This window comes from Chelativorans sp. (assembly GCF_031180965.1).
Taxonomy (GTDB): Bacteria; Pseudomonadota; Alphaproteobacteria; order Rhizobiales; family Rhizobiaceae; genus Chelativorans.
On record NZ_JAPSLH010000001.1, the window covers coordinates 56,692 to 110,709 of the forward strand.

General features: G+C 64.9%; 59 protein-coding genes and 1 tRNA gene (2 of these 60 cut by a window edge). 37 read left to right on the forward strand and 23 right to left on the reverse strand.

Annotation, left to right across the window (positions count from 1 at the left end; all coding sequences use genetic code 11):
* On the forward strand, positions 1–315 hold the end of the coding sequence (gene mutS / locus RIN79_RS00260; RefSeq protein ID WP_309082568.1) for a DNA mismatch repair protein MutS. 2,391 nt of this gene lie to the left of the window's left edge; 315 of the gene's 2,706 nt are visible here — the last part of the coding sequence; its start codon lies beyond the left edge, outside the window; its stop codon occupies positions 313–315.
* Between the two features lie 17 nt (positions 316–332).
* Here mutS and RIN79_RS00265 read toward each other — a convergent pair whose 3' ends face one another.
* Positions 333–1,298, reverse strand: a complete 966-nt coding sequence (locus tag RIN79_RS00265) for a small ribosomal subunit Rsm22 family protein (RefSeq protein WP_309082569.1) — start codon at positions 1,296–1,298, stop codon at positions 333–335.
* Between the two features lie 118 nt (positions 1,299–1,416).
* Here RIN79_RS00265 and RIN79_RS00270 point away from each other — a divergent pair, with 118 nt between their 5' ends.
* From RIN79_RS00270 to RIN79_RS00290, 5 genes are all read left to right on the forward strand, one after another.
* Positions 1,417–4,224 carry a [protein-PII] uridylyltransferase gene (locus RIN79_RS00270; protein WP_309082570.1) on the forward strand — a complete coding sequence of 936 codons (2,808 nt, stop codon included), beginning with the start codon at positions 1,417–1,419 and terminating at the stop codon, positions 4,222–4,224.
* A gap of 322 nt (positions 4,225–4,546) precedes the next feature.
* Complete coding sequence (gene murJ, locus RIN79_RS00275; RefSeq protein WP_309082571.1) at positions 4,547–6,133, forward strand: murein biosynthesis integral membrane protein MurJ; 1,587 nt, start codon at positions 4,547–4,549, stop codon at positions 6,131–6,133.
* 72 nt (positions 6,134–6,205) lie between these two features.
* Entirely contained in the window at positions 6,206–7,273 is a 1,068-nt protein-coding gene (trpS, locus tag RIN79_RS00280; protein WP_309082572.1) for a tryptophan--tRNA ligase, read from the forward strand.
* Between the two features lie 83 nt (positions 7,274–7,356).
* On the forward strand, positions 7,357–7,848 hold the full coding sequence (locus RIN79_RS00285) for a universal stress protein (protein WP_309082573.1): 492 nt from the start codon (positions 7,357–7,359) through the stop codon (positions 7,846–7,848).
* Positions 7,849–7,939: 91 nt separating this feature from the next.
* Complete coding sequence (locus RIN79_RS00290) at positions 7,940–8,509, forward strand: NifU family protein (RefSeq protein ID WP_309082574.1); 570 nt, start codon at positions 7,940–7,942, stop codon at positions 8,507–8,509.
* A 76-nt stretch (positions 8,510–8,585) separates the two neighbouring features.
* On the opposite strand, the gene RIN79_RS00295 is transcribed toward RIN79_RS00290, so the two are convergent.
* Positions 8,586–9,209, reverse strand: coding sequence for a L,D-transpeptidase (locus RIN79_RS00295; RefSeq protein ID WP_309082575.1), 624 nt, complete (start codon positions 9,207–9,209; stop codon positions 8,586–8,588).
* Between the two features lie 187 nt (positions 9,210–9,396).
* Between RIN79_RS00295 and cueR the strand changes: the two genes are divergently transcribed.
* The 5 genes from cueR (at position 9,397) to RIN79_RS00320 (ending at position 14,712) form a co-directional block, all read left to right on the forward strand.
* Complete coding sequence (cueR, locus tag RIN79_RS00300) at positions 9,397–9,786, forward strand: Cu(I)-responsive transcriptional regulator (RefSeq protein WP_309082821.1); 390 nt, start codon at positions 9,397–9,399, stop codon at positions 9,784–9,786.
* Between the two features lie 50 nt (positions 9,787–9,836).
* A complete protein-coding gene (locus RIN79_RS00305) occupies positions 9,837–10,331 on the forward strand; it encodes an MmcB family DNA repair protein (protein WP_309082576.1) in 495 nt (164 codons plus the stop codon).
* 1,106 nt (positions 10,332–11,437) lie between these two features.
* Complete coding sequence (gene glmM / locus RIN79_RS00310) at positions 11,438–12,793, forward strand: phosphoglucosamine mutase (protein WP_309082577.1); 1,356 nt, start codon at positions 11,438–11,440, stop codon at positions 12,791–12,793.
* 187 nt (positions 12,794–12,980) lie between these two features.
* Positions 12,981–13,832, forward strand: coding sequence for a porin family protein (locus RIN79_RS00315; RefSeq protein WP_309082578.1), 852 nt, complete (start codon positions 12,981–12,983; stop codon positions 13,830–13,832).
* A gap of 181 nt (positions 13,833–14,013) precedes the next feature.
* Positions 14,014–14,712, forward strand: coding sequence for an OmpW family outer membrane protein (locus tag RIN79_RS00320; protein WP_309082579.1), 699 nt, complete (start codon positions 14,014–14,016; stop codon positions 14,710–14,712).
* A 70-nt stretch (positions 14,713–14,782) separates the two neighbouring features.
* Here RIN79_RS00320 and RIN79_RS00325 read toward each other — a convergent pair whose 3' ends face one another.
* A complete protein-coding gene (locus RIN79_RS00325) occupies positions 14,783–16,150 on the reverse strand; it encodes a dicarboxylate/amino acid:cation symporter (protein ID WP_309082580.1) in 1,368 nt (455 codons plus the stop codon).
* 343 nt (positions 16,151–16,493) lie between these two features.
* Between RIN79_RS00325 and RIN79_RS00330 the strand changes: the two genes are divergently transcribed.
* Both RIN79_RS00330 and serA read left to right on the forward strand, forming a co-directional pair.
* A complete protein-coding gene (locus tag RIN79_RS00330; protein WP_309082581.1) occupies positions 16,494–17,666 on the forward strand; it encodes a phosphoserine transaminase in 1,173 nt (390 codons plus the stop codon).
* 58 nt (positions 17,667–17,724) lie between these two features.
* Positions 17,725–19,323: a phosphoglycerate dehydrogenase gene (gene serA, locus RIN79_RS00335; protein WP_309082582.1), complete on the forward strand. Its 1,599-nt coding sequence runs from the start codon at positions 17,725–17,727 to the stop codon at positions 19,321–19,323.
* A 190-nt stretch (positions 19,324–19,513) separates the two neighbouring features.
* Here serA and RIN79_RS00340 read toward each other — a convergent pair whose 3' ends face one another.
* Complete coding sequence (locus RIN79_RS00340; RefSeq protein WP_309082583.1) at positions 19,514–20,440, reverse strand: DMT family transporter; 927 nt, start codon at positions 20,438–20,440, stop codon at positions 19,514–19,516.
* Between the two features lie 186 nt (positions 20,441–20,626).
* On the opposite strand from RIN79_RS00340, the gene RIN79_RS00345 reads away from it, so the two are divergent.
* Positions 20,627–21,925 carry an adenylosuccinate synthase gene (locus RIN79_RS00345; protein WP_309082584.1) on the forward strand — a complete coding sequence of 433 codons (1,299 nt, stop codon included), beginning with the start codon at positions 20,627–20,629 and terminating at the stop codon, positions 21,923–21,925.
* A 207-nt stretch (positions 21,926–22,132) separates the two neighbouring features.
* On the forward strand, positions 22,133–23,719 hold the full coding sequence (locus RIN79_RS00350) for a hypothetical protein (protein ID WP_309082586.1): 1,587 nt from the start codon (positions 22,133–22,135) through the stop codon (positions 23,717–23,719).
* Between the two features lie 98 nt (positions 23,720–23,817).
* Here RIN79_RS00350 and rpoH read toward each other — a convergent pair whose 3' ends face one another.
* Together rpoH and RIN79_RS00360 are read right to left on the reverse strand one after the other, a co-directional pair.
* Positions 23,818–24,738 carry an RNA polymerase sigma factor RpoH gene (rpoH, locus tag RIN79_RS00355; RefSeq protein ID WP_309082589.1) on the reverse strand — a complete coding sequence of 307 codons (921 nt, stop codon included), beginning with the start codon at positions 24,736–24,738 and terminating at the stop codon, positions 23,818–23,820.
* 168 nt (positions 24,739–24,906) lie between these two features.
* Entirely contained in the window at positions 24,907–25,938 is a 1,032-nt protein-coding gene (locus RIN79_RS00360; RefSeq protein WP_309082591.1) for an RluA family pseudouridine synthase, read from the reverse strand.
* A gap of 28 nt (positions 25,939–25,966) precedes the next feature.
* On the opposite strand from RIN79_RS00360, the gene RIN79_RS00365 reads away from it, so the two are divergent.
* The 3 genes from RIN79_RS00365 (at position 25,967) to RIN79_RS00375 (ending at position 26,915) form a co-directional block, all read left to right on the forward strand.
* Complete coding sequence (locus RIN79_RS00365) at positions 25,967–26,371, forward strand: fimbrial protein (RefSeq protein ID WP_309082593.1); 405 nt, start codon at positions 25,967–25,969, stop codon at positions 26,369–26,371.
* A 1-nt stretch (position 26,372) separates the two neighbouring features.
* Positions 26,373–26,780: a VOC family protein gene (locus RIN79_RS00370; RefSeq protein WP_309082595.1), complete on the forward strand. Its 408-nt coding sequence runs from the start codon at positions 26,373–26,375 to the stop codon at positions 26,778–26,780.
* Between the two features lie 59 nt (positions 26,781–26,839).
* Positions 26,840–26,915: transfer RNA gene (locus RIN79_RS00375), tRNA-Glu, on the forward strand.
* Between the two features lie 15 nt (positions 26,916–26,930).
* Here the strand turns inward: RIN79_RS00375 and RIN79_RS00380 are convergent.
* The gene (locus RIN79_RS00380; RefSeq protein ID WP_309082597.1) at positions 26,931–28,949 is read right to left on the reverse strand and encodes an aldo/keto reductase; all 2,019 of its coding nucleotides are present in this window, start codon (positions 28,947–28,949) and stop codon (positions 26,931–26,933) included.
* Positions 28,950–29,272: 323 nt separating this feature from the next.
* Here RIN79_RS00380 and RIN79_RS00385 point away from each other — a divergent pair, with 323 nt between their 5' ends.
* Both RIN79_RS00385 and RIN79_RS00390 read left to right on the forward strand, forming a co-directional pair.
* Positions 29,273–30,205 (forward strand): helix-turn-helix domain-containing protein, encoded by a 933-nt coding sequence (locus tag RIN79_RS00385; RefSeq protein WP_309082599.1) that lies wholly within the window; start codon positions 29,273–29,275, stop codon positions 30,203–30,205.
* A gap of 218 nt (positions 30,206–30,423) precedes the next feature.
* Positions 30,424–31,524, forward strand: a complete 1,101-nt coding sequence (locus RIN79_RS00390) for a transporter substrate-binding domain-containing protein (RefSeq protein WP_309082601.1) — start codon at positions 30,424–30,426, stop codon at positions 31,522–31,524.
* 63 nt (positions 31,525–31,587) lie between these two features.
* Here the strand turns inward: RIN79_RS00390 and RIN79_RS00395 are convergent, their stop codons facing one another.
* Positions 31,588–31,842, reverse strand: a complete 255-nt coding sequence (locus tag RIN79_RS00395) for a DUF982 domain-containing protein (RefSeq protein ID WP_309082603.1) — start codon at positions 31,840–31,842, stop codon at positions 31,588–31,590.
* 221 nt (positions 31,843–32,063) lie between these two features.
* Here RIN79_RS00395 and RIN79_RS00400 point away from each other — a divergent pair, with 221 nt between their 5' ends.
* From RIN79_RS00400 to RIN79_RS00410, 3 genes are all read left to right on the forward strand, one after another.
* Positions 32,064–32,294: a hypothetical protein gene (locus RIN79_RS00400; protein ID WP_309082605.1), complete on the forward strand. Its 231-nt coding sequence runs from the start codon at positions 32,064–32,066 to the stop codon at positions 32,292–32,294.
* Positions 32,276–32,488, forward strand: a complete 213-nt coding sequence (locus RIN79_RS00405; RefSeq protein WP_309082607.1) for a hypothetical protein — start codon at positions 32,276–32,278, stop codon at positions 32,486–32,488. Before RIN79_RS00400 ends, RIN79_RS00405 begins: the two co-directional genes overlap by 19 nt.
* Before the next feature lie 125 nt (positions 32,489–32,613).
* Positions 32,614–32,754: a hypothetical protein gene (locus tag RIN79_RS00410; protein ID WP_309082609.1), complete on the forward strand. Its 141-nt coding sequence runs from the start codon at positions 32,614–32,616 to the stop codon at positions 32,752–32,754.
* 4 nt (positions 32,755–32,758) lie between these two features.
* Here the strand turns inward: RIN79_RS00410 and RIN79_RS00415 are convergent, their stop codons facing one another.
* Positions 32,759–32,992: a DUF3072 domain-containing protein gene (locus RIN79_RS00415; RefSeq protein WP_309082611.1), complete on the reverse strand. Its 234-nt coding sequence runs from the start codon at positions 32,990–32,992 to the stop codon at positions 32,759–32,761.
* Positions 32,993–33,124: 132 nt separating this feature from the next.
* Here RIN79_RS00415 and RIN79_RS00420 point away from each other — a divergent pair, with 132 nt between their 5' ends.
* Complete coding sequence (locus RIN79_RS00420; RefSeq protein WP_309082613.1) at positions 33,125–33,394, forward strand: PepSY domain-containing protein; 270 nt, start codon at positions 33,125–33,127, stop codon at positions 33,392–33,394.
* 108 nt (positions 33,395–33,502) lie between these two features.
* Here RIN79_RS00420 and RIN79_RS00425 read toward each other — a convergent pair whose 3' ends face one another.
* The 7 genes from RIN79_RS00425 to RIN79_RS00455 form a co-directional block, all read right to left on the reverse strand.
* Positions 33,503–33,982, reverse strand: coding sequence for a hypothetical protein (locus RIN79_RS00425; RefSeq protein ID WP_309082615.1), 480 nt, complete (start codon positions 33,980–33,982; stop codon positions 33,503–33,505).
* Between the two features lie 75 nt (positions 33,983–34,057).
* On the reverse strand, positions 34,058–35,107 hold the full coding sequence (locus tag RIN79_RS00430; RefSeq protein ID WP_309082617.1) for a TraB/GumN family protein: 1,050 nt from the start codon (positions 35,105–35,107) through the stop codon (positions 34,058–34,060).
* A gap of 40 nt (positions 35,108–35,147) precedes the next feature.
* The gene (locus tag RIN79_RS00435; protein ID WP_309082620.1) at positions 35,148–36,089 is read right to left on the reverse strand and encodes a tyrosine recombinase XerC; all 942 of its coding nucleotides are present in this window, start codon (positions 36,087–36,089) and stop codon (positions 35,148–35,150) included.
* 67 nt (positions 36,090–36,156) lie between these two features.
* The gene (locus tag RIN79_RS00440) at positions 36,157–36,990 is read right to left on the reverse strand and encodes a DUF2066 domain-containing protein (RefSeq protein WP_309082622.1); all 834 of its coding nucleotides are present in this window, start codon (positions 36,988–36,990) and stop codon (positions 36,157–36,159) included.
* Between the two features lie 62 nt (positions 36,991–37,052).
* Complete coding sequence (locus RIN79_RS00445; RefSeq protein ID WP_309082625.1) at positions 37,053–38,810, reverse strand: ATP-binding cassette domain-containing protein; 1,758 nt, start codon at positions 38,808–38,810, stop codon at positions 37,053–37,055.
* Position 38,811: 1 nt separating this feature from the next.
* Positions 38,812–39,459: a thiamine diphosphokinase gene (locus tag RIN79_RS00450; RefSeq protein WP_309082626.1), complete on the reverse strand. Its 648-nt coding sequence runs from the start codon at positions 39,457–39,459 to the stop codon at positions 38,812–38,814.
* A 55-nt stretch (positions 39,460–39,514) separates the two neighbouring features.
* On the reverse strand, positions 39,515–40,495 hold the full coding sequence (locus RIN79_RS00455) for an NAD(P)H-quinone oxidoreductase (protein WP_309082822.1): 981 nt from the start codon (positions 40,493–40,495) through the stop codon (positions 39,515–39,517).
* Positions 40,496–40,638: 143 nt separating this feature from the next.
* Between RIN79_RS00455 and RIN79_RS00460 the strand changes: the two genes are divergently transcribed.
* Together RIN79_RS00460 and RIN79_RS00465 are read left to right on the forward strand one after the other, a co-directional pair.
* Positions 40,639–40,824, forward strand: coding sequence for a DUF1192 domain-containing protein (locus RIN79_RS00460; RefSeq protein ID WP_309082823.1), 186 nt, complete (start codon positions 40,639–40,641; stop codon positions 40,822–40,824).
* Positions 40,825–40,907: 83 nt separating this feature from the next.
* On the forward strand, positions 40,908–42,182 hold the full coding sequence (locus RIN79_RS00465) for an MFS transporter (protein WP_309082627.1): 1,275 nt from the start codon (positions 40,908–40,910) through the stop codon (positions 42,180–42,182).
* A 98-nt stretch (positions 42,183–42,280) separates the two neighbouring features.
* Here the strand turns inward: RIN79_RS00465 and RIN79_RS00470 are convergent, their stop codons facing one another.
* Entirely contained in the window at positions 42,281–42,460 is a 180-nt protein-coding gene (locus RIN79_RS00470; RefSeq protein WP_309082628.1) for a DUF465 domain-containing protein, read from the reverse strand.
* Positions 42,461–42,717: 257 nt separating this feature from the next.
* Between RIN79_RS00470 and RIN79_RS00475 the strand changes: the two genes are divergently transcribed.
* From RIN79_RS00475 to RIN79_RS00485, 3 genes are all read left to right on the forward strand, one after another.
* Positions 42,718–42,921 carry a YdcH family protein gene (locus RIN79_RS00475; protein ID WP_309082824.1) on the forward strand — a complete coding sequence of 68 codons (204 nt, stop codon included), beginning with the start codon at positions 42,718–42,720 and terminating at the stop codon, positions 42,919–42,921.
* A 65-nt stretch (positions 42,922–42,986) separates the two neighbouring features.
* Positions 42,987–43,484: a 5-(carboxyamino)imidazole ribonucleotide mutase gene (gene purE, locus RIN79_RS00480; RefSeq protein ID WP_309082629.1), complete on the forward strand. Its 498-nt coding sequence runs from the start codon at positions 42,987–42,989 to the stop codon at positions 43,482–43,484.
* The gene (locus tag RIN79_RS00485) at positions 43,481–44,584 is read left to right on the forward strand and encodes a 5-(carboxyamino)imidazole ribonucleotide synthase (RefSeq protein WP_309082631.1); all 1,104 of its coding nucleotides are present in this window, start codon (positions 43,481–43,483) and stop codon (positions 44,582–44,584) included. The genes purE and RIN79_RS00485 overlap by 4 nt, the downstream gene beginning before the upstream one ends.
* A 191-nt stretch (positions 44,585–44,775) precedes the next feature.
* Here the strand turns inward: RIN79_RS00485 and RIN79_RS00490 are convergent, their stop codons facing one another.
* Positions 44,776–44,991: a lysozyme inhibitor LprI family protein gene (locus tag RIN79_RS00490; protein WP_309082632.1), complete on the reverse strand. Its 216-nt coding sequence runs from the start codon at positions 44,989–44,991 to the stop codon at positions 44,776–44,778.
* Between the two features lie 153 nt (positions 44,992–45,144).
* On the opposite strand from RIN79_RS00490, the gene ykgO reads away from it, so the two are divergent.
* Together ykgO and RIN79_RS00500 are read left to right on the forward strand one after the other, a co-directional pair.
* Positions 45,145–45,270: a type B 50S ribosomal protein L36 gene (ykgO, locus tag RIN79_RS00495; protein ID WP_011582571.1), complete on the forward strand. Its 126-nt coding sequence runs from the start codon at positions 45,145–45,147 to the stop codon at positions 45,268–45,270.
* 68 nt (positions 45,271–45,338) lie between these two features.
* Positions 45,339–45,926 (forward strand): tetratricopeptide repeat protein, encoded by a 588-nt coding sequence (locus RIN79_RS00500; RefSeq protein WP_309082633.1) that lies wholly within the window; start codon positions 45,339–45,341, stop codon positions 45,924–45,926.
* Between the two features lie 100 nt (positions 45,927–46,026).
* Here the strand turns inward: RIN79_RS00500 and pyk are convergent, their stop codons facing one another.
* Positions 46,027–47,463, reverse strand: coding sequence for a pyruvate kinase (gene pyk / locus RIN79_RS00505; protein ID WP_309082634.1), 1,437 nt, complete (start codon positions 47,461–47,463; stop codon positions 46,027–46,029).
* On the reverse strand, positions 47,460–47,939 hold the full coding sequence (locus RIN79_RS00510; protein WP_309082636.1) for a DUF1036 domain-containing protein: 480 nt from the start codon (positions 47,937–47,939) through the stop codon (positions 47,460–47,462). The genes pyk and RIN79_RS00510 overlap by 4 nt, the downstream gene beginning before the upstream one ends.
* 154 nt (positions 47,940–48,093) lie before the next feature.
* Between RIN79_RS00510 and RIN79_RS00515 the strand changes: the two genes are divergently transcribed.
* The 4 genes from RIN79_RS00515 to RIN79_RS00530 all read left to right on the forward strand — a co-directional run bounded on the left by RIN79_RS00515 (position 48,094) and on the right by RIN79_RS00530 (position 50,988).
* The gene (locus tag RIN79_RS00515; protein WP_309082825.1) at positions 48,094–48,903 is read left to right on the forward strand and encodes an N-formylglutamate amidohydrolase; all 810 of its coding nucleotides are present in this window, start codon (positions 48,094–48,096) and stop codon (positions 48,901–48,903) included.
* Positions 48,900–49,184 (forward strand): DUF1244 domain-containing protein, encoded by a 285-nt coding sequence (locus RIN79_RS00520; RefSeq protein ID WP_309082638.1) that lies wholly within the window; start codon positions 48,900–48,902, stop codon positions 49,182–49,184. The genes RIN79_RS00515 and RIN79_RS00520 overlap by 4 nt, the downstream gene beginning before the upstream one ends.
* A gap of 94 nt (positions 49,185–49,278) precedes the next feature.
* Positions 49,279–49,722 (forward strand): MarR family transcriptional regulator, encoded by a 444-nt coding sequence (locus RIN79_RS00525; protein WP_309082640.1) that lies wholly within the window; start codon positions 49,279–49,281, stop codon positions 49,720–49,722.
* Between the two features lie 33 nt (positions 49,723–49,755).
* Positions 49,756–50,988, forward strand: a complete 1,233-nt coding sequence (locus RIN79_RS00530) for a multidrug effflux MFS transporter (RefSeq protein ID WP_309082641.1) — start codon at positions 49,756–49,758, stop codon at positions 50,986–50,988.
* Here RIN79_RS00530 and RIN79_RS00535 read toward each other — a convergent pair.
* Genes RIN79_RS00535 through RIN79_RS00545 form a run of 3 tightly spaced genes read right to left on the reverse strand, consistent with a single transcriptional unit; the run spans position 50,985 to position 52,825 of the window.
* Complete coding sequence (locus tag RIN79_RS00535; RefSeq protein WP_309082642.1) at positions 50,985–51,629, reverse strand: carbonic anhydrase; 645 nt, start codon at positions 51,627–51,629, stop codon at positions 50,985–50,987. The two genes, RIN79_RS00530 and RIN79_RS00535, sit on opposite strands and share 4 nt — an antisense overlap.
* Positions 51,630–51,677: 48 nt before the next feature.
* Positions 51,678–52,574: a pyridoxal kinase PdxY gene (gene pdxY / locus RIN79_RS00540; protein WP_309082826.1), complete on the reverse strand. Its 897-nt coding sequence runs from the start codon at positions 52,572–52,574 to the stop codon at positions 51,678–51,680.
* The gene (locus RIN79_RS00545; RefSeq protein ID WP_309082643.1) at positions 52,574–52,825 is read right to left on the reverse strand and encodes a hypothetical protein; all 252 of its coding nucleotides are present in this window, start codon (positions 52,823–52,825) and stop codon (positions 52,574–52,576) included. The genes pdxY and RIN79_RS00545 overlap by 1 nt, the downstream gene beginning before the upstream one ends.
* Positions 52,826–52,907: 82 nt before the next feature.
* Between RIN79_RS00545 and RIN79_RS00550 the strand changes: the two genes are divergently transcribed.
* Both RIN79_RS00550 and RIN79_RS00555 read left to right on the forward strand, forming a co-directional pair.
* Positions 52,908–53,528 carry a LemA family protein gene (locus RIN79_RS00550; protein ID WP_309082644.1) on the forward strand — a complete coding sequence of 207 codons (621 nt, stop codon included), beginning with the start codon at positions 52,908–52,910 and terminating at the stop codon, positions 53,526–53,528.
* Between the two features lie 8 nt (positions 53,529–53,536).
* On the forward strand, positions 53,537–54,018 hold the 5' portion of the coding sequence (locus RIN79_RS00555) for a YgcG family protein (protein WP_309082645.1). 337 nt of this gene lie beyond the right edge of the window; the window shows 482 of its 819 coding nt (coding positions 1–482); it begins with the start codon at positions 53,537–53,539; its stop codon lies beyond the right edge, outside the window.

The window sequence follows — 54,018 nt, forward strand, 5'->3', positions numbered from 1 at the left end:
CACGAGGTCGCGCGCGGGGCGGCCGACCGTTCCTACGGCATCCAGGTGGCGCGTCTTGCCGGGCTCCCCCAGCCGGTGGTGGAGCGCGCCCGCGACGTCCTGCATCGCCTGGAAGCGGGAGAGACGGGCACCAAGGCCGCGCGCATCGTCGATGACCTGCCGCTCTTCTCCGCCGCCATCCGTCGCGAGCCGTCGCAGCGCAAAGCCCCTGACCGCCTGCGGGAAGAGCTGACCGTGCTTAACCCGGACGATATGTCTCCGCGCGAGGCGCTGGAGGCGCTCTATCGCCTGAAGCAGCTGACGCAGGAGGGGTGAAGGGCGCAACATGGTCCCTACTCCTCCAGAAGGTCTCCCCATTCCAGCCGCTTCGCCGCCTTGAACGCAGCGCCTTCGCGCCGCGTCACCAGCCTCTCCTCAACCGAGCCGTCCGTCCGGCAAAGCTTCAGCCGCACCATGCCGCTTGCTGCCTTGGGCGGCGCCAGCACGCGGCTTGCGCGTGCCCCGGCCGGAATGCGTGAGGCGGCAAGGTAGATGAACTTCTCATCCTCCCAGGGCACCTCGCCGCCCTTGGCAAGGCGGTGCAGGCGTGATCGCGCGACCCGGCGGGAAAAGTGGCACCAGTCGGGCGCGGCGACCGGACAGGCATGATGATGCGCGCAGGGTGCAACGACACATGCTCCGGCCTCGATCAGTTGCTGCCGGGCCTTCAGGATGCGCCGCCAGCCTGCCGGCGTTCCCGGTTCCACGATGAGAAGCGTTCTCGCCGCCAGCGTCCACAACCGCCCGACGAGCGCTTCCGCCGCCGCCGGCTCGAGCTCGTCCAAAACATAGCAGAGCGTGACGAGATCCGCGGGCTCGATCCCCGGCAGGCCGTCTTCCACAGCCATGCCGCGCCAGGAAAGGCGCACGGGGCCGATATCCCGCGCCAGCCGCTCGCCGGTCTGTCGCATTGCATTGCTCGCTTCGACGAGCACGGCTGTCTCTATCTGCGGCCACTCCTCCAGAGCCGCCCAGAGCGCGGTGCCCGGCCCGGCGCCCACATCTAGCAGGGTCCTGGGCTCTCCCGATTGGAGTTCGGCCACATCGCCCATCGCCTTGCGCACGGCTGCATAGGTCGCGGGAAGGCGCGCTGCCAGATAGGCACTGGCCGCCAAAGCGTCTGCGACATGCAGCCGGCCGTCGCGCGTTTCGCTGCGGTAGCGCCGCGAAAGGAGCTCTGCCGCCCGTTGAAGCTCCGGGAGGGGTATGCCCTCGAGCATCTGGTCGACGGCCTGGCGCAGCCTTGCGGGAAGTTCCATCTGTCGGCAGGCTCCTGGCGGAAACCCGCCAGATAGCCGCCGGCCGGAAACGGCGCAAGTCGCCGTTCCTTGTCGCAAAGAAACGCGCTATACAGCGCCGCCTCAAGGCGGAAACGGAATGGCCAGGATTCCACTGAAGCTCGAACAGATCATCGATCCGGCGCGCCTGCGCGCGGATCTGGATGATGTCGCCGCGGCCGGCAATCCGGCCTCCTCCGAAGCCCGCGGCAAGGTCATGCGGCTTTTGAAGACGCGGCTGGTCGAGGGCAGGCGCGCGGCCGAGCTGATGCTGGCGGAGGATGGCGGCGGCACCGCCTGCGCCACCCGCCTTTCCCATCTGATGGACGAACTCATCCGCGCCCTCTACGACTTCGCGATCGCCCATGTCTATCCCTCCAAGAACCCGTCGACCGCAGAGCGCATGGCGGTGGTCGCCGTAGGCGGCTACGGCCGCGGCACGCTCGCGCCGGGCTCCGACATCGACCTCCTCGTCCTTTTCCCCTACAAGCAGACGGCCTGGGGCGAGCAGGTCGCCGAATACATGCTCTACATGTTCTGGGACCTCGGCCTGAAGGTCGGGCATGCGACGCGCAATGTGGACGAGTGCATCCGCCACGCGCAGAGCGACATCACCATCCGCACGGCCGTGCTGGAGGCCCGCTTCATCTGCGGTGATCAGGCGCTCTACGATGATCTCATTGCCCGGTTCGACCAGGAGATCGTCAAGGACACCGGCGCCGAATACATCCAGGCCAAACTCGCCGAGCGCGACGCCAGGCACGCCAAGGCCGGCGAGAGCCGCTACCTCGTGGAGCCCAACATCAAGGACGGCAAGGGCGGCCTGCGCGACCTCCACACGCTTTTCTGGATCGGCAAATATTATTACCGCGTGCGCGAGGCCGAGGAGCTGGTGGACAAAGGGGTCTTCACCCGCCGCGAATATCTGCAATTCGCCAAGGCCGAGGATTTCCTCTGGGCGGTGCGCTGCCACATGCATTTCCTCACCGGAAAGGCCGAGGAGCGCCTGCATTTCGACATCCAGCGCGATATCGCCGAGCGGCTCGGCTACACCAGCCATCCGGGTCTTACCCCGGTAGAGCGCTTCATGAAGCATTACTTCCTGATCGCCAAGACGGTGGGCGACCTGACGCGCATCTTCTGTGCCGCGCTCGAGGAGGAGCAGGCCAAGCATGTGCCGGGCTTCAACCGCATCTTCCTCACCTTCTCGCGCCGCAAGCGCAAGCTTGCCGGCACCAGCGACTTCATCGTCGACAATCATCGCATCAACGTCGCCGACGAGAAGGTCTTCGAGCGTGATCCAGTGAACATGCTGCGGCTGTTCTGGTTCGCCGATCGGCACGGGCTGGAATATCACCCCGACGCACTGAAGCTTCTCACCCGCTCGCTCCATCTCGTCGACCGCAATCTGCGCCGCGACAAGGAGGCGAACCGCCTCTTCCTGGACCTGCTCACCTCCGACCGCGACCCGGAGCTGAACATGCGCCGCATGAACGAGGCGGGCGTGCTCGGCAAGCTCATCCCCGAATTCAACAAGGTCGTGGCGATGATGCAGTTCTCCATGTACCACCACTATACGGTGGACGAGCACCTGCTCCGCTGCATCGGCGTGCTGGCCGAGATCGAGCATGGCGAGGGGCAGAAGAGCCATCCGCTCTCCCATTCGATCATGCCTGGCCTGAAGCCTTGGCGGGCCGTGCTCTATACCGCCGTCCTCTTCCATGACATCGCCAAGGGAAGGCCGGAGGACCACTCCGTCGCCGGCGCGCGCATCGCCCGCCGCCTCTGCCCGCATATGGGTTTCGACGCCGCCGAGACAGAGATGGTCGCCTGGCTCATCGAGCAGCATCTCACAATGTCCATGACGGCGCAGACGCGCGACCTGAACGACCGCAAGACCATCCAGGATTTCGCCGACATCGTGCAGTCGGTGGAGCGGCTGAAGCTTCTCCTGGTGCTCACGGTCTGCGACATACGCGGCGTCGGCCCGGGCGTGTGGAACGGCTGGAAGGGGCAGCTCCTGCGCACGCTCTATTACGAGACCGAGCTCCTGCTCACCGGCGGCTTCTCGGAAGCCTCGCGCGCCTCGCGGGCGGAAGGCGCGCGCGGCGCTCTTGCCGAAGCGCTGGTGAAAGCCGGCTGGGAGGAGACGGAGGCGCGCCGCTATATCGGTCTCCACTACGAGAACTATCTGCTCGCCGTGGACGAGGACGACCAGGTGCGCCACGCCGATTTCATCCGCGCGGCGGACCGCCAGGGCAAGGCGCTCTCCACCATGGTGAAGCCGCACGCCTTCGAGGCGGTGACGGAGATCACCGTCCTTGCGCCCGACCACCCGCGCCTGCTCTCCATCATCGCCGGCGCCTGCGCGGCGGCGGGCGCCAACATCGTCGACGCGCAGATTTTCACCACCACCGACGGCCGCGCCCTCGACACGATTCTGATCAGCCGCGAATTCGAGCTGGACGAGGACGAATTGCGCCGGGCGCGCCGCGTCGGCCGCCTCATCGAGGACGTGCTGTCCGGCAAATCCTACCTGCCCGAGGTGATCGAGAAGCGGACGAAGCCGCGCCGCGGCGCCAAGGTCTTCCGCATCGAGCCGCGGGCGGAAATCCGCAACACGCTCTCCAACCGCTTTTCCGTGATCGAGATCGAGTGCCTCGATCGACCGGGTCTGCTCTCGGAGGTCACGAGCGCCATTTCCGATCTCTCGCTCGACATCGCCTCGGCGCATATCACGACTTTCGGCGAGAAGGTGATCGACACCTTCTACGTCACCGATCTCACCGGCGCGAAGGTGGACAATCCCGACCGCCTCGAGACCATCCGCCGCGAGCTTCTGGAGACGATCGAGAGCGGCCCGCCCCGGCGCAACCATCGGGCAAAGGCAAGGACGGTGGCGGCGTGAGCGGAAAGGTTTCAATCGTGGCACCCACCCTCCCCCTTGTGGGGAGGGTCGGCGCGGCACGCGCCGGGGTGGGGGTGCGGCAGGTCATATCGAACCCCCACCCTGCTCCGCTTCGCGGATCGACCCTCCCCACAAGGGGGAGGGCAGGCCTGTCGCGTTCTCCGGCGCCTACTCAACTACGCCGGCGATTGGCGAAAGCTCGCGTGGCAGCCGAGCTCCCCCCTTGTGGGGGAGATGTCCGGCAGGACAGAGGGGGGCGCAAAGAGGCGCCAGCCTTTCCCTTTGGCGGCATTCCATCACCGCAATCCATGACCCCCCGCCCATGAGCCTCGTCGCCAAATTCGCCAGCGTCGGCAGCGCAACGATGGCGAGCCGCCTGCTCGGCTTCGTGCGCGAGGCGCTGATCGCCGCCGCCCTGGGCACCGGCCCGGTGACCGACGCCTTCTACGCCGCCTTCCGCTTTCCCAATCTTTTCCGCCGCCTCTTTGCCGAAGGCGCGTTCAACACCGCCTTCATCCCCCTCTTCGCCAAGGAGATGGAAGGCGGCGGCATGGAGGCGGCGCGCCGCTTCGGCGAGGATGTGCTGGCGATCCTGCTTACCGTCCTGATCGCGCTTTCCGCGCTGGCGATGATCTTCATGCCCGTCCTCGTGGGCACGGTCGTCGCCCCCGGCTTCGCCGACGATCCGGCGAAATTTGACCTCACCGTCGCCATGACGCGCATCATGTTCCCCTATCTTCTCTGCATGTCGCTGGTGGCCATGCTGGCGGGGATCATGAACTCGATGCGGCGCTTCTTCCTGGCCGCGCTCGTTCCGGTGCTGCTCAACGTCATTCTCATCGCCGTGCTGGTGCTCGGGCTATTCAGCGCGCTTCCCGAGCGGCAGACAGGCCTCTGGCTAGCCTGGGGGGTCTTCCTCTCCGGCCTGGCGCAGCTCCTCATCCTGGCGATCGCCGTCCGCCGGTCCGGCTTTTCCATGCGCTTCCGCCGGCCGCGGCTCACGCCGGCTGTTCGCCGTCTCCTGGTCCTGATGGGACCGGCGCTTTTGACCGGCGGCATCATGCAGATCAACCTCCTCATCGGCCAGATCATCGCCTCGGGGCAGGACAAGGCCATCTCGCTTTTGAATTTCGCCGACCGCATCAACCAGCTTCCCCTCGGCGTCATCGGCGTGGCGGTCGGCGTTGTGCTCCTGCCCGAGCTTGCAAGGTCGCTGAAGGCCGGCAATCATGCCGACGCGCAGCATCTGCAGAACCGGTCGCTGGAATTCGCTCTCGGCCTCACTCTCCCGGCGGCGGTCGGGCTGATGGTGATGCCGGGCCCCATCGTCGGCCTTCTCTATGAGCGCGGCGAGTTCACCGCTCTCGATACGAGCATGACGGCGGCGGCGCTCGCCGCGTTCGCCTCCGGCCTGCCGGCCTATGTGCTGATAAAGGTCTTCCAGCCCGGCTTCTTCGCCCGCGAGGACATGAAGTCGCCCATGTGGTTCTCGCTGGTCTCCGTCGCCGCCAATATCGGCCTCAGCCTGGCGCTCTTTCCCGTCTATGGCCATGTGGCCATCGCGCTCGCCACCTCGCTTTCTTCCTGGGCGAACGTCCTTCTGCTCGCCGGCACCTTGTGGCGGCGCAACCATTTCCGCCCCTCGGCGGTGACGGCGCGCCGCATCGCAATGATCGTCCTTGCGAGCGGGGTAATGGGCGCGGTCGCCTTCGGGCTGAACCTGGTCCTGGCGGATCTGATGCAGGCGTCCGTCGCCTGGCGTGCCGCCGGCGTCCTCTTCATCGTCGCCGTCGCGGCCGCCGTCTACCTTGCGCTTGCCCTGGCCACCGGCGGCTTCGACCGGGCCGAGCTCGCCGGGCTTCTGAAGCGCCGGCGCAAGGCACCTGGTCCGCTTCCCGGCAAAGCCTAGCTGGGGCTTGATTGCTCCCTCCCGCTCGTCCATAAGCGCGACGCTTTCTCGTCGGGCTTTCAGGGACCTTCCATGAGTGAATTCAGGCAGCTCATCTTTTCCGGGGTGCAGCCCACGGGCAACCTCCACCTCGGCAACTATCTCGGCGCGCTGCAGCGTTTCGTGGCCCTGCAGGATAGCTATGACTGCATCTACTGCGTCGTCGACATGCATTCGCTGACCGCGACCCTGGTGCATGACGACCTGATGGAACAGACGCGCGCCATTGCCGCCGCCTATCTCGCCTGCGGGCTCGACCCGAAGAAGAACATCATCTTCAACCAGAGCCGGGTGCCTCAGCACGCCGAGCTCGCTTGGATTTTCAACTGCGTCGCCCGTATCGGCTGGATGAACCGCATGACGCAGTTCAAGGACAAGGCAGGCAAGGACCGCGAGAACGCCTCGCTCGGCCTTCTCGCCTATCCAAGCCTGATGGCGGCCGACATCCTCGTTTACCGCGCCACCCATGTGCCCGTCGGCGAGGACCAGAAGCAGCATCTGGAGCTGACGCGTGACATCGCCCAGAAGTTCAACAATGACTTTTCCGACCGCATCGCCGCCCTCGGGCTCGGGGTGGAGATGATGGTGGGCGAGGAGAAGGTGAACGGCTTCTTCCCGCTGACCGAGCCGCTCATCGAGGGGCCTGCGCCGCGCGTCATGAGCCTGCGCGACGGGTCGAAGAAGATGTCGAAATCCGACCCCTCCGATCTTTCCCGCATCAATCTTCTCGACGATGCCGACACGATCGCCCGGAAGATCAAGAAGGCGAAGACCGATCCGGAGCCGCTGCCGGGCGATGTCGAGGGCCTGGAAGGCAGGCCGGAGGCCGACAATCTCGTCACCATCTATGCCGCTCTCGCCGGCACCACGCGCGAACAGGTGATCGCCGATTTCGGCGGGCGCCAGTTCTCCGATTTCAAGCCGGCGCTCGCCGATCTCGCCGTGGAGAAGCTTGCGCCCATCGGCGAGGAGATGCGCCGCATCGCCGGAGATCCCGCCTATATAGACGGCGTCCTGCGCGACGGTGGCGAGCGCGCCGGTGCCATGGCCGAACAGACCATGAAGCAGGTGCATCAGATCGTCGGCCTGCTGGTGAACTGACCGCAGGCTCCAGGCGCGGCTTGCCGCCCGGCGCGGCGGATGGCAGATTGCGCCATGGCGCGCCCGTGCAGGAAGGGACATGCATGGTTTCCAAACGTCTGATCCGGGAGGCCGGCCACAAGCGCAAATTCCTGGCGATCGTCGACGACACGCCGGAATGCGACCGCGCCGTCGCCTATGCCTCGCGCCGGGCGAAGTCCACCAATGGCTCCGTCGTCCTGCTCTTCGTCATCGAGCCCGGCGATTTCCAGCACTGGCTGGGCGTCGAGCAGATCATGCGCGAGGAGGCGATGCAGAACGCGCAGGGCGCGCTCAACGCCCAGGCGACGAAAATCCGTGAAACGCTCGGCATCGAGCCGGAGCTGGTCGTGCGCGAGGGCAAGACCGTGGACGAGATCCACAGGCTCATCGAGGAGGACCAGGATATCGCCATCCTGGTGCTGGGCGCCGGCGGCGCCAAGGAAGGGCCGGGGCCGCTTGTCTCCTCCATCGCCGGCAAGGCCGCCGCGTTCCCGATTCCCGTCACCGTCGTGCCGCACAGCCTGACGGACGAGGAGATAGAAAGCCTGGCATAGGGGCCTCGCCGCCACCATATGCGGCTTGAACAGTCGCCCCGATCGGCCTATTTTAGAACTGTTCCAAATTACGGCAGTACGGAGATCGCCGATGTTCATCCAGACGGAAGCAACCCCCAATCCCGCGACGCTGAAATTCCTTCCGGGCAGGGTGGTCCTGGAGGAAGGCACGGCGGATTTCCGCGATTCGGATGCGGCGCGCGCCGCTTCCCCGCTCGCTGGCCGCCTTTTCGAGGTGCCCGGCGTGACCGGCGTCTTCTTCGGCTTCGATTTCATCACCATCACCAAGGAAGGCGCGGACTGGCAGCACCTGAAGCCGGCCATCCTCGGCACGATCATGGAGCATTTCATGTCGGGCCAGCCGGTGATGGCGGCAAATGCCGCCGATCGCCCGGCAACCGAAGGCGCCGAGTTCTATGACGAGGCAGACGAGGAGATCGTTGCCACGATCAAGGAGCTTCTGGAGACCCGCGTGCGCCCGGCGGTGGCCCAGGACGGCGGCGACATCACCTTCCGCGGTTTTGAGAAGGGCACGGTCTTCCTGCACATGAAGGGCGCCTGCGCCGGCTGCCCGTCCTCCACGGCGACGCTCAAGCACGGCATCCAGAACCTGCTGCACCACTTCGTCCCGGAAGTGCAGCATGTCGAGCAGGTCGCCTGACCGTCGTCCATGTGAGACGGCAAAGAAAACCGGGCCGGGAGCCCGGTTTTTGTTGGGTGGATCACTCGCCGCAGCGCTACTGCTTCACGATCACCTTCGCGCCCACTTTGGTGCGCTCGTAAAGGTCGATGATGTCCTGGTTGAGGAGCCGGATGCAGCCGGACGACACGGCCTTGCCGATCGACCACCATTCCGGCGTTCCGTGCAGCCGGTATCCCGTATCGCCATTCTTGTTGAAGAGATAGAGCGCGCGCGGGCCGAGTGGGTTCGTCAGCCCGGGCGGCATGCCGCCGCGCCATTTCGCAAGCTCCGGCTGGCGCTTGATCATCTCCGACGGCGGGGTCCATTTCGGCCATTCGCGCTTCATCGCCACGCGCGCCACGCCCGACCATCCAAACCCATCGCGGCCGACCCCGATGCCGTAGCGCATCGCCCTGCCGTCCTCCATCACCAGATAGAGGAATTTTTCCCGCGTATCGACGATGATGGTGCCCGGCTTCTCCTCGGTCTCCAAGCGGACCACCTGCCGGTGGTATTTGCGCGGCACCTGCGAGATCGGCACGCGGGGCAGCTTGTAGCCCGCATCGGTCACGGCCGCGTATTCGGACGTGAAGATGCGGAAGTTGCGGTCGCTGCTGCAGCCGGCAAGCGCCGCCAGGAGCCCGAGAGCGGCGGCGATGAGAAGGTTTTTCGATTTCATGAAAGACTGCCCCGATCCCCAGTCGGCGGGATTTACCCTGCCCGATCCCTGCCCCTTTCCCCGGAACGGCGAACTGCCGATATGAGGAAGGCCATTGCTAGCGCCATCGCTTGGTGCGGCGCTATTGCATTGGGGCAACACTCCACCCCAAATTGAGGGCGGCATCCGGAACCGCGGAGTGAAGAAGATGAATGTGGGCGATGTGGCGCGCCGTTCGGGCCTGCCGGCCAAGACCATCCGCTATTACGAGGAGATAGGCCTCGTCAGGCCAGCGCGCGCCGGCAATGGCTATCGTGCCTATTCCGACGAGGATGTGCACAGGCTCGCCTTCCTGAAGCGGGCGCGCAGCCTCGGCTTCTCCATCGAGGAGTGCCGTCAGCTGCTGGAGCTGTACCAGGACAAGTCGCGCGCCAGCCATGATGTGCAGAAGATCGCCGTCTCTCATGTGAAGGCCATCGAGGAGAAAATCCGCGAGCTTCAGGGCATGCGCTCGACGCTGCAGAAGCTGGTCGCCGCCTGCCACGGCGACCATCGCCCGGGCTGCCCCATCCTGGAGGACATCGCCGGGCACGGCTGACGGCGCATATAGGTCTTTTTTCCTGCCGGCTTTGCTGGCATTGTGCGGCCATGCCGATCGTATCGCCGATTCCCTTCAACCCGCTGGTGGATGGACGCCAGTCCGAGCGCGCGCTGGTCATCCGCCGCGGCGTCCAGCGCCTCCTGTCGCAGATGGGCGCCGTCGTCCTGCCGGAGCTTTCGCTCGCCACCGGGCGGCGGGCCGATCTTGTCGCGCTTACCGCCAGGGGCGACATCTGGATCATCGAGATAAAGTCATCGGTCGAGGATTTCCGCGTCGACCGCAAATGGCCGGAATACCGGCTGCATTCGGACCGCTTCTTCTTCGCCTCCCATCCCGACGTGCCGGAAGAGATCTTTCCGGAGGAATGCGGCTTCATCCTTTCCGACGGCTACGGCGCGGAGATACTGCGCGACGCGCCGGAACACCGGCTCCCCCCCGCCACGCGCAAGGCGCTGATGCTGCGCTTTGCCCGCGTCGGCGCCGCCCGGCTGACGGCGGCCGAACTCGCCGGCATCAGGATACCCGCTTTGGACGGCGATTGAGCCCTCCCCCTTGCGGGGCAGGACTATCGCATATGCCGTTTTCCCCACTCCGTCCCGCTTCGCGGGCCACCTCTCCCCCACTTCGTGGGGTAGAGGAAGGGTGCCGAGCCTTGCGGTCGGCGTTTCCTCTCCCCGGCGAGCGGGGGAGAGGTGGTCGGCGAAGCCGATCGGAGTGGGGGTCGAACCCCATATATGCGATTGCCCCTGCCTTGCGGGGACCCGGTGGGAAAACGCAAGTGAGGGGTGCTTTCGGAAAGCCCATCCGTCGCAAGGCGATGAGGGTGTGGATCGAATCGGCCCCGCCGTCCGGATGCGCAAAAAAAATTTGCAGCAAAAACAAGCTCCTACACGATTTCCGCATTTTTTCGCCGGAAAATTTATCCACACCCCCTGCAGCCCTCTTACAATCCGTCCCATCGCTCTTGCGGGAACCGGATGCGCACCGGGTGTTCGGGAGAGCGGCGGCAACCTCCCCCTCCAGGGATCGGTACCTGGAGGCATGATGAGGGCCCGCGACAGGCCGGCGGTGCCGGGATGCAGGGTCAGAGACTGCATCTCGGAAAAACGGGTGCTGGGTGAGAGCCGGCATCGCGGAAACCGCGGAGAGCCGCTAGGGTTTTTCCTTCGGCCCGGCAAAGACCACCCCCTTCATTGGGTGCAGCCGGGACGGAAGAGAAACCCGAGTGACCGGCCAATGTCGGGACAGCGGCCGGCGGGGCGCGTGAGACGCGCCACATAAACTAACAGAGAGGCACGGATCACGCGCCCCGCTTCCCACCTTCCTCAATGGCCAGACGGTAAAAAACCGGGCGTGGCAGCGATGACGCGTGCGTTCACCTCCCTTGAGAGGGTCGAAGGTATGAACGAGGCGCCCATCGAAACGCATCGCTGCCACGAAACCGCCCCTTTGCTTCAGCAGGAGAGATTCAGATAGTGACGGTGCCCTTCACCGGCCGTTAAACACTGGGGACAATCACCTGTTTAGGTGAATCGGTTACGTTTTCACATATAATGTGATGCGGGATCGTGCCCGAAGCTGTGGCAAGTGACCGAAGGGGAGCGCTGCTTTGCGACAAAATTCCAAATCGGTGCGGACTAGAAAAAGCATGTCGAAACAGTATTTCGGAACGGACGGGATCCGGGGGCGGGCCAACCGATTTCCCATGACTCCGGAAGTTGCCATGCGCGTCGGCATGGCGGCCGGGCTTTCCTTCCAGAACGGCAGTCACCGCCATCGCGTGGTGCTGGGCAAGGACACGCGCCTGTCCGGCTATATGATCGAAAATGCGATGGTCGCGGGCTTCTGCGCGGCGGGCATGGATGTGTTCCTGCTCGGCCCGATCCCGACGCCCGCCGTCGCCATGCTCGTCCGCTCGTTGCGCGCCGATATCGGCGTCATGATCTCGGCATCGCATAACCCCTATTACGACAACGGCATCAAGCTGTTCGGGCCGGACGGCTACAAGCTGTCCGACAGCATCGAGAGCCGCATCGAGGCGATGCTGGACAAGGATGTCGAGCTGACCCTTGCCGATTCGGACATGCTCGGCCGCGCCAAGCGCGTGGACGGCGTGCACGACCGCTACATCGAATTTGCCAAGCGCACCCTGCCGCGCGACATGTCGCTTGCCGGCCTGCGCATCGTCGTCGATTGCGCCAATGGCGCAGCCTACAAGGTGGCGCCGGCCGCGCTCTGGGAGCTCGGCGCCGAGGTTGTGGCCATCAACGACGATCCCAACGGGTTCAACATCAATCTCGATTGCGGCTCCACCCATCCGTTGGGCCTTGCCAAGAAGGTGCACGAGGTGCGCGCCGATATCGGCATCGCCCTTGACGGAGATGCCGACCGGGTCGTCATCGTCGACGAGAACGGCACGGTCATCGACGGCGACCAGATCATGGCGCTCATCGCCCAGTCCTGGCACGAGCGCGAGAAGCTTCATGGCGGCGGCGTGGTGGCTACCGTCATGTCCAATCTCGGCCTGGAGCGGTTCCTGCGCGACATCGGCCTTTCGCTCCACCGCACCAAGGTCGGCGACCGCTATGTGGTCGAGCATATGCGCGAGCACGGACTCAATGTCGGAGGCGAGCAGTCGGGGCATGTCATCCTTTCCGATTTTTCCACCTCCGGCGACGGGCTTGTGACCGCGCTCCAGGTGCTCGCCTGCATCAAACGCCTGAACAGGCCGGCGAGCGAGGTGTGCCGGAAATTCGAGCCGGTGCCGCAGGTGCTGAAGAATGTGCGTACGAGCGGCGGAAAGCCGCTTGAGAACGCCGCCGTCAAGGCGGCAATCGCTGATGCCCAGTCGCGGCTTGGAGAGTCGGGCCGCCTGGTGATCCGCCCCTCCGGCACCGAGCCGCTGATCCGCGTCATGGCCGAGGGCGACGATCCCGATCTCGTCCGCACGGTCGTCGACAACATTGTCGAGGCCATCGCCGACGCGAGGACGGTCGCGGCCTAGACACCGCTTCCAACACGATGGAAGGGCCGGCCGGGCACGCCCCGGCCGTCGCCGTTTTCATGGTTCCGGGAGCGCAGCGGCGCGCCGCGTTAGGGTTAAGCGCAACTTAACTTTTTTGCTGCAATCTTCGACAGGATTCAACCGGCCGTAGAGCGATGCGCGCTTGAGCGGCACATGGGGGATGAGAATGTCGAATATGCTGAAGCCGCTCCTTGCCGCCTTGTTCCTGGCCCTTCCGTCCGGCGCCTACGCCGCCGATGTGTATGTCCCGGATCTCCCGCCTCCGCCGCCGCCCCAGATCATCGAGAAGGAAGTCGCGGTCGGCGGCTGGTATCTGCGCGGCGACGTCAACTACCACTGGTCCAAGCTGCGCGGGACTGAATACATCACCTACGGCCCGCCGCCCGGGACCAGCGAGTTCACCTCGACGGAGCTTGACGGCGCGCTCTCGCTGGGCGCCGGTATCGGCTACCAGATGACCCGTCATTTCCGCACCGACTTCACGGCGGATTACTGGTTCAAGTCCGATTTCCGCGGCACGACAGCGGGCTTCTGCGGCCCCGTCCCCTGCACCTCGACGGACTCGTCGAGCTACAGCGCGCTTCTGCTGATGGCCAATGCCTATGTCGATCTCGGCACCTTCAAGGGCATCACACCCTATGTCGGCGCAGGCATCGGCGGCGCCTATGTGAAATGGGACGATCTGCGCAACACGATCGGCGAAGACAGCTGGGTGCACAAGGGCGCGAAGGAGTGGCGCTTCGCCTGGTCGCTGATGGCCGGCGCCTCCTACTGCCTCACCCAGAACCTGCAGCTCGACGCGGGCTACCGCTATACGCGCATCGCCGGCGGACGCATGTTCGAGGAGTCGGGTATCGGCGTCGGACCCGGCTTCGACGACGGCTTCAACGTCCACGAAGCGCGCGCGGGTCTGCGTTATTCCTTCGGCGGATCGAACATCAACTGCGCTGTCCCGCAGGTTGTCGCCTACGAGCCGCCAGTCTATGTCCCGCCTGCAGAGCCGGTGGTCTATAAATAGAACTTCCCCGTCCCCCATCCCAAGCCGCCCGGCCCCGCCGGGCGGCTTTTTCGTTTCGGCGGCCGCGCGACGGTAAATCTCCGTTATCCTTAACCGGCGTTTAACCCGGATGGTTAACACTCTGCCAAAGACGGTGGCGGGGGCAGCTACGCTCCGTCGGCAATTTGCGGAGTGAAAATCCATGTGGAAGCCCTGCAGCCTTACCTTGCTCGTCGCGGCCGTGGCGGCTGCAGCGGCATTGCCCGCTGGCGCCGCCGACTACGACCCTCCCCTCGTGCTCGAGGATGCGCCGAATTACGTGCCCGTGGAGGTGGGGTCAGGCTGGTACCTGCGCGGCGACCTGACCTACAACATCAACGAATCGGTCTACGACCTCGACGTGCTCGGCGAGCGGATGGAGAATACCCGCTTCGGCGGCAGCGTCGGTTTCGGCTACCATTTCACCGATTTGCTGCGGGCGGATGTCAATCTCGCCTACCTCTCACGGGACAAGTTCGAGCTCGAAGACGGACTGGATGAAATCTCGGCGGAGAACCGCGTGCTTGCCGCGATGGTGAACGGCTATTTCGATCTCGGCACCTTCGTCGGGGTCACTCCCTATGTGGGCGCCGGCGCGGGCGTTCTCTACTCAATGCACGAGATCTCGGTGGATTCGCCCACCCTCGGCGTCATGTTCGAGGCTACCGACAGGCAGTATGAATTCGCCTATGCCCTCAATGCTGGGGTGAATTATCAGGTAACGCAGAACCTTTCCGTCGATCTGGGCTACCAGTATCTGAGCTCTCCCGGCACACAATATGTGGACGTCGACTCGGGCGACCTCGAGAAAGGGCTCGATTACCACCAGGTCAAGCTCGGCCTGCGATACGATCTCTGGTGAGCTGACGTATGAAAAAAGGCCGGCACTGAAGCCGGCCCTTTTTTCGTTCTCCGTCTTTCCGTTCGGCCGTTCAGGCGGCCTGCGGCGTCGGCTCCGCATCGAGCACATCCGCCTCGCCGGCACGGTCGTACCGCGCCTGGTCGAGGATACCCGCGCGCTTGGCGACGATGGTCGGCACCAGCGCCTGGCCCGCCACATTGACTGCAGTGCGGCCCATATCGAGGATCGGGTCCACTGCCAGAAGCAGGCCGACGCCCTGAAGCGGCAAGCCGAGCGTCGACAAAGTGAGCGTCAGCATCACCACCGCGCCGGTGAGCCCGGCCGTGGCCGCCGACCCGATGACCGAAACGAAGGCGATCAGCAGGTAATCCTGGAAGGCCAGCGGGACATTGTAAAATTCGGCGATGAAGATCGCCGCGATGGCCGGATAGATCGCGGCGCAGCCGTCCATCTTGGTCGTCGCTCCAAGCGGCACGGCAAAGGCCGCGTATTCCCGGGGCACACCGAGTTCGCGCTCGGTTACCGCCTCCGTCACCGGCAGGGTGCCGATCGAGGAGCGCGAGACGAAGGCAAGCTGGATGGCGGGCCAGGCGCCGGCGAAGTAGCGGACCGGATTGAGGCCGTGGACTGAAAGCAGGACCGGGTAGACGACCAGCAGCACGATGGCGAGGCCGAGATAGACGGCGGCCGAGAACCAGCCGAGTTGGCCAAGCGTATGCCAACCATACTGGGCCACCGCGTTTCCGAGGAGGCCGATCGTGCCGATCGGCGTCAGCCGGATCACCCACCAGAGGATCTTGCGCACAACGGCGAGCAGCGACCTGTTGAGCTCCAGGAAGGGCTCGGCCGCCTGACCGACGCGCAATGCCGCGATCCCCACCACGATGGAGACGACGAGGATCTGCAGGACGTTGAAGTTGAGGGAGGTCGTGGCGGCGCCGTCCGTCAGCTTGGTCGAAGCCTGCAGGCCGAACATGTTCACCGGCACGAGCCCCTTTAGGAAGTCGAGCCACGAACCGGTGGTGGACGGCGCGGTAGCCGCTGCCGCGTCGATCACCGCGCGGCTGCCCGGCTGGATGATGAGGCCGAGGGCTATGCCGATGATGACGGCGATCACCGCGGTTATGGCGAACCAGAGAAGGGTCTGCCACACCAGCGCGGCGGCATTGGACAATTCGCGCAGATTGCTGATGGACGCGACGATGGCCGTGAAGATCAGCGGCGGCACAAGCACCCGCAGCAACTGGACGAATATCGAGCCGATCGTCTGCAGGGTCTGGGCGAGCCAGTTGGGATTTCCGTCCGGACCGGTGCCCATTTCGCGGGCAATCAGGCCGAGAACGAGGCCGATCACCATCGCGGTGAGGACCTGAAAGCCGAAAGAACGGTAGAAGGGCTTCGGCTCCGCCGGCCGGGACGTCTGGGTTTGCGTAGTCATGGCGAAAACTCTTGTAGGTTACCGAGGAATAGATGGAGCGCCTCTGAAGAGGAAACAGCCTCGGGAATGATCTTCTATGTAGGGTCAGAGAGCCCCGTTTGTGAGATATGCAATTCTCACTGAAGGGCAGATTGCGCACAATCTTTCCCCCATCTTCCCGGATTGGGAAAGGCGACGAGGCTGCGGCACGCCCTCACCGGCGCGCTGAAGCTGAAGGGGCGGGCGGAAGCCATGACGCGTTTGGCATCACTGCCACTTGCGCTCTGCCGCGACTTCGATTAACGCCGTCCGTGGGCCACCCCTCCCCACCGAGGGGCGTGCTATCTGGAAGGATAGGAACATCATGACCAAGCTCGCTAAGCCGGACCGCCGTCCGGCCAATCCCCATTTCTCTTCAGGACCCTGCGCAAAGCGCCCCGGCTGGACGGTCGAGGCTCTGAAAGGCGCTGCCCTCGGCCGCTCGCATCGCGCCAAGATCGGCAAGGAAAAGCTCAGCCGAGCCATCACGCTCACGCGCGAAGTCCTTCAGGTTCCCGCCGACTACCGAATCGGTATCGTTCCCGCCTCAGACACCGGCGCCGTCGAGATGGCGCTATGGTCGCTGCTCGGGGAGCGCGGCGTCGACATGCTCGCCTGGGAATCCTTCGGGTTGGGCTGGGTGACCGACGTGGTCAAGCAGCTGAAGCTAAAAGATGTCCGCCGTCTGGAGGCCGGCTACGGCCAGCTGCCCGACCTCGCGCAGATCGATTTCGACCGCGACGTGGTCTTTACCTGGAACGGCACGACCTCCGGCGTGCGGGTGCCGAACGGCGATTTCATCCCTGTGGAGCGCAAGGGACTCACCATCTGCGACGCCACTTCGGCAGCCTTCGCCCAGCGGCTCGACTTCGCCAAGCTGGACGTGGTGACCTTCTCCTGGCAAAAAGTGCTGGGCGGCGAGGCCGCACACGGCATGCTGATCCTCTCGCCGCGCGCGGTGGAACGGCTCGAAAGCTACGTGCCCGCCTGGCCGCTGCCGAAGATCTTCCGTCTGACTGCGGGCGGCAAGCTCATCGAAGGCATCTTCAAGGGCGAGACGATCAACACGCCCTCGATGCTCTGCGTGGAAGACTATCTCGACGCTCTAGAATGGGCAAAGTCGGTCGGCGGGCTGGACGGCCTGATCGAGCGGGCGGACGCGAATTTCGCCGTCATCGACCGCTTCGTGGAGGAAAGCCGCTGGCTCGGCCACCTCGCGGAAGATCCGGCGACGCGCTCGAACACTTCCGTGTGCCTCTCCATCGTGGATGAGGCGGTAACGCGCCTCGACGCTGAGGCCAAGGCCGCCTTTGCCAAGGGACTGGTCTCCCTATTGGAGAAGGAAGGCGTCGCCTATGATATCGGCCACTATCGCGATGCCCCTCCGGGACTGCGCATCTGGGCCGGCGCCACGGTCGAAAGCTCCGATCTTGAGGCACTGATGCCGTGGCTCGACTGGGCTTTCCAGGAGCAGAAGGCGGCGCTGCAGCCCGCCTGACTGTTCGGCGCGCGCTGCGTCGCCCTCTCCCGTTCGCCTCACTCAATGGAGTCCAGAAATGGCCCCTCGCGTTCTCGTTTCCGACCAGCTTTCGCCGACCGCCGTGGAAATCTTCCGCCAGCGCGGCGTCGAGGTCGACTACCAGCCCGATCTCGGCAAGGACAAGGAAAGGCTCCTGTCCGTGATCGGTGAATATGACGGCCTTGCGATCCGCTCGGCCACCAAGGTCACGGAAAAGCTGATCAACGCCGCCACAAGGCTGAAGGTGGTGGGGCGCGCCGGCATCGGCGTCGACAATGTCGATATCCCCGCCGCCTCGCGCCGCGGCATCATCGTGATGAATACGCCCTTCGGCAATTCCATAACGACGGCCGAGCATGCCATCGCCCTGCTCTTTGCCGTGGCGCGGCAGATTCCGGAGGCGAACGCCTCCACCCACGCCGGAAAGTGGGAGAAGAACCGCTTCATGGGCGTGGAGATCACCGGCAAGACGCTGGGCGTGATCGGCTGCGGCAATATCGGCTCCGTGGTGGCCATGCGCGCGATCGGGCTGAAAATGCATGTTGTGGCCTTCGATCCCTTCCTTTCGGAGGACCGGGCGGAAGAGCTGGGCGTGGAAAAGGTGGAGCTCGACGAGCTCTTCGCGCGCGCCGACTTCATCACCCTGCACACGCCGCTCACCGACAAGACGCGCGGCATCATCAATGCCGGTGCCATCGCCAAGATGAAGGACGGGGTGCGCATCATCAACTGCGCCCGCGGCGGGCTGATCGTGGAGGCCGATCTCGTCGCGGCGCTCAAGTCCGGCAAGGTGGCTGGCGCCGGCATCGACGTGTTCGAGAACGAGCCGGCCACCCAGAACCCGCTCTTCAACCTGCCCAATGTGGTCTGCACACCGCATCTCGGCGCCTCCACAATGGAGGCGCAGGAGAATGTGGCGCTGCAGGTGGCCGAGCAGATGTCGGACTATCTGATCAAGGGCGCCGTGACCAACGCCATCAACATGCCGTCCATCACGGCGGAAGAAGCGCCGCGCCTGAAACCCTTCATCAAGCTGGCCGAGGTGCTCGGCGCTTTCGTCGGGCAGGTCACCGACGAGCCGATCGAGGAGGTGGAGATCCTTTTCGACGGCTCGACCGCCGCGATGAACACGCGCGCGCTGATCAGCGCGGCGCTCGCGGGTCTCATCCGCCCGCAGGTCGCCGACGTCAACATGGTCTCGGCCCCACTCATGGTGAAAGAGCGCGGCATCATCGTCGCCGAGGTAAAGCGCGACAAGTCGGGCGTGTTCGACGGCTATATCAAGCTGACGGTGAAGACCGCTGAGCGCACGCGCTCGATCGCCGGCACCTGCTTTTCCGACGGGAAGCCGCGCTTCATTCAGATCAAGGGCATCAACCTCGACGCCGAGGTTGGCGAGCACATGCTCTACACGACCAATTCCGACACGCCGGGCATTGTCGGCCTGCTCGGCACGATCTGCGGCAGGAACGGGGTGAACATCGCCAACTTTCAGCTTGGCCGCAACCGGCCCGGGGGCGATGCCATCGCGCTGCTCTATCTCGACGCCCCCTTCCCCGAGAATGTGCTCAACGAGCTCCTGTCGGCCGGCTCCATCATGTCGGCAAGGCGGCTGCGCTTCGACGTGGGGGTGTGACTACTCGCCCCGCGAATCAATCAGGCGGATTCTCGGATCTTCAAAATGCCTGATGTTCCGGGTCGCGAGCGCCGCGCCGCGAGAGATAGCGATACCCGCAATCCGCGTGGCGCGGGTATCGATGTTGCGGCCCTGGGCATACGTTGGGCGACGATCCTTGCGGCCCCCTCCGCCGCGTCCGCGTTTCTGATCATCTCCCGTCCATCGGCGCCCTGACGCGCGGCGGAAGAGGCATGCTCTTGCGGCCGCTGTATTCGGCGAGCCAGATGCCGCAGAACACCAGGACCAGCGCGACTGCGTGGAACAGGTGGAAGACCTCGCCCAGGATCAGGATCGAAAGCAGCGTTCCGAAGATCGGCACCAGGTTGACGAAGAGCCCGGCGCGGTTGGCGCCGATGAGTTCGTTGCCGCGGATATAGAAGACCTGGGCCAGGAAGGACGGGAACAGGGCGACATAGGCCACGATCATCCAGCCCGTGCGGTCCGGCACGACGAGGTTGCCCGCCGCGATTTCCCATGCGGCAAGCGGGATGGAGCTCAGACAGGCGGCGCTTGCGAGTACGGTGATCATGCTCAGCCAGTGGATCTCCGGCTTGAACCGCAGGGCAATCGTGTAGACGCCGTAGGCCACGACGGCAAACAGCATCAAGAGGTCGCCGAAATTGATGTCGAGTTCCGCAAGCCGCAGGAGATCGCCATGGCTCGCCGTCAACCCGACGCCGATCAGCGACAGCACGAATCCGGCAAGCTGCAGGAGACTCGCTTTCACGCCGAACAGCAGGAAATTGGCGACGATGATCACCAGGGGGATTGCTCCCTGCTCGATCGAGACATTGACGGCAGAGGTGAAGGCAAGAGCGCTGTACATGGTGGCGTTGAAGCAGGTGAAGCCGATCACGCCGAGCAGTCCGAGGAGCGGCAGGTTTCCTCTGACCTGCGGCCAGTCGCGCCGCAGCGGCTTCCAAGCAAAGGGCAGGAGGATCGCAAGCGCCAGCACCCAGCGTAAAAAGGTAAGCGCCATGGGCGAGACATGGCCGACCGCAAGCTTGCCCGCGACGGCGTTTCCACCCCAAAAGAGCGTTGTCAGAAGCAGCAGGGGATAGGCGGAATTGTGCATGCGGCCCCGGTCGGATGTGACTGCCCGGAGGGATAAAGCATCTTTCCGGCCGATGCGCCATGCCGCCGGAATTGTCGGGCTGCCCTGTGCCGAGCGAAAGAGGGGTCGCAAGAGCGGCGGCATGTCTGTATAGAGCCCCTGGTTTCCATGGCCGGCCCAGTCCGGCCGGCAGGAAGGACGGAACTGATGGCGAATGTGGTGGTCGTCGGCTCGCAATGGGGCGACGAGGGCAAGGGAAAGATCGTCGACTGGCTTTCCGAACGCGCCGATGTGGTGGTGCGTTTCCAGGGCGGGCACAATGCCGGCCATACGCTCGTGATCGACGGGGTCAGCTACAAGCTGTCGCTGCTGCCCTCCGGCGTGGTGCGCCAGGGCAAGCTGTCGGTGATCGGCAACGGCGTGGTCTTCGATCCGCACGCCTTTGTGGCCGAGGTCGGGCGGCTGGCAGAGCAAGGCGTGAGCGTCACGCCGGACAATCTCAAGATCGCCGAGAACACGGCCCTGATCCTATCGCTCCACCGCGAGCTTGACGGCTTTCGCGAGGACGCCGCGTCCAACTCCGGCACGAAAATCGGCACGACCCGCCGCGGCATTGGCCCGGCCTATGAGGACAAAGTGGGCCGCAGGGCCATCCGCGTGATGGACCTGGCCGATAGCGAAACGCTCGCCAGTAAGGTGGACCGCCTGCTCACCCACCACAATGCGCTGCGCCGCGGCCTCGGGCATCCGGAGGTCTCGCATGAGGCGGTCATGCAGGAACTCACCTCGGTTTCCGAAAAAATCCTGCCCTTTGTCGATCGCGTCTGGAAGATCCTAGACGATGCGCGGCGTTCGGGCAGCCGCATCCTTTTCGAGGGCGCGCAGGGAACGATGCTCGACATCGACCACGGCACCTATCCCTTCGTCACCTCGTCCAACACCGTCGCCGGACAGGCCGCCACCGGCTCCGGCCTCGGGCCTGGAGCGGTCGGCTATGTGCTGGGCATCACCAAGGCCTACACGACCCGCGTCGGCGAAGGGCCGTTCCCGACCGAGCAAAAGAACGAGATCGGCGAGTTCCTAGGCACACGCGGCCATGAATTCGGCACGGTCACCGGCCGCAAGCGCCGCTGCGGCTGGTTCGACGCCGTGCTGGTGCGCCAAGCGGTGGTGGCCAACGGTATGAACGGCATCGCACTGACCAAGCTCGACGTGCTCGACGGGCTGGATGAGATCAAGGTTTGCACCGGCTACAGGCTGGACGGGGAGGTCATCGACTATCTGCCGGCTAGCCAGGGAGCGCAGGCACGGCTCGAGCCCGTCTACGAAACGCTGGAAGGATGGAAGGAAACCACCTACGGCGCGCGCCGATGGAACGACCTGCCGGCGCAGGCGGTGAAGTATGTCCGCCACATCGAGGAACTGATCGGCGCGCCCGTCGCAATCCTCTCCACCAGCCCCGAGCGGGAGGACGCGATCCTCGTCACCGATCCTTTCCAGGACTAACGACTTGCGCTTTGCACCCTTTCGGGACAAAAGCGGAATGACGAGGCTTGGGGGCAGGAACTTTGATCTTGCGCGCAGGAGCTTGCATCCATGCGCCACCTTCAGTTCCATTTCTCGAACCGGGTTGTAGGTTGACCACATTTTCGCGCGACTTGTCGCCGAGTGTGGCCGGATCGGCGGGCAAGGCAGGAGCGGGCGTTTTAGATCATGGCGGATTTTGCTGCGGTTTTGCGTAAGGCCGTTGAAACGCTGAAGGACAATACGCCTGAGGCGCGCACGAAGGTGTACGAGAAGGCCCGCGCGACCATCGAGGCGAAGCTTGCCGCCGCCTCCCCGCCGCCCCAGGTCGCCGAGCGCCAGCGGGCGCTCTTGGAAGAGGCGATTGCCAAGGTCGAAGCGGAACACGCGCCTCCTCCGCCGCCGCCTCAGGCCGAGGAGGACGATCTTGAAAATCTCCTCGCAGAGCTGAAATCGGGTAATGTGCAGAGCGCACCAATGCCGCGCCCCGCCGCCCAGGAAGCTGGTTTCGGCGTGACTGCTGGCGGTTACTCCGCTCCCGCGCCACAGGAAAGCTACGTCGGTCCGGACGACTTTTCCCGCCGCGATGCCGGGGACGAGGAAGCGCCGCACGGGGCCGATCGATCCTACGGAGATGATATCGACTGGTCCCGCACCACCCAGGCATCGGCCGGCGGCCCTGAACACCTGCCGGGAAGCGCCCCGGTCCCCATGCCCGTGCGGCAAGCCCGGCACCGTCGCAGCGGGGGTTTGGTCGCGGCGCTTCTTCTCCTGGCCGTCGTGGCGGGCAGTGCTGTCGCGGGCTGGTTCTACCGCGACCAGGCGGCGCAATTTGCGGGCTTCGCGAATTTCGACGATCTTGTGGACAGGGGTACAGAGCTGGCGCGCGGGGCACCAACGGAAGAGGCCGCACCCGGCGAAGCCGGGGATGAGGTTGCAGCCGCCTCGGCGCCCGCCCAACAGCCGTCTCCTACCCAGCAGCCTGCCGAGGAGCCGCAGCAACCAACTGCCCCACCAGCGCCTGAAGCGGAGCGCCCGCAGAAATTCACGCAGCGCCTGACCGCCGACGGCCAGGAGGTGGACGAGGGCCCCGCGGGCGGCGAGCCGAGCGTGGGCGAGGGCACCTCGGTCGCGCAGGCAACGCCCGGCACCGGCGCTCCCGCAGGACAACCGGCCGGAGAGAACGGGACCGCCACGCCCGACGCGGCTCAGCAGAACGTGCCGGTCGGCCAGAAGGCGATGTTCTACGAGGAGCGCACGAGCGCCGCCAGCGACTATGCAGAAGGCGGCTCGGTCGTCTGGTCGGTCCTGGAGGAGTCGCCCGGCGAGAACCTGCCGCCCGAGCCGGTCATCCAGGCGGAGGCAACCATCCCGAAGAAGGGACTGCAGCTGAAGATGACCATTCGCCGCAACGCGGACGAATCGCTGCCGGCAAGTCACATCGTGGAGCTGATTTTCCTCACGCCCGAGAATTTCACGGAAGGCGGCATCACCAACGTATTGCGGATCAACATGAAGCAGACCGAGCAGGACATCGGCCGGCCGCTGCTTGGCGTGCCGGCTAAGATCGCCGACGGCTTCTTCCTGATCGCGCTCAGCGACGATGCCACCGACCAACAGGCCAACGCCACCTTGCTGCGCGGGCAGAACTGGATCGACATCCCGGTCGTCTACACCTCTGGCCGCCGCGCCTTGATCACGCTGGAGAAGGGCGTGCCTGGCGAGGAGGTGTTCAACCAGGCGCTGGACGGGTGGGCGCGGGCTTCGAGCGGCTGACCTGAGCGTTTAGGGACCCCCGGCGCGCAGCCACCGAGTACAAAGCAAAACGCCCTCCGATTGGAGGGCGTTTCGTTTGACGGGCGTCGGGCCGTGGTTCAGACCGGTGCGCTCTGGCTTTCGCCCTGCGCCGCACGAGTGGATTGGGCCTGGCGCTTCGCGGATGCCTTGACCGCTTCCTGCACCTTCTCGAAGGCGCGTACCTCGATCTGGCGGACGCGCTCGCGGCTGATGTCGAATTCGCCGGAAAGCTCCTCCAGCGTCAGGGGCTCGTCGGAGAGGCGGCGAGCCTCGAAGATGCGGCGCTCGCGATCGTTGAGCACGTCCATCGCGTCCTCCAGCATGCGCCGGCGCGATTCCAGCTCGTCCTGCTGGACCAGCATCTCTTCCTGGTTCTCATGCTCGTCGACGAGCCAGTCCTGCCACTCGCCGGATTCACCTTCAGTCGCCCGGATGGGCGCATTGAGCGACGCATCGCCGGAGAGCCGGCGGTTCATCGAGACGACTTCTTCCTCGCTGACATTGAGCCTGGTGGCGATCTCCGACACCTGGTCGGGGTTGAGATCGCCCTCCTCGAGCGCCTGGATCTTCCCCTTCACCTTGCGCAGGTTGAAGAACAGCCGCTTCTGGTTGGCCGTGGTGCCCATTTTCACGAGGCTCCACGAGCGCAGGATGTATTCCTGGATGGACGCCTTGATCCACCACATGGCATATGTGGCAAGGCGGAAGCCGCGTTCCGGCTCGAATTTCTTGACGGCCTGCATGAGGCCGACATTTCCTTCTGAGATTACCTCGCCAATAGGCAGGCCATAGCCGCGATAGCCCATGGCGATCTTCGCCACGAGACGCAGATGGCTGGTGACGAGCTTGTGCGCGGCGTCGGTGTCGCCATGCTCGCGATAACGCTTCGCAAGCATGTACTCCTCTTCCGGCTGCAACATGGGGAAGCGGCGGATTTCCTCGAGATACCGGGTAAGACCACCCTCGCCCGAAACGATGCTCGGCAGTGTCTGGGCCATTCTAGCACCCTCCTTGTCTCAACGCCCCCATGGCGGCGGGCGGACGCGTGGCCGCATCGGCGCGCACCACGCCATGTCCTATATAGGGGCGAATGCGGAAAAATAAAAGCTTCCTACTCCGGTCAACAAACCGTGAGCACGCTGCCCTGCAGCGATCCGCGTCTTGCCTCACAAACCGGCGAAGCAGCCCAGGAGTTCCCTCATGTCCCGCGGGATTGGCGCCTCGAAACGCATCACCTTTCCCGTTTCCGGGTGGCGGAACGCAAGCAGCCGGGCATGCAGCGCCTGGCGCGGAAACCCTGCCACTTTCCCGGCCAGCTCCGGCGGCAGGCGGTTCACCTTTGTTTTGAAAGCCCGGCCATAGGCGGGGTCGCCCACCAGCGGGTGGCCTATATGGGCCATATGGACACGGATTTGGTGCGTGCGGCCTGTCTCCAGGCGGCATTCGACGAGCGAGGCGATCTGCTCCTCCGGCCGACCCCGGCCGTAGCGTTCGAGCACGGTAAAATGCGTGACGGCGCGGCGGGCATCGGGACGGTCATGCGGCACCACGGCACGCAATGTCCTGTCCTGCGCCGAGCGGCCGAGGGCTGCATCGATAGTCCCGGTGCTGCGCGGCGGCACGCCCCATACCAGCGCCACATAGGCCCGCTCCAGATCGCCCGCCTGACCGTGGTCGGCGAAGGCTTCAGCCAGAGACCGGTGCGCGTGGTCGGTCTTCGCGACGACCATCACGCCGCTCGTCTCGCGGTCGAGCCGGTGCACGATGCCGGGCCGGCGCACCCCCCCGATCCCGGAAAGCGTCTCGCCGCAGTGATGGATCAGGGCATTGACCAGCGTGCCGGTCCAGTTGCCGGGCCCGGGATGGACGACGAGGCCGGCGGGCTTGTCGATGACGATGAGCGCGTCGTCCTCGTAGAGGATGTCGAGGGGGATGGCTTCGCCGCGCGGCTCCGGCGGCTCCGGTTCCGGCAGCTCGACCTCGTAACGCTCGCCGGCGGAGACCTTCCGCTTCGGCTCCGTTACCGCCTCACCATTCAGCATCACCCTGCCCTCCCGGATGAGCGTCTGAACGCGGCTGCGCGAAAGGTCCGGCGCCAGCGCCGCCGCCAGCCACTGGTCGAGCCTTTTCCCCTCGGCATCTTGATCGGCCAGCAGCTCTTTCCATTCGCCGCCGGCTTCGTTATCAGGGTCGCTCATTTCCAGGCTTTCTGCGATTGGACGATCAATGGCCGGCGCGAACGCATCGCTCGAACCCGACGAGGAGAAGCCGCTCGACCCGGCGGCGGAGCGTGTGCGCCGCAAGCTCGTCCGCTTCATGGTGGTCAATTTCGGCATTCTCTTCGCCGCGGTTATGGCGGTGGTGCTGGCGCTTGTCTACAAGTCCATGGCGCCGCAGGCGGGCAGCTCCCCGACGGAGAGCGCCTCCCCCGCTTCCGTGACGCCGACCGGCGAGATGTTATCTGGCGAGATCCAGCTGCCTGCCGGATCGACGATCGTCTCGCATTCGGCGGCGGGAAATCGGCTGACACTGCTTGTGGAGCTCCAGGACGGCGGGGAGGAGTTCCATCTCTACGACATGTCGGAGAAGCGTCTGGTCGGCCGTTTCCCGGTGATGCGCCAAGGCGAATAGAATGGCTCACCAGGCCCTCGCGCTTGTGACGGTCATGGTGCGCGATTATGACGAGGCGATTGCCTGGTATGGGGAAAAGCTCGGCTTCGCCCTGGTGGAGGACACGCCTCTAGGCAGCGGCGGAAAGCGCTGGGTGGTCATGCGGCCGCAAGGTGGGGCCGGCTGTTCTCTGCTCCTTGCCAGGGCGGACGGGGCGCGGCAGGAGGCGGCGGTCGGCAATCAGACCGGCGATCGTGTCTTTCTGTTTCTTCACACCCAGGATTTCTGGCGTGACTACGCCGCCATGCGCGCTGCCGGGGTCGCTTTCCGCGAGGAGCCGCGCCATGAGACCTACGGCACGGTCGCGGTATTTGCTGATCTTTACGGCAACCTTTGGGATCTCCTGCAGCCGGCTGGCGGCAATCGTTGACTTTATGATCGAGGCTGTTGCAATTCCGTCTGATCGCGACTATATCGCGGCTTCCGCGCGCTCCCATCGTCTAGCGGTCTAGGACGCCGCCCTCTCACGGCGGAAACAGGGGTTCGATTCCCCTTGGGAGTGCCAGCAAAATCATACATCCTAATTTCCCGATTCGGCCTCCAGCCAGCGCACGTCTTCCGGCGACAGGTTGATGTCGAGTGCGCGCAAGCTGTCGTCGAGCTCGGCCATCGTGCGCGGGCCGATGAGCGGCACGACGGGGAAGGGCTGCGACAGCACGTAAGCAAGCGCCACATGGATCGGCCTGCAGCCGAGCCTCTCGGCCATTTCCACGGCGCGGTCCCTGCGCTCGAAGTTCTTGTCAGAATACCAGACCCGCACGAGTTCCTTGTTATCGCGCTTGTCGCGGCCGGCGCGCTCGGTGAAGAAGCCGCGGCCCTGGCTGGACCAGGCGAAATTGGTGACCTGCCGCTCCTCGAGCCATGCCCTCCACGCCTCGTCCAAGGCGGCCACGCAGCCTGCCCAGATCGGGTCGAGCATTTCGGCAAGCGAGAAGTTGTTGGAGAGCGCCATGGGCGGCGTCTTGCCCGTGCGCTGCGCATACTCGATCGCCGCATCCATGCGTTCGCGCGTCCAGTTTGAGCCGCCGAAGGGGCCGCGGATGCGGCCCGCCTTCACCTCGGCATCCATTGCATCGACGAACTCGTCCACCGGCACGTCCGGGTTGTCGCGATGCATGAAATAGACGTCGACATGATCGGTTTTGAGGCGCTCGAGCGACTCGGTGAGCTGTCGGCCGATGACCTCCGGATAGGTGAGGGGGGAGTGCGCTCCCTTGCCGATCAGGACCACCTCGTCGCGTACGCCGCGGCTTTCCACCCAGCCGCCGAAGACGCGCTCGCAGCGGCCCGAATGATAGATCCAGGCAGTGTCGAAAGCATTGCCACCCTTTTCAAAGAAGGCGTCAAGCAGCGGAGCGGCGGCTGCGAAGGTCGGAAAATCCTCAAAGCCGAGCGCAACCTGCGAGATCGGCTTCTTCAGGCCCGCGATCATACGGGTGCCGATGATCTCGGAGCGCCTCTCAAGCTTCTCGCCTTTGAGGGTGCGGGTGCGCAGCGCCGGTTTCTCGATCTCGTATTCCAGGCCCGCTGCCGCCCGCCACTTGTCCAGGACCTTCAGATTGCCGAGCGTATCGTCCCAGGTCATGCCGGGCGGCGAAAACTCCTGCCGCCCCGCACGAATCGCCTCCGCCGCCGCATCGGCCTCGAAGGAATAAAGATGCCGCGGCTCCTCCACCGCCACGGTCTCGCGCGCGCCGTCTGCCTTGACGATCTCGATCCGGCCGGTCCCGCCCTGCCGCCCGGACGCGAACCAGAAATCCGCGACTTCGATGCGGCCGTTGGTGCCGTAGATGCGCAGCACATTGTCCTGCTGCAGGGATACGGAGCAGGAGACCTCGGCGATGATGCCGCCCGGGAACTGGAGGATGGCCGATGCCCATTCATCCACACCGGATTGCCCAAGATGCGCCGCGCCCATCACCTTGTCCGGCTCGGCGAAGGCTTTCCCCTGGACAGATCCCGCAATCAGCCGCGCCATCGAAACGGGATAGCCGCCGACATCCAGGATGCCGCCGCCCGCCAGGTGGTTGGCATAGAGCCGGTGCTCGGGATCGAAGCGCGGCATGGCGAAGCCAAAGCCCGACTTGATCATCCGCACCTCGCCGATCACACCCTCGCGAATGAGCTCGGCAAGCCGGATCGTCTGCGGGTGCAGGCGATACATATAGCCTTCGCCGATGAAAGTGCCCGCCTTGCGCGCTGCATGGATGATGGCATCCGCCTCGAAGGCCGTGAGCCCCATCGGCTTTTCCACGATCACGTGCTTGCCGGCTTCGGCCGCCTTGATCGCCCATTCGGCATGGCTCGGGTGCGGAGTCGCGATATAGACGGCGTCGATATCGGGATCCGCCAGCAGTGCCTCGTAGCCGTGATGTACACGCGCTCCGGGGAAGTGCTCGGCGAGGGCCGGGTTGCCGGGATTGCGCGTGCCAATCGCCATAAGTTGACCGGTTCGCGTGTCGGCGAGGCCGGAAGCGAAGGCTCTGGCAATTGTGCCCGGCCCGATGATGCCCCAGCGCAGATGGAAGGCGGCTGTCATTTTCAAATCTCTTTCTGTTGTTTGCTGTCGTTGACCGTCTCGATCGAAGAGATTGGCCGGTCGGCCAGAATGGAGATGGCAAGCGCGGTGAGGGCGCCTTCCGAGCGGCGCTGCTCGCGTCCACGACGATCTGCTCGCGCGCATTGGCGGTAGCGTAACCCCGACTGGCCAGCCGAGCTGCTCGACCGCATCGATCCTTAAGTCAGCGCGAGAGAGAACAACTGCATCGCATGGCCATGAAGGTCCTCCCTTTCCTGTTGCTCCGATTCAGAGGCTAGATTACCGTTCTTCGGGCCAGCGTCTTGCGTGATGGGAAGGCGAACTTGTCCGATGGTAAGAATCCGGGAAAGCGTTACTGGGACCCGCTGAAGAGCACGGTCGAGAGGGTTCCCAATACCCTGGTCGTCAGCCATATGCAGCCGGGTATCATGCCGGTGGCGCACTGGCACGCGCAGGTCGAGATCAACTACGTCTTCCGCGGGACCGTCGACTACGAGATGCACGGCCACCCCGTGCATCTGGAAGAGGGTGATCTCTGCATCTTCTGGGGCGGCCTGCCGCACCGGGTGGTCGACACGTCGGAGGATCCGTTCTACGTGGCCATCCACCTGCCGCTCATCCATTTTTTCCGCCTGCAGCTGCCGCCGGACATCCAGCAGCGGCTGATGCGTGGGGCCGCGCTGGTGACCGGCCGGCCGGATCCGGGGGATGCCACGAGTTTCGCGCGCTGGTCGGCCTATATGCAGTCCGGCGAGGCGTCTCGCGTGAACCATGCCCTCGAGGAGCTTTTGCTGCGCGTCGAACGCATCCGGTTCGATCCTTACCGGCTCGTGGAAGCGGACGACCTGCCTGCCACCCGCCCGGAAGCGACGGACCAGCAAAGTTTCCAGAATATCGGGCGCATCTGTGCCTTCGTGGTGGAGAACTTCCGGCATCAGATCGATTGCGCGGACATCGCGGTCTTCGCGGACATCCATCCGAAATACGCGATGAACGTATTCAAGAAATCGACCGGCATGACGCTCAACGAATATGTGAGCCTGCTGCGGCTCTCCTATGCGCAGGCCCTTCTGATGCAGGACGACGCGAAGGTGCTGCAGGTGGCGATGGACAGCGGCTTCGGGTCGCTCTCGGCCTTCAACAAGACCTTCCGCAAGATCGCCGGCATGAGTCCTTCTGAGTTCCGCCGCGGCGCGCGCCTGCGGCCGCTCTCCACCGCCGAAATCGGCAGGGCGGAGCACGGTTCCCCGCATTGACCTTGCTCATTCCATTTCCCAGCAGCTGCTCCCCGGCGAAAGCGGCACGTGATGGGCATGGGTACGGATACAGCCCTCACGGATTGCCCGGCCATACGGGGATAGCGCCGTCGCGGGAAAAAGATGCTTAAGCATTTGGCCCTAGGTTGACCACCTCAACTGACGGCGGAGAGGCCGCCGGAACAGGCGCTGGATGGTTCCCGATGCGGATCGGTAAAATGGCTTCATTCTGGAGGCGGGCGGCAGGCGCCTTTCTGTTCCTGTGCCTTGCGGCATGCGGCACCCTCGCCTATGCGCAGGCCCAGCCGCAGCAGCCCATACCACCGGTCGTGAAGGTCGGCGTCTATGTCAGCCCGCCTTTCGTGATGAAGGACGGGGACCGCTACTCCGGCATGGCGATCGATCTTTGGGACGTCGTTTCCACTCAGCTTCATCTCAGATCGACCTACCAGGAGTTTGCCAACTTCCGGGAGCTTCTCGACGCCGTGGCCGCTGGAAGGGTCGAGGTGGCGGTCACGGACGTTAGCATCACGGAGGACCGGGCCAAGGTCGTCGACTTCACGCATCCATGGTTCGACAGTGGTCTACGCGTGATGGTCCACTCCAGCCCAGGCTCAGGCCTGTCGGACATTTTCGGTCAGCTCGCCGATGCCGGGCATCTCATGAACTATGCCCTCATCGCTCTTCTCATCCTCCTGGTCTGCGGAGTGATGACGATCGTCGACCGGCGCTTCGACCCTGAGTTTCCTCAGCGCTGGCGTGAGGGTCTAGCCGAAAATTTCTACCACGTCATGTCGATGGCGACGCAAGGGCAGACCGATCGCAAGAACCTCTTCGGCTGGCTCGGCCGTATCTGGCAGGGCATCTGGATGATCCTGGCCCTCGCCGTGGTCGCCTATATCACATCATCCATCACCAGCGTGATGACGGCATCCCACCTCACGAACCAGATCCAGAACGTGGCGGACTTGCAGGGCAAGTTGGTCGGGGTTCGGGAAGGAAGCGTGGCGGAGGAGTATATGAGCACCTCCTTCGCGGATGTGAAGCGCTTCGACCATCTAGCGGAAGCGGCGCGGGCACTGCTCGACGGCGAGCTGTCGGCGATCGTCGACGAGGGCCCGGAGCTGGAATACTACGTCAATACTCATCCCGGCGAGCCGCTAGAAGTCGTCGGCAGCACGTTCCGTCCCGACAAATACGGCTTCGCTTTCACGCCGGGAAGCAGCCTCCTGAAGCCAGTCTCCGTCGCTTTGATAGGAATGCACGAGAGCGGCGAGCTGGAAAGGCTGAGGGCCAGGTATTTCGGATTTAATCCGTAGCTGCGGCGCAGCTTTACATCGGGCGATCAGCGACCTCGGACAGTTCTCCGAGCGTCGGAGCATCTAAGCAAGGAGCCTGTACGCCCTCGCGAACGTCCTGAGCCCCTTCCTCGCCTCCTCCACGCAGCTGGTGTCGTAGGTGGCGACGAAGCACGCCTCGAGGGCGCTCTCGAACACAGGGCCTTCCTGGACCGGGCAGTTCCGCAGATAATCGAACGCTTCGCGCGGATTGCTGATTTCCCGGGCTGCTCCACCCGGGCGAAACGCCACGCGGACGGGAGTGGCGAATCGTGCTTGGCCCGTGATTGTCTGATCCATAGGAACCCCTTTGCCAGCCGGTGCGACCGGCGCGTTTTGAGCGAAACTGTCCACCTCCCGGAAAGTTCCACTTTTTTTCCTACTGGATGCGCTTTTTTGCCGGCATCCGTCCGGATCGGCAGGCAAGCTCGCGCTGCAGCCCGACGCGAGCAGATCGGAAGGCGGGGCGGAACGTTTCCGCCCCGCAAGTGGTTTGCTGGCCAGACGGAGCGGAGAACGACATGCCGCCGGAGCAAATGGACGTTGTCCTTGCGAATCTGCCCCTGCGCATCGGCGCCTACGTACCGAGCGATATTCTGGAGGAATGGTTCGCTCCCGGGACCGGCATGAACCCGGTCAGCGGCGAGGCCATCGAGGCGGCTAAGGCCTATGGTCAACGCTTTGAATGCGAGTTCGAATATTACCCCGACAGATTGGAAGGCGTGTTCTGGAAATGGGTACCGGCGATATGACTTCTCACGAAACAGGTTCGGTGCTGGAAGAAAAGGTCAAGCAAGCCATCATCGACGAGCTCAAGCGCCAGGCGGAGATAAGGCCGGACGGTTTGCGCGTGTCCACCGCAGAGAAGGGACTCTCGGTCAGTGGCGAGATCGATCTCGACGACTTGGCCATGGTGGTCATCGGATCCCTCGCTGGCGGTCCGTGAGCCCTTCCCGCCGGCACACGGGAGTTTACCCCGCGGTAAGATGTTTGAATTGCGGATGAACGCCGCATTCAGCAACAATTCGGGCGACCGTCAATAAGCGTAGATCCTCCACAGGGATGATCCACATGCTTGCTCGCCTGTTCTTTGCAATCCTGTTCGCCGTCTGCCTGGGCGGCGTGCTGTCCATGACGCTCGATCCATCACTAAGCAAGCGGGGCGGGCAGCCTGCCTATGTCGGGCAGGCCACGCTACGCTCCGCACAATAGCGCTTCAGCTCTTGCCGTCGGCAAGCCCGAGCTTCTGCTTCAGCGCGTCGATGCGCTTAGAAGCCTCCGCCTTGCTGAGGTCATCGGCATAGGCGTCCGCATCGCCGGCCTGCTCCGACAGCGTCTTCAGATAGGAGGCTTGCGCCCCGGTCATCGGCTCGTCCCCACTGACCCAGTCTTCCGGGTCCTTCTCCATGTTGGACCTGGGATGTTGTTTCGGATTTTCGCTGTCCTGCATCTTCATCTCCACGTGAGGCGGGAGGAAAACAATCCTGCGCCGCCGGAGGTTCCGACCATGGACGCGCCCGGAGCGGAACCAGCGCCCCGATGTCTAGTTGAAAGACATCGGCAACACTGAAAGGACGTCTCGATGCCCCGCAAGACTGTGCTCGTGCTCTCGGCAGCAGCCATGCTGCTCTACGGTCCGCTCCAGGCCCAGGAGGCGGAGGAGCGGCAGATACCCCCGGAGAATGCACTCAAGGTTTCGGAGATTGTTGCACGCATCGAAGCGCGGCCCGATTTCCGCTATCTCGACGAGGTGGATTGGGACGAGGAAGGTCATTACCAGATCGTTTATTTTACGACCGACAAGGCCAGAGTTGAGATGAACATCAACCCGGTGACCGGCGAGCCGTTATAGCCGCCGGCGGCGCGCATCAATTTCGATGCGCGCCACGAAGAATTCCGATCCGCGCAACGAGAACGGCCGCGGCAAAACCGCGGCCATCTCGGTTGTATGCGCCCAGACTTACTGACCGGCCGGAGCTGTCGTATTCGGTGCCGGGGTCGTCGGGGCCGGCGTGGTCGGAGCCGGAGCAGTCGCGTCGCCCTCGGGCGCCGCAGGTGCCGAACCGGCCGCACCGCCGCCGGTTGCGCCGCCGCCGGTCGCGCTGCCGCCCGTGCCGGAACCCGTGCCTGCGGGAGCGCTGTCCGTCGCGCCGCCAGGAGCCGGCGTCACCGTCGTGTTATTGGTGTCGCCTCCCGGCACCACCACCGTGTCTTCGCCGTCCGGTACCACGGCCGTATCGGCGCCGCCAAAGAAGGACGAGCCGCCAAAGGCCAGGAACAGGATGACGAGGATCGCGGCAAGTACGGCCACGACGATGAAGGTGCTCCCGCTGCCGCCGGAGCGGACCACCGTCTGGTTCGACGCCGGGGACGTGCCGGCGGGAGGAACGCGCGGGTCGGTGCTGCCCGGCGCATTTGTGGGTCGATCAAAATTGTCCATGGGAACTCTTCTCCGTTGCCATCGGCGACTAAACGCCGCACCGCAATAAGGGTTCCGTACAGTACTTTCCGAGACTTAGCTGCGCTCGGCGCGGCTCAAGCGATATCCGGCCTTCCGCAGCAGCTCGACCAGCCCGTTCGGTCCCGGCAGATGCATGGCACCGACGGCGATGAAGGCGCCGCCCTCCTCGATCAGCTTCTGCGAACGTTCGGCCATCACGTGATTGCGCGCATCGATCATGCGCTGCTCGAATGCCGAATAATCGGCGGCCTCTCCCTCTCCCATCGGCAGAAGCTTGCCCAAGGCGGGCCGGAACATACCTGTCCTCCCGTCCAGGTAAAGCGCGACCATGGTTTCGATCATATCGTCCATCCGGTCGCCCAGTTCGATCGCGCCGACCAGCCCCCGCACATGCAGTTCCATCGGCAGCGATGCCATCGCCGACAGCTGCTCGGCGACCGTCTCAAGTCCTGCGACCTTCTTGCCGGCGGCCTTAGCCTCCTTCGCAAGCTTGGCATCGAGAATGATGGCGCCGGCCTGCTGGCGCTTCAGCTCGCAATCGGGCATCGAGACCAGCGATACCAGAATCCAAGGCTTCATCTTCGATATGCCGTCGAAGGGCGCGCCGCGTTCTTCGAACTCCTCCTCGACGATCTTGCGCTGGTCGGGCGTGAGGTGATCCGTCAGGCTCTCCCCTTGGGAAAACATCATCAGGCCGGGCTTCTCGAAAACAGCCGCCATCATTGCCGCCTCGTCCAGGATCTGCGTCGTCTCGATGGCCACTGTGCTTGCCAGATCGAAAGCCTCTTGCGCCTGGCCCGGCAACCTGGTCACGCGCGGATCGGTGACATGCATGGTGCCGAACAGATAGGAAGGAGCGGCGCCGTCCGCCTCGATGCGCCAAAGGAGACCCTCGCCATTTGGTGTTGCGGCGGCCTCATTTTCAATTTCGCGCAGCAGTGCGGGGTCCTCTGTCGCAAGCTGGGCCACAAGATTGGCCCCCTCGCAGGCTATCGGTTCCTCCGCCTGCGCCTGGGCGCCCGCTAACAGGAGCAAGGCCATCGCGAAGAGAAGATTTGCCGCGGCGGTGAGGGATAGGTTAGTCGCGCTTTCGGTGCGTTCCATCCGCCCGCAGCTAGCGCCGAATCTGGGCGAAATTGGCGGCTTACGCCCGAGGATGCGCGTTTTCGTAGATTTCCAGGAGTCGTGATGTATCGACCGCGGTGTAGATCTGCGTGGTCGACAGGCTGGCATGGCCGAGAAGCTCCTGGATGGCGCGCAGATCGCCGCCGCGGGCGAGCAGATGCGTGGCGAAGGAGTGGCGCAGCGCATGCGGGGTGGCTGTCTCCGGCAGGTTCAGCGCAGAGCGCATCCTCTGCATCTCGCGTTGAATGATGGCCGGCTGCAGTCCTCCCCCGCGCGCGCCGCGGAAGAGCGGCGCTTCCCCGCCCAGATGATACGGGCAAAGGCGCTGATATTCCGCCACCGCTTCGGCTACCACCGGCAGTACCGGCACGACCCGCGTCTTGCCGCCCTTGCCGGTCACCCGCAGCGTCCCTGCCCGCAGCGCGGGGATATCCGCGCCTGTGAGACCCAGAGCCTCGCCGATGCGCAGGCCGGAGCCGTAGAGCAGGGCAAGGACCGCCGCGTTCCGTGCCGCGATCCAGGGCTCTTCCGCAAGCTGGCCTTCTCCGGATGCGACGCGCCTGGCATCGGCGGCGGCAAGCGGCTTCGGCAGCCCCTTGGGCGCACGCGGCGCGCGCAGCGCTCCGGCGCCCGCCGCATTGGCGAGGCCGCGCCTCTCCATGAAGCGCAGGAATGAACGAATGGCCGCCAGGCCGCGTCCGACCGTGCGGGCGCCGGCGCCACCCGCCCGTCGCGCCGCAAGAAAGGCGCGCAGATCGGCGGGGCGCAAGTCGGCTATGTCGGCAATTCCGGGCGCGCCGCCGCAATGGCCCGTGAGGAACTGCAGGAACTGCCGCGTGTCCCGCTCATAGGCATCGAGGGTGAGCCGGGCCAGTCGCCGCTCCTCCTTCAGCGACGACAGCCAATCGGCGCGCGCCTTCTGAAGATCGGGTCTTGCGGAAACGAGAAATTCTTCGCTCATTGCCGGTGCTCCTGCCCGCCAGGAGTTTTGCGCGCGCTGGTTAGGATCGGGTGAACACGGACGTGCCCTAGCGGCGTGCCCGGCTGGAGAGGACCTGCATGGCTTTTTCGAGGGTGCTGCGAAAAACCGTATCGAACGAGACTCCACCGGCCCCCCACCGCTCGAGCGACTCCTCCGTGAGCAGCCGCCAGGTGGAGGACCAACGAAGAGCTTTTTCATCCCATGTAAGCGTGCCGGCCAGGAGCACCTTGGCCCCCAGCTCCCGGCGCGCGTCCTCGAGCCGCTCGCGGTCCGCCCAGCTGAGCGGCGTATCGCCGGCTACCCTCGCCAGCGCTGCTTGGCCGGGAAAATCGATCGTCAACCCGAGCTCGGCGCCGGTTTGCGTCAGCGCTTCCCGCTGCGCGGCACCGGCTTCCGCCCCCTCGCCCAACATGAATTGCTGCGTCCCGTTGTCGATGCTGACAGCAAGCGTGATGGGCGGCCGGTCGAGCCAAGGCTCATGCCCGAGCTCCCGCAGCGCCCGGTCGACCTTCGCGCGCGCGAACTCCACTGTGAGGATGTGGGGCCTATCGCGCGTCCCCTGCTCGTCATGCACGGGGATGCCGGCCATGCGGTCGCGAAGCTCGTAGTCTTGCACGAACTCGGCGGCCCGTACTGCGAGACCGACTACCTTGGGCGAGCCGGCAAGGTCCGGGTCCCCCGAGAGCTTCACCAGCACGCGCTCGAGCGATGCGGCAAAGCCGCGCTGTTTCTCGTGCTCCTGCGTACCGGTTATGATCGTCGACGCGCGATAAAGCTCGCCCACATGCTCCGAAGCGCCGCCGGCGCCAGCTAATGCCAGCAGGATCGAAACCGCGGCGCATAGCGCGCAGGCTGTTCGACCGAAAAGCGCAACAACCATGATGATCCCCGCACGCCGATAGGACGATTATCACAGGCCGCGCATTCCAAAGCAACGGCCGGCTAGCCGCTTTCGATCTCCTCGCGCAGCATTTCGAGCTCCAGCCACTCCTCTTCGAGCCGCCCGCGCTCGGCGCGCTTTTCGTCGAGTTCCTTGGTGAGGCGGGCAAACGCGGCCGCATCGCGCGAATACAGCGCTGGGTCGGCAAGACGTTCCTCGATCCGCGTGATCTCCCTCCCCAAGGCGTCGATCCGGCCCGGCAGGGTCTCCAGCGCGAATTTCTGCTTGTAGGATAGTTTTTTCGTGCTCTGCCGCGGCGGCTCGGAGCTTCCCTCCCGTTTGCCGGCAGGCGCTTCGCTGGGCCGCGCCCTGCGGCGCTCCAGCCCCTCACCTTTCCGCTGCGTCATCATGTCCGAATAGCCGCCGGCATACTCGATCCAGCGGCCGTCTCCCGCCGGCGCGATCGTGCTCGTCACAGTGCGGTCGAGGAAATCGCGGTCGTGACTGACAAGGATCACCGTCCCGGGAAAGCCCTCCACCAGCTCCTGCAAGAGATCGAGGGTTTCCATGTCGAGGTCGTTGGTCGGCTCGTCCAGAACTAGCAGATTGGCGGGGCGGGACAGGAGCCGCGCCAGGATCAGCCGCGCCCGCTCGCCGCCAGAAAGTTCGCGCACCGGCGTGCGCGCCTGTTCCGGCTTGAACAGGAAATCCTTCATATAGGAGACGACATGCCGTTCCTGGCCATTGACGACGACGGTCTCTCCGCGCCCGTCGGTGAGGAAATGGGCCAGCGTCTCGCTCGGATCGAGCTCGGCGCGGTTCTGGTCGAGCGTGGCAATGTCCAGATTTGCGCCGAGCCGCACCGTGCCCGCATCGGGCGCGAGGGAACCGGTGAGCATCTTGAGCAGCGTCGTCTTGCCCGCACCGTTTGGGCCGACAAGACCTATCCGGTCGCCGCGCAGGATGCGGAGCGAGAAATCCTTCACGACCGTGAGGTCGCCGAAGCGCTTCTCCAGCCCCTTCGCCTCGATGACGAGCTTGCCGGATTCGCCGGCCTCGCTGGCGTTCATAACAGCCAGGCCCTCCGAACCGCGGTGGCCACGGTGGCGCGCGCGCAGGCCCTGCAACTCGCCCAGCCGCCGCACATTGCGCTTGCGCCTTGCCGTCACCCCGTAGCGCAGCCAGTGCTCCTCGCGGGCGATTTGGCGCCCGAGCTTCTGCTGCTCCCGCTCCTCCTCTTCCAGGAGCTTGTCGCGCCAGTCCTCGAACTGGCCAAAGCCCTTATCAAGCCGGCGCGTCATGCCGCGATCGAGCCAGACCGTGGCGCGGCTTACTTTCTCCAGAAAGCGGCGGTCGTGCGAGACGGTCACCACTGCGGAGGAGGAGCGCGCAAGCTCGTCTTCCAGCCACTCGATCGTGGTCAGGTCGAGATGGTTCGTTGGCTCGTCGAGAAGCAAAAGGTCGGGCTCGGGCGCCAGCACCCGCGCAAGGGCGGCGCGCCGTGCCTCGCCTCCCGAAAGCGAGGCCGGCGCTTCCTCGCCGGTTAGGCCGAGCCGATCGAGCACCAGCGCCACGCGGTTGATATCGTCGGCCGGCCCGAGCCCCGCCTCCACATAGGCGCGGACGGTCACAAAGCCTTGCCAGTCCTGCGCCTCCACGAGCCCGCCGGCAATCTTCAGGAGGGTCGACTTGCCGGAGCCGTTGCGGCCGACAAGCGCGATGCGCTCGCCCGGCCCAACCATCAGGGACGCGCCGTCGAGGAGCGGCGTTCCGCCGAAGGTGAGCCGGATGTTCTCGAGCTTGAGGAGCGGCGGGGCCATGTCAGACCTTTTCTTCAGGCACGAGATCGGCAACGAGCAGGGCCCGCCCCTGGCCCAGCGTCACCGCAAGCTTTCCACGCACCATGTTGGAAAGCGTCAGCGAGGAGGCGAAGGGCACTTCCACCGCTTCGAGCGGCCATTTGGCCCCCTCCACGGTGAGACCTGAAAGATCGGTGAAAGCGAGGATGCTGAACAGCGTGCCGTCTTCGAAATCGAATGCATGGCGCTCGCCCGTCGTAAGCGGCCGGCCTTCCTGGCTGCCGCTCGAAAGCAATGTCGGTATGCCCTTTTCCGCCAGCCGCACCGCCTGGGCGAGATGCAGATAGGCGTGGTCGGGGCGCGCGCCGCCAAACGCGCCCACCAGGATGAGCGATGTGGCCCCAAGGCCGAGCGCCGCCTCGATCGCCAGTTCGCCGTCGGTCTTGTCCTTGTCGGCCGGAAACACCTCGCGCGCAACCTCGGGGAAGGTGCCGCGCATCTCGTCCGGCACCGAATCGAAATCGCCCAGCCAAAGTTCAGGCTCGAGCCCGAGCGCTGCTGCGTGGCGCATGCCCGAATCGGCGGCGATTGCGCGCGTGCCGGAGACTTGGGCCAGCAGGCGCCGCGTGCGGCAGACCTCGCCGCCAAGCAGAATGGAAAATCGGCTCATGGCGGGGCCTTATCATGGCCGCGGGTTTCGGTGGAAGCCCGGCTGCTCGGCACCGTCAGGCGACATCGAGGACGATCTTGCCGATATGAACGCTTTCCTCCATGCGCTCATGCGCCCGCCATGCCTCGCGCAGCGGAAAGATCGTATCCATCACCGGGGCGATCTTGCGTGTTGCCAGCAGCGGCCAGACACGCGCCTCGAGTTCGGCGGCGATATGCGCCTTGAACTCGATGCTGCGCGGCCTCAACGTCGATCCCGTATGCGTCAGCCGCTTGACCATGAGTTTCGAGAAATCCGTCTTGGCCGACGCGCCGCCGAGCACCGCGATCTGCACGATGCGCCCATCCATGGCCGCCGCCGCATAGTTCCGCTCTATATAGTCCCCGCCCACCATATCGAGGATGACGTCGGCGCCCCGGCCCTCCGTCGCCTCCTTCACGGCGAGAACGAAATCCTCCGCGCGGTAGTTGATCGCGCGCCGGGCTCCCAGCTTCAGGCATGCCTCGCATTTTTCCGCCGAGCCCGCCGTAGCGATGACCGCCGCGCCGAAGGCGGTACCCAGCTGGATGGCGGTGGTGCCGATTCCCGACGAGCCGCCATGCACGAGCAGCGTCTCGCCGGGCTTGAGCGCGCCCCGCTCGAATACGTTGTGCCAGACGGTGAAGAATGTTTCAGGCAGCGCGGCGGCCTCGGTGAAGGTGAAGCCCTGTGGGATGGGCAGCGCGTTCGTCTCGTGCACCAGACAGTATTCGGCATAGGCGCCCCCGGGCGTCAGAGCCGTCACCTGGTCGCCGAGGCGCCAGCGCCGCACTCCGGGGCCGATGGCGGCGACCTCGCCCGCCGCTTCCAGCCCCGGCAGGTCGGACGCGCCGGGCGGCGGCGGATAGATCCCCTTGCGCTGGGCGACATCGGGCCGGTTGACGCCGGCTGCCTTCACCTTGATGAGGATCTCGCCCTGGCCCGGCTTCGGCACCGGCCGCTCTTCCGGCTTCAGCACCATCGGGCCGCCGGGCTCGCTGATGGCCACCGCCGTCATCGTCTCGGGAAGAGATTGCGATGTCATGCTAAAGCCTTCTTTCTGCAATTCCTCATGCGCCTTGACGGCGGGAGCATTGCCTCTTTCTTTGCCGCTTATGTATTGTCTGCATGTTTGTCGCAACGAATTGCGGAACGGCTATGATGGACGAGGATGCGGCGCCACGGCCGAGCAAGTACACGATCGGCCAGGATCTTTCGACCCTGTCGGTCGAGGAATTGAGACGGACGATCGCCCTCCTGCGCGAGGAGATCGCGCGGCTGGAGCAGGAATTGCGTTCCAAGGATTCCACCAAGGCAGCCGCCGACGCGCTTTTCCGGCGCAGCTGACGGGCGGTCTAGGCTGAAGCTTTGATTCGCCGCGGCCATTCGACCGCGGCTCACCAGGGTTGGCAGGAAAGGCGCATCCGGTCATGCTCTCCTCCTTCGGCTCGATCGTAGCCCTGCTCATCGGCACCGCCTTCCTGCTCGGCGGCTCCGGGCTCTTCGGTCTTCTCATCCCCCTGCGCGGCCAGTACGAGGACTTTTCCACCACCGCGCTTGGGCTGCTCGGCACCGGCTGGGCGGGGGGGTTCATCGCCGGCTGCTATTTCGGGCCGCGCTTGGTGCGCCGCGTGGGACATGTGCGCGCCTTCGGCGCCTTTGCCGCGACGGGTGCAATCGTGGCCCTGCTCAATGGCATCTGGATCGAGGAAGCGGTCTGGTTCGTGCTGCGCATCTTCACCGGCTTCACCATGGCCGGCGCTTTCATGGTGATCGAGAGCTGGCTCAACGAGCGCTCGACAAACGAGACGCGCGGCCGGGTCTTCGGCCTCTATATGATGGTGACCTACGCCTCCATCATGGCGGGACAGATGATCGTCACCTTGGGCGATGTGACGACGCCGACTCTTTTCATGGCTACCGGTATCCTGTTCTGCTTTGCCCTTCTGCCCACCGCCGTATCGACGGCGGTGACCCCTGCGCCGCTTGCGGATGTGAGGCTGGACTTCCGGAAGCTTTACGCCCATTCGCCGATCGCCGTCGTCGCCTGTGTTTTGATCGGCATCGCCAATGGCGCCTGGGGAACGCTCGGCGCGGTCTATGGCGCGCAGATCGGCATCGCGACCTTCGAGATTGCGGTGATGATGAGCATTGCCGTCATCGCCGGCGCGGTGGCGCAGGTCCCCACCGGCAGGCTCTCCGACCGCACGGACCGGCGCTTCGTTTTGGCCGGCTGCGCGCTGGGAGCGGCCATCACGGGGCTTCTCATTTTCGCCGCCGCACCGCGGGCCGGAACAGTGGTTATCGCCATGACCGGCCTTTATGGGCTGATGGCCTATTCGCTCTACCCCATTGCCGTCGCCCACGCCAACGACCACGCATCGAGCACGGAGTTCGTCAAGGTCTCGAGCGGGCTTCTGCTGCTTTATGGCGTCGGCACCATGATCGGGCCGATGCTGGCCGGCGTGGTGATGCAATGGCTTCGCCCCGAAAGTCTCTTCCTCGCCACCGCCGGCGCGCATCTTGGCATTGCGGCCTATGCGGTCTTGCGCATTTCGCGGCGCGCCCCGGTTCCGGTCGAGGACCGCGACACCTTCATGACGCTGCCTGCCCAACCCGCCGCGACGCACCAGAGCGCAATGATGGACCCGCGCGCGGACACCGAAACGAGGACGGAGGAGGTGAAGAAAGAAGCGGCCGAATAGATGCCGTCATGCGCTCTGGGATGCGGGTGGCTATTGATAGCGCCCCTGCGCGCTAGAGGGCGCGCAAGGGGCTGAATAAGCCTTTGGAGTTCCCGGAGTCAGTGCCGGGTCTGCTGTTCCCTAAGTCGTTCCATCTCGTCCTTCAGGGCGAGCTTGCGTCTTTTAAGCTGGGCGATTTCGAGTGCGTCGATCGAGGGATGCGTCAGTGCATTGCTGATCTCGCGCTCGAGTTCCCCGTGCTTGCGCTGGAGCTCTGCGAGATGAGTTTCAAGCGACATGGGTGCCTCCATTTAGGTTGATATAACCCGCCCGGAATGCTCCCGCCCTTGTTCCATGACGGTACAGTGACAGTGTGCCATCATCGGATGCGAATGTCGAATGTTAAGAGCAGGATTTGCTCAGATTGGTCACCTCTTTTCCGGCCCCAGATTTATCGCAGCGCCGAAACATGATAGAAGCCGGACCTTGCTTTCCCAATCCGGGACGGGCCAACCGCAACCGCAGAACACCTGCCGGAGACAACCGCACAGTGAACATGTCGGAACAGGAAGAGGCAGAGATTCGCCTCGAATTCGCCCGCCTGAAGCAGGACCACGCCGATTTCGACGCGGCCATTAACGCGATGATGGCCATGGGATGCGATCCTCTGCAGATACAACGAATGAAGAAAAAGAAGCTGGCCATCAAGGACCGTCTCCAACAGCTGGAAGACCGGATCATCCCCGACATCATCGCCTGAATGCCAACTTGCCGATTCTCCCGCATTCGGTTAGGCCACACTCCTGACAACGCACGGAGTCCGGCATGAGCCAGCATCGAGCCGACGTCGCCATCATCATGGGGAGCCAGTCGGACTGGGACACGATGCGCCACGCAGCCGAGACGCTCGAGGCCCTCGAAATCTCCCATGATGTCCGCATCGTCTCGGCCCATCGCACGCCCGAGCGGCTATACGCCTTCGCCAAGGGGGCAAAGGAGCAGGGCTTCCGCGTTATCATAGCCGGGGCGGGTGGCGCGGCCCATCTGCCCGGCATGACGGCGGCGCTGACGCCGCTTCCCGTTTTTGGCGTTCCCGTCCAGTCCAAGGCCTTGTCGGGTCAGGATTCGCTTCTCTCCATCGTGCAGATGCCGGCCGGCATTCCCGTCGGCACGCTGGCCATAGGACACGCCGGCGCCGTGAACGCGGCACTTCTCGCCGCAGCGGTGCTTGCCCTCTCCGACGAGGGTCTGGCGGGGCGTCTTGATGCCTGGCGCGCCACCCAGTCCGCCGCGGTGGCTGAACACCCGGTGGAGGACACATGAAGGCTCCGCTCGAGCCCGGCGCGACAATCGGCATCATCGGCGGGGGCCAGCTTGGCCGCATGCTCGCCATGGCGGCAGCCAGGCTGGGATATCATGCCGCGATTCTGGAGCCGGACCCCACATGTCCCGCAGCCGAGGTGGCGCGCCGGCACATGGCAGCGCCCTACGAGGACGCTGAGGCGCTTGGCCAGCTGGCGGCATTAAGCGATGTGGTCACCTACGAGTTCGAGAATGTTCCGGTTGGGGCGGTCCGCAGCCTTGTCGACCGGGTTCCCGTCAATCCGCCGCCGGAAGCCTTGGAGATCGCGCAGGACAGGTTTTCCGAGAAAGTCTTCCTCAACTCGTTGGGCATCGCCACGGCGCCTTTCGCCACGGTGGACGGCGACAGCGATCTCGCGCAGGCGCTTGCTCGCTTCGGCGGCAATGGCGTGCTGAAGACCCGCCGGCTCGGCTATGACGGCAAGGGACAGCGCGTGTTCCGCGACGCGAATCCTAAAGCCGTTGAGGGGACCTACGCGGCAATGGGCGGCGTTCCCCTCATATTGGAGGGGCTGGTCGCCTTCGAAAAGGAGATCTCCGTTATCGCGGCGAGAGGCATGGATGGCTCGGTCGCCGCCTATGACCCGGCGGAAAACATCCACAAGAACGGGATCCTCTTCAGCTCCACCGTTCCGGCCGACATTCCCCCGGCCACCGCCGATGCGGCTCGCAACGCGGCGCTCTCCATCGTCACGGCACTCGACTACGTCGGGGTGATGGGGGTGGAGTTCTTCGTCGCCGAGGGCGGGGCGCTTTTGGCCAACGAGATTGCTCCCCGGGTGCACAATTCCGGCCATTGGACCGAGGCTGCCTGCGCCGTCTCGCAATTCGAGCAGCATATCCGCGCGGTCGCCGGCCTGCCTCTGGGCGCTACTGCCCGCCATTGCGATTGCGTGATGGAGAACCTCTTGGGCGCGGAGCAGGATCGGGCGGCTGAGCTGCTCGCCGAACCCGATCTGGTGCTGCATCTATACGGCAAGGCCGAGCCGCGCCCGGGCCGAAAGATGGGCCATTTCACGCGGCTTTTCCCGCCCGGCAAGCGCCACCTCCAATCGCGCTGAGGTCCGAGCCCTAGGGAGATGGGCAGACGCCCTCGCCTTCCTCCATGCAGCGCAGGAGATCCCGGAAGTCCGCGGCCCTCTGGTCAGTTTCCTTCATGCGACAGCCCGCCAGGACCATCGGATAGATGGATCGCCCTTGCTGCCCGAGCTCCGGAATCGCATTCCACGTCGCGAAAGGCGATCCAGGCCCGCTACGCCCTGCGCAAAAGCGCCTGCGCCTCCTCGTCCCCGTCAAGGCGTCTCAGGACGGTGCCGTAGAGCCGGTTCAGCTCCGCGTCCGAGCGGTCGTATTCCTGTCCGGCACAGGTGTTGAGCTCCGCCCGGGTGTCGGAATTTGCGCAGTCGATCGCAACAGTCGGAAGCGGCGCGGCGACCACAATCATCGCAAGCGTCAGAGACAGGCGCATTCATCCTCCCTCGGTTCGACCCTCGGAGCTTGACAAGAAAGGCGCGCCTCGTCTATGTGCGGCATCGATTTCTGGCGCGCCGCAGGGCGCGCCTTCCGTTTCGGCCATCGGGGCCATCACACTTACGGCCCTCGGGCCATGGCGGGCAGAACAATGAAGATCAGGAATTCGCTCAAGGCGTTGAAGGGCCGTCACCGCGAGAACCGCATGGTTCGCCGCAAGGGCCGCATCTACATCATCAACAAGTCCAACCCGCGCTACAAGGCGCGCCAGGGCTGATCCCGGCGAAAGCCGCGCTTAGCGCGGTTTCTCCTTTATTCTGGCGCAAAGGCGGGTATTCTTGCCTTATGCGCCGCTTTCTCGTTTCACTATGCTTCCTCGCAACGCTGCTTGCGCCGCCCTACGCAGCGGCGCAGACCAATGAGGCGTCCCGATCCTCCGCACAAGGAGACGGCGCGGAGCGACTGGACGAGCTCTTTGCCGAGCTGAGGCAGGAGCGCAACGAAGTGGCCGCGCGCCGCATCGCCGGCCGCATTCGCCAGGAGTGGCAGCGTTCAGGTGGGGAGACCGCCGATCTGCTCCTCCAATGGGCGCAGAAGGCGGCTTCGGAACAGAAGTTCCACGTCGCGCTCGATCTGCTCGACCAGGCCGTCGTCCTCTATCCCGACTATGTCGAGAGCTGGAACAGCCGCGCGCTCGTTCATCTGATGATGAATGATTTCGACCGCGCCATGTCCGACCTGTCCCGTGTGCTCGCCGTGGAGCCGCGCCATTTCGGCGCCATGAGCGGCCTGGCGGGCATCCTGCGCGTGACCGGCAATACCGACCGGGCGATCGAGCTCTACCGCCGGATGCTCGAAATCTACCCGATGCAGCGCAGCGCCCAGCGCGCCCTGCTCGATTTGGCGGACGAGAAGACCGACGAGCGTCTCTAAGGCAAATGCATCGGCTGGACACACTCGCCGGGCTAGACTGCCCGGCGGGTGATTGCCCGCAAGCGCTGTATCTTGCGCAAACGGATGCGGATAAATCCGGCTAGAGTCCGCCGAGCCCGTCCGAGCCGATGTAGGCAATCCGCAGCATGTTGGTGGCGCCGGGCGTCCTCAGCGGTACGCCGGCGGTGATGATCACCCGGTCTCCCGGCTTGGCGAACTGCTCCTCATAGGCAATGCGGCAGGCGCGATCGACCATGTCGTCGAGATCGGATGCATCCTCGGAGACCACGCAATGCGTACCCCAGACCAGGCTGAGCCGTCTTGTCGTCTCCACCACCGGCGACAGCGCGATGATCGGCACGCGCGGCCTTTCGCGCGCCGCCCTCAGGCCCGTCGTACCGGAAGCCGTATAGGTGATGATGGCGGCGAGATTCAGCGTCTCGGCGATTTGGCGGGATGCGAGCGAGATGGCATCCGCCCCTGTCGCCTCCGGCCCTGTGCGCTGAGCGTTGATGATGTCGTTGAAGGTCGGGTCGCGCTCCACCTGCGTGGCGATGGCGTTCATCATGGCCACCGCTTCGGCCGGGTACTGGCCCGCGGCCGATTCGGCCGAGAGCATCACCGCATCCGCCCCTTCGAAGACCGCTGTCGCGACGTCCGACACCTCGGCTCGCGTCGGCACGGGCGCGGAGATCATCGATTCCAGCATCTGCGTGGCCACGACCACGGGCTTGCCGGCGCGCCGGCAGGCGCGCGTGATCTGCTTCTGGATGCCAGGCACCGCCTCAAGCGGCATTTCCACGCCGAGATCGCCGCGCGCAACCATCAGTGCGTCTGAGAGTTCCAGGATTTCCGACAGCCGCTTGACGGCTTGCGGCTTCTCGATCTTGGCCATCAGCGCCGCGCGCCCCCGCGCCACTTTGCGCACCTCCGCCAGATCCTGCGGCCGCTGGATGAAGGAAAGGGCGATCCAGTCGACCCCCGTCGAAAGCACTGCGTCAAGATCGCGCCTGTCCTTCTCCGTCAGCGCGCCGAGCGGCAGCTCGGTATCGGGCAGGCTCACGCCCTTGCGATCGGAGATCTTGTTCCCGGCGATCACGCGGCAGAGGATTGAGCGCCCATCGGTCTTAACCGCCGCCAATTGCAGGCGCCCGTCGTCGATCAGGAGACGATGCCCAGGCTCGACCGACTTGAGGATTTCCGGATGCGGCAGGTGCACGCGCGTGGAATCGCCTGGCGTCGGATCGTCATCAAGCACGAATTCCTGCCCGACCGCGAGGGTGGCGCTCTTATCGGCGAAGGTGCCGACGCGCAGCTTGGGTCCCTGAAGATCGGCGAGGATGCCTATGGGCCGGCCCACCTGCGTTTCCACGCTGCGGATGCGCGCCACCAGTTCGCGCATGGTCGGATGGTCCGTGTGGCTCATATTGATGCGGAACGCGTCGGCGCCCGCCTCATACAGCCTGGCGATCGTCTCCTCGTCGGAAGAAGCCGGCCCGAGTGTCGCCAGTATCTTGACCTTGCGGCTCCGCCTCATGGATTGGCGGCCCCCGTGAGGGCCGGAATGCCGTCCTGTGACGGACCGTCGGTCAGCTGCACCATCCAGTTCTCCTGGTCCCCCGTGTCATATTCCTGAAAGCCGGCGCGCTGGAACCCGCGCGCAATGCAATCCCTGGCGCCCGAAATCTTGAACGTATCGTCCGAGACGCACATCTGCGTGGGCCCTTCCCAGCGCCCGCCACGCGTCGCATCTTCGGCGTAGAGATAGTAGTAGCGCGACTGAAGCGGCCCATCGAGCAGGGTCTCGCAATTCTTCGGCTTCACGTGCCACCACCCCTCGCTGACCCAGCCCGCAGCCGTGCGGTAGCCGATCGCCACCCCGACGAGGTTCTGCGTGGCATTGCAGACGCGGAAATCCGCGAGCGCCGGCATACTGCCGGTAAGAACGATGCCTGCCCCGGCGGCGAACGCCAACGCGCTCCTCTGGACCGTCCGATAGCTGATGAATCGCATGATTGTTGCTCTGCGAACCTGGTTGGAACCCTTTTCCGCAAACTGCATGGCTGTGTCAACGCGCCTGCGCGGCCTTGTCGCTGGCCGATGCAGCCATTGCGCGGTCACGCGCTTCGTGGGAAGACCTCGGCTTTCCAATCCCTCCCTGCCCGGCATGATACGCACCTCCCTTTTCGCGCCCTTCGAGATCATTGACGGCGACCGCGCCAAGGGTCTGGTGCTGGTGGCGGACCACGCCTTCAACCTTCTGCCGGAGGAGTATGGCGATCTTGGGCTCTCCCCAGCCGAGTTCAACAGGCACATCGCCTATGACATCGGCGTGGAAGCGGTGACGCGCAGGCTTGCCAAGCTCACCGGCGCGCCTGCCGTGATGGCCCGCTTTTCCCGTCTTCTCATCGACCCCAACCGTGGTCCCGACGATCCGACCCTAATACGCCAGCTCTATGACGGCACTGTGGTGCCCGGCAATTACCCCATGCGGCCGGAAGAGCGACACAAGCGGCTGGAAAGTTTCTACGAGCCCTATCACGATGCGGTGGCGGCCCTCATCGCCTCCACCGCGTCGGCCTGCGGCGCAGCTCCGCTGGTGATCTCCATCCACTCCTTCACGCCCTTCATGCAGGGGCGGGAGCGCCCGTGGCATGTCGGCATCCTCTGGGACCGCGACCCGCGCGCGCCGAAGTTGCTTCTGCAGGCCCTTTCCCGCGAGCCCAACCTCATCGTCGGCGACAACGAGCCCTATGACGGCGCGTTGCGCGGCGACACCATGTTCCGTCACTGCACCGCTAGCGGCTTCGCGCACGCCCTCATCGAGATCCGCCAGGACCTGATTGTCGCAGATACCGGGGCTGCCGAATGGGCAGAGCGCCTTGCGCCGATACTTGACGCCATCAACCGCCATCCCGATATGCACGAGATAAAGTTCTTTGGCTCCCGCACCGGGCCCATCGGGGTGGATCGATGACCGATCTTTCGCAAGACCAGAAGCGCGATCTTGAAGCTGCGGCCTTCCGTCGCCTGGTGGAGCATCTGCGTGCGCGGACCGATGTGCAGAACATCGACCTGATGAACCTCGCCGGCTTCTGCCGCAATTGCCTTGCCAACTGGTATCTGGAAGCCGCCGAAGAGGCCGGCGTCGCGCTGTCGAAGGAACAATCGCGCGAGATCATCTACGGCATGCCTTATGCCGAGTGGCGCGAGAAATATCAGGCTGGACCGACCGTCCGCGTGACCGGGAGCCATTGACGGGCGCGTCAGGCTCCGGCTTACTGCTTGACAGGGCCAGCAGCGCGTCTCTAATACAGAATTGATAAGCATCCCTTACGTTCCGTCTAGTACAGTGAGCATCAAGATCGACCCCGACACTTTCGGCTTTCTGCTCAGCGACCTTGCTCGTTCGATTCGCGCGGATCTCGACCAGCGTATCCTGAAGGAAGGAATAGGGATCACTCCCGGGGAGGCGCGCACCCTTCTGCACGCCGCGCGCGCCGGCGAAATGCGCCAGAACGTGCTGGCCGAGCGAATGGGGCTGGAGGCCATGACCCTGAGCTCCTACCTCGACCGCCTTGAGGAGCGCGGGCTTATACAGAGAGTCCCTGACCCGTCCGACCGTCGGGCGAAGCTGGTTCGCCTCACCGACGCGGCAGACGCCGCGCTCCAGGCGATCATGCGCGTGACGACCGAGGTGCGCAGAAAGGCGCGCGGCGACATGAGCGACGACGAATGGGCCTTGCTCAATCAGCTCCTGAGAAGAGTGCGCGCCAATTTCTCTGGCGGCGCGTGACTTGGTTTCCGATCGGCATTTGAAAGCGGCGCGATGACCATCCACAGCGAAGCCGTTCCCGCGCCCGTGATGAGCGAGAGGCGCGTCAGCCTCATCGGTGCCATGCTGGTTGCCGTAGGCCCGATTTCGCTCGCCCTCTACACCCCCGCCATGCCGCAGATCGTGGAGGCCTTCGGAACGACCGAGGCGGCGGTGAAAATGACGCTGTCGCTCTATTTCGCCGGATTTGCGGTAGCGCAGCTCTTCTGCGGGCCGCTCTCCGACGGGCTGGGCCGCAAGCCGGTCACCTTCGCCTTCATGGGCATTTATGCCGTCGCCAGCCTGCTTGCGGTGGTGGCGCCTACAGTCGAGCTTCTGATCGCCGCCCGCTTCCTGCAGGGCGTGGGTGCGGCCGTGGGGGTCGCCGTGTCCCGCGCCCTCGTGCGCGACCTCTTCACGCAGGAACAGTCCGCCCGCATCATGAACCTGATGGGCATCATCCTCGCCGCCGGGCCGGCCCTCGCGCCAACGATCGGCGGGCTCACCATGGAGCTCGCCGGCTGGCACGCGATATTCCTGATCATGCTTGCCTGCGGCTTCGTGATCGTGTTCATCGTGCAATTCTGGATGCGGGAGACCGTGACCCGCGATATGTCCCGCATCAGCCCGCGCGGACTCCTCCAGGCCTATTCGCAGCTGCTGCGCAGCCCCTATTTCCTGGCCTCCAGCCTCGTCACGGCAGGAAGCGTCGGCGCGATGTACACCCAGGCGACGGTGCTCCCCTTCATCCTCATGAACCGGGTCGGCCTCACCCCCGCGGAATTCGGCTTCGGCATGCTGATGCAGTCTGGCATGTTCTTCGCGGGATCGCTCGCCGTCCGTCCCCTCCTGCGGAAGGTGAGCGCCTATCAGCTCGTTCCGGTGGGGCTGTGCTTCATCGCGGCAGGCAGCATCCTGCTTGTGTATTTTCTGAATACGGCGCCCCCCACATTACTGCATGTGATGGGGCCGGTGGGCTTCTATTCTTTCGGCATCGCCTTTGTGATGCCGGCCATGATGACGGCCTCGCTGGCGCCCTTTCCCCGCATTGCGGGGGCCGCGTCGTCTCTCTCGGGCTTCATGCAGATGGGCGCCGGCCTTCTCGGCGGCTCCATCGCCGCCCTGATCGGAGACCCCGTATTGGCGATGGGCGTGGTTATCCCCGCAATGGGAACGATCGCGATTGTGACCTGGCTCTTCTGGCGCCGCCTTCCGGAACCCGCGGCGGCGGCGATCATACGCGGCTAGCGGAGTTCAGGCCGGGCGAAATCGCCGGTTTTCGGGTCCATCACCCAGAGTTCGCCGGAGGAGATGTCGAACCAGGCGCCGTGCAACGTCAGCTTCCCCTTCTGCTCCAAGATGCGCACGCAGGGGAAGGTGCGCAGATTCTCCACCTGAAAGCGGATCGAGACGCGCTCCAGCGCCGTCTGGCGCTCGGACGGCGTCAAGAGATTGTTGCCGGCAATGGCCTCCGCCGCCGGCGCCACGAGGCTCATCCAGCGGCCGATGAAGTCGCCCGGTGAGAGCGGCTCGGCGGCAGGGTTCAGCGCCGCGCCGATGCCGCCGCAGCGCCCATGGCCCATGACGACGATACTCTTCACCTTGAGGCTCTGCACCGCGAATTCGAGCGCGGCGGACGTGCCGTGATGGTGCTCGTCCGGGGCATAGGGCGGCACCAGATTGGCGACATTGCGGACCACGAAGAGTTCGCCGGGTCCTGCATCGAAGATAGTTTCGGGAGCCGCCCGCGAGTCACAGCAGGCGATCACCATTGTCTCGGGCGACTGCCCCTCGCGCGCAAGCGAACGATAGCGCTCGCTTTCCGTGGCATAGCGCGTCGCCATGAAATTGCGATATCCGGCCAGAAGCCGCTCGGGAAGATGTGCCATGGCTTGCGAATAGCCGGGATCGTTAAAAGCCGCAACACCGAGATGGACTCAGGCGCTGAGATCCCGGCCCGGCACCGGCAGATTGCGCATCTTGACCATGGCCATCGGCGAGGAAAGGCTTGCGGCGTCGGTTTGCAGCATCAGTTCGTCCGCTCCGCGCTTGGCCGCCCGCGCCAGCGCCTCGAAGACCGACGCGGTCGCCCTGCGCAGAGCGTCCGCCGGTGCAAGGCCGCGCAGCAGCCAGGCGGTAAAGAGCGCGGCCGCAAGGTCCCCCGGACCCTTGGTCGGGTTCTCGATGGCGCGATGCTCGGCAAGGTATGCTTCCTGCGGCGTGAGCAGCAGGTTTCCGATGCCGCCCGGCACCGTGCCGGGCACCGACGTGACCAGCATCATGCCCGGTTCGGTTCGCGAGGCCGCCTCCAGCGCGTCTTCGAGCGTGACGAGGTCCTCGCCGGCGATCCAGGCGAGTTCGTACCGGTTGGGCGTCGCAACATCCGAGAGCGGCAGCAGCACGTCTCGCATAGCGGCGGCCGTGGCCTCCGGCACATAGAGCCCGCCGAGATCGCCCATCACCGGATCGCAGACATAGAGCGCGCGCGGATTGCGCCGCTTGAGCGCGCCAACGAGCGAGGCCACCGCTTCCGCCTGCCCCGCCTCGCCGAGATAGCCTGAAAGCACCGCGGCAACCTCGCCGAGCCAGGGGGCATTTTCGAGGTCCCGCATCAGCGCTGCGAAGTCGGCGGTCGGCGGCACGATGCGCGTCGCCCGCCCGTGGCCGGGATGCCAGGGAAGGGTCACGGTGGGCACGGCCCAGACCGGAAAACCGAGCGTCTCCAGCGCGAAAACCGAGGCCCGGTTGCCCACCGAGCCTCGTGCGACGTGGCTGGAGACCACGATCACAGCGCGCGGGCCGTTTCCCGCATCCAAGCTTCCACCCGTATCCATCACGATCCGCCACCTGAAGCATATGCGATGAGCCAGACGATGAGGGCGACCGCAAAAGCGAGCCCGAGCATGCGCCCGATCCGCCTCCCCCAGAGCTCGGTCCAATCCTCCCCTTGCGCCTCACTCGCCGTAAAGTGACCGCGCGCGCGGGAGGCCGAGCGCAGCAGGAAGGATTGGCTGTCACGCTCCACCCGCTCCAGGATGCGGCGCGACTCCTCCTGCCGTTCCTGGTCGCTGCGTCTGTCGCCCATTCCGCCCGATCCGTGAACCGTCATTTGCTTGTGAGGCGAATAGCACTATTCTCCCGCGCGGTCGAACATCTCGGGGAGCTTCATGCCTATCGCACTACCCTTCACGCCCGGCCTGCGTGCCTTTCTCGTTCTTGTTCTGGCCCTGCCGCTGCTTTCCGCCTGCGGCTTCAATGCAATCCCCACCTATGAGGAGCAGGCGAAGGCCGCCTGGAGCGAAGTCCTGAATCAGTACCAGCGCCGTGCCGACCTCATTCCCAATCTGGTCGAGACCGTGAAGGCCTACGCTGCCCATGAGCGCGAGGTGCTGCAAAGCGTGGTCGAGGCGCGCGCCAAGGCGACCCAGGTGCAGGTCTCGCCCGAGATGCTGACCGACCCCGATGCCTTCCGCGCCTTTCAGGAGAACCAGGCGCAGCTCACGGGTGCGCTGTCGCGACTCCTCGCCGTGGTCGAGAACTATCCGGACCTGAAAGCAAACCAGAACTTCCTCGCCCTACAGGCGCAGCTCGAAGGCACGGAGAACCGCATTGCCGTCGCCCGGCGCGACTATATCGAGGCCGTCCGCCTCTACAACACCTCACTGAGAACCTTCCCGACGATCCTCTGGGCAAGATTCTGGTACACGGAAGCCGAGCCGATGCAGAACTTCACCACCACCGAGGAGAATATGAACGCGCCGAGAGTCGATTTCGGCAACGGCGGCTAAGAGCGCGCATGGCTCCGGCGGTCCGGCGGCGACTCGCCGCGTTTGTTTGCGCTTGGCTCTTTGCGCTGTCGGCATTTGCGGCCGCCGCCGCGGCGGAGCTGCCGGCCCTCACTGGCCGCGTCGTCGACAATGCAGATCTCCTTGATGCCGCCACGGAAGCGCGGCTCATCGAGAAGCTCGCCGCCTTCGAGCAGAAATCTTCCGACCAGATCGTCGTCGCCACGATCAAGAGCCTTGACGGGGAGCCAATCGAGCCTTTCGCCAATCGCCTGTTCCGCGCTTGGGGTCTTGGACAGGCGGGCGAGGATAACGGCGTGCTGCTCATCGTAGCGCTCGAAGACCGCAAGATGCGCATTGAGGTGGGCTACGGGCTGGAAGGTACGCTGACCGACCTGCATTCCAAGCTCATCATCGAGAACACAATGGTGCCGGCCTTCCGTGCTGGCGACTTCGCCGGCGGCATCAGCCGGGCGGTGGACGACATCATTAC

Bases quoted from the DNA above. Each gene is read 5' to 3' on its own strand.
- RIN79_RS00265 (WP_309082569.1), bottom strand. From the start codon at position 1,298: ATGGAACTTCCCGCAAGGCTGCGCCAGGCCGTCGACCAGATGCTCGAG.
- RIN79_RS00270 (WP_309082570.1), top strand. From the start codon at position 1,417: ATGGCCAGGATTCCACTGAAGCTCGAACAGATCATCGATCCGGCGCGC.
- murJ (WP_309082571.1), top strand. From the start codon at position 4,547: ATGAGCCTCGTCGCCAAATTCGCCAGCGTCGGCAGCGCAACGATGGCG.
- trpS (WP_309082572.1), top strand. From the start codon at position 6,206: ATGAGTGAATTCAGGCAGCTCATCTTTTCCGGGGTGCAGCCCACGGGC.
- RIN79_RS00285 (WP_309082573.1), top strand. From the start codon at position 7,357: ATGGTTTCCAAACGTCTGATCCGGGAGGCCGGCCACAAGCGCAAATTC.
- RIN79_RS00290 (WP_309082574.1), top strand. From the start codon at position 7,940: ATGTTCATCCAGACGGAAGCAACCCCCAATCCCGCGACGCTGAAATTC.
- RIN79_RS00295 (WP_309082575.1), bottom strand. From the start codon at position 9,209: ATGAAATCGAAAAACCTTCTCATCGCCGCCGCTCTCGGGCTCCTGGCG.
- cueR (WP_309082821.1), top strand. From the start codon at position 9,397: ATGAATGTGGGCGATGTGGCGCGCCGTTCGGGCCTGCCGGCCAAGACC.
- RIN79_RS00305 (WP_309082576.1), top strand. From the start codon at position 9,837: ATGCCGATCGTATCGCCGATTCCCTTCAACCCGCTGGTGGATGGACGC.
- glmM (WP_309082577.1), top strand. From the start codon at position 11,438: ATGTCGAAACAGTATTTCGGAACGGACGGGATCCGGGGGCGGGCCAAC.
- RIN79_RS00315 (WP_309082578.1), top strand. From the start codon at position 12,981: ATGTCGAATATGCTGAAGCCGCTCCTTGCCGCCTTGTTCCTGGCCCTT.
- RIN79_RS00320 (WP_309082579.1), top strand. From the start codon at position 14,014: ATGTGGAAGCCCTGCAGCCTTACCTTGCTCGTCGCGGCCGTGGCGGCT.
- RIN79_RS00325 (WP_309082580.1), bottom strand. From the start codon at position 16,150: ATGACTACGCAAACCCAGACGTCCCGGCCGGCGGAGCCGAAGCCCTTC.
- RIN79_RS00330 (WP_309082581.1), top strand. From the start codon at position 16,494: ATGACCAAGCTCGCTAAGCCGGACCGCCGTCCGGCCAATCCCCATTTC.
- serA (WP_309082582.1), top strand. From the start codon at position 17,725: ATGGCCCCTCGCGTTCTCGTTTCCGACCAGCTTTCGCCGACCGCCGTG.
- RIN79_RS00340 (WP_309082583.1), bottom strand. From the start codon at position 20,440: ATGCACAATTCCGCCTATCCCCTGCTGCTTCTGACAACGCTCTTTTGG.
- RIN79_RS00345 (WP_309082584.1), top strand. From the start codon at position 20,627: ATGGCGAATGTGGTGGTCGTCGGCTCGCAATGGGGCGACGAGGGCAAG.
- RIN79_RS00350 (WP_309082586.1), top strand. From the start codon at position 22,133: ATGGCGGATTTTGCTGCGGTTTTGCGTAAGGCCGTTGAAACGCTGAAG.
- rpoH (WP_309082589.1), bottom strand. From the start codon at position 24,738: ATGGCCCAGACACTGCCGAGCATCGTTTCGGGCGAGGGTGGTCTTACC.
- RIN79_RS00360 (WP_309082591.1), bottom strand. From the start codon at position 25,938: ATGAGCGACCCTGATAACGAAGCCGGCGGCGAATGGAAAGAGCTGCTG.
- RIN79_RS00365 (WP_309082593.1), top strand. From the start codon at position 25,967: ATGGCCGGCGCGAACGCATCGCTCGAACCCGACGAGGAGAAGCCGCTC.
- RIN79_RS00370 (WP_309082595.1), top strand. From the start codon at position 26,373: ATGGCTCACCAGGCCCTCGCGCTTGTGACGGTCATGGTGCGCGATTAT.
- RIN79_RS00380 (WP_309082597.1), bottom strand. From the start codon at position 28,949: ATGACAGCCGCCTTCCATCTGCGCTGGGGCATCATCGGGCCGGGCACA.
- RIN79_RS00390 (WP_309082601.1), top strand. From the start codon at position 30,424: ATGGCTTCATTCTGGAGGCGGGCGGCAGGCGCCTTTCTGTTCCTGTGC.
- RIN79_RS00395 (WP_309082603.1), bottom strand. From the start codon at position 31,842: ATGGATCAGACAATCACGGGCCAAGCACGATTCGCCACTCCCGTCCGC.
- RIN79_RS00400 (WP_309082605.1), top strand. From the start codon at position 32,064: ATGCCGCCGGAGCAAATGGACGTTGTCCTTGCGAATCTGCCCCTGCGC.
- RIN79_RS00405 (WP_309082607.1), top strand. From the start codon at position 32,276: ATGGGTACCGGCGATATGACTTCTCACGAAACAGGTTCGGTGCTGGAA.
- RIN79_RS00410 (WP_309082609.1), top strand. From the start codon at position 32,614: ATGCTTGCTCGCCTGTTCTTTGCAATCCTGTTCGCCGTCTGCCTGGGC.
- RIN79_RS00415 (WP_309082611.1), bottom strand. From the start codon at position 32,992: ATGCAGGACAGCGAAAATCCGAAACAACATCCCAGGTCCAACATGGAG.
- RIN79_RS00420 (WP_309082613.1), top strand. From the start codon at position 33,125: ATGCCCCGCAAGACTGTGCTCGTGCTCTCGGCAGCAGCCATGCTGCTC.
- RIN79_RS00425 (WP_309082615.1), bottom strand. From the start codon at position 33,982: ATGGACAATTTTGATCGACCCACAAATGCGCCGGGCAGCACCGACCCG.
- RIN79_RS00430 (WP_309082617.1), bottom strand. From the start codon at position 35,107: ATGGAACGCACCGAAAGCGCGACTAACCTATCCCTCACCGCCGCGGCA.
- RIN79_RS00435 (WP_309082620.1), bottom strand. From the start codon at position 36,089: ATGAGCGAAGAATTTCTCGTTTCCGCAAGACCCGATCTTCAGAAGGCG.
- RIN79_RS00440 (WP_309082622.1), bottom strand. From the start codon at position 36,990: ATGGTTGTTGCGCTTTTCGGTCGAACAGCCTGCGCGCTATGCGCCGCG.
- RIN79_RS00445 (WP_309082625.1), bottom strand. From the start codon at position 38,810: ATGGCCCCGCCGCTCCTCAAGCTCGAGAACATCCGGCTCACCTTCGGC.
- RIN79_RS00450 (WP_309082626.1), bottom strand. From the start codon at position 39,459: ATGAGCCGATTTTCCATTCTGCTTGGCGGCGAGGTCTGCCGCACGCGG.
- RIN79_RS00455 (WP_309082822.1), bottom strand. From the start codon at position 40,495: ATGACGGCGGTGGCCATCAGCGAGCCCGGCGGCCCGATGGTGCTGAAG.
- RIN79_RS00460 (WP_309082823.1), top strand. From the start codon at position 40,639: ATGGACGAGGATGCGGCGCCACGGCCGAGCAAGTACACGATCGGCCAG.
- RIN79_RS00465 (WP_309082627.1), top strand. From the start codon at position 40,908: ATGCTCTCCTCCTTCGGCTCGATCGTAGCCCTGCTCATCGGCACCGCC.
- RIN79_RS00470 (WP_309082628.1), bottom strand. From the start codon at position 42,460: ATGTCGCTTGAAACTCATCTCGCAGAGCTCCAGCGCAAGCACGGGGAA.
- RIN79_RS00475 (WP_309082824.1), top strand. From the start codon at position 42,718: ATGTCGGAACAGGAAGAGGCAGAGATTCGCCTCGAATTCGCCCGCCTG.
- purE (WP_309082629.1), top strand. From the start codon at position 42,987: ATGAGCCAGCATCGAGCCGACGTCGCCATCATCATGGGGAGCCAGTCG.
- RIN79_RS00485 (WP_309082631.1), top strand. From the start codon at position 43,481: ATGAAGGCTCCGCTCGAGCCCGGCGCGACAATCGGCATCATCGGCGGG.
- RIN79_RS00490 (WP_309082632.1), bottom strand. From the start codon at position 44,991: ATGCGCCTGTCTCTGACGCTTGCGATGATTGTGGTCGCCGCGCCGCTT.
- ykgO (WP_011582571.1), top strand. From the start codon at position 45,145: ATGAAGATCAGGAATTCGCTCAAGGCGTTGAAGGGCCGTCACCGCGAG.
- RIN79_RS00500 (WP_309082633.1), top strand. From the start codon at position 45,339: ATGCGCCGCTTTCTCGTTTCACTATGCTTCCTCGCAACGCTGCTTGCG.
- pyk (WP_309082634.1), bottom strand. From the start codon at position 47,463: ATGAGGCGGAGCCGCAAGGTCAAGATACTGGCGACACTCGGGCCGGCT.
- RIN79_RS00510 (WP_309082636.1), bottom strand. From the start codon at position 47,939: ATGCGATTCATCAGCTATCGGACGGTCCAGAGGAGCGCGTTGGCGTTC.
- RIN79_RS00515 (WP_309082825.1), top strand. From the start codon at position 48,094: ATGATACGCACCTCCCTTTTCGCGCCCTTCGAGATCATTGACGGCGAC.
- RIN79_RS00520 (WP_309082638.1), top strand. From the start codon at position 48,900: ATGACCGATCTTTCGCAAGACCAGAAGCGCGATCTTGAAGCTGCGGCC.
- RIN79_RS00530 (WP_309082641.1), top strand. From the start codon at position 49,756: ATGACCATCCACAGCGAAGCCGTTCCCGCGCCCGTGATGAGCGAGAGG.
- RIN79_RS00535 (WP_309082642.1), bottom strand. From the start codon at position 51,629: ATGGCACATCTTCCCGAGCGGCTTCTGGCCGGATATCGCAATTTCATG.
- pdxY (WP_309082826.1), bottom strand. From the start codon at position 52,574: ATGGATACGGGTGGAAGCTTGGATGCGGGAAACGGCCCGCGCGCTGTG.
- RIN79_RS00545 (WP_309082643.1), bottom strand. From the start codon at position 52,825: ATGGGCGACAGACGCAGCGACCAGGAACGGCAGGAGGAGTCGCGCCGC.
- RIN79_RS00550 (WP_309082644.1), top strand. From the start codon at position 52,908: ATGCCTATCGCACTACCCTTCACGCCCGGCCTGCGTGCCTTTCTCGTT.